Below are 41,443 nucleotides of genomic sequence, written 5' to 3'. Positions count from 1 at the left end.
TCTTCGGGATCAGTCCGCGTGAGGCGGTCGCGATGGACCCGCAGCAGCGGATGTTGCTGGAGACGGTGTGGGAGTCACTCGAGCACGCCGGGATGAAGCCGGGCAGTTTGCGGGGCACTGACACCGGAGTCTTCATCGGCGTCACCGGCCAGTTCTACGGGGTCGGTGCTGACAGTCATAGTGCCGAGGGATATCGAATGACCGGTGCCGCGACGAGTGTTGTGTCCGGCCGGGTGGCGTATGTGCTGGGGTTCGAGGGGCCCGCAGTGTCGGTCGACACGGCGTGTTCGTCGTCGTTGGTGGCGTTGCATCAGGCGTGTCAGGCGTTGCGGGCGGGGGACTGCTCGATGGCGCTGGCCGGTGGTGTGACGGTAATGGCCACACCCGTCGGATTCGTGGAGTTCTCGCGGCAGCGGGGGCTGGCGCCGGACGGGCGGTGTAAACCGTTCGCCGAGGCTGCCGATGGCACCGGGTGGGGTGAGGGCGCGGGTGTACTGGTGCTGGAGCGGTTGTCGGACGCCCGTCGTCTCGGGCATCGGGTGTTGGCGGTAGTGCGCGGTAGTGCGGTGAACCAGGACGGGGCGTCGAATGGTTTGACCGCCCCAAACGGTCCGTCACAGCAGCGGCTGATCCGGCGGGCGCTGGCCAACGCGGGTATCTCAGCGGCCGAGGTGGATGCGGTCGAGGCCCACGGGACCGGGACCAGGTTGGGCGATCCGATCGAAGCGCAGGCTTTGCTGGCCACGTATGGGCGAGAGCGGGACGCTGATCGTCCGTTGTGGTTGGGGTCGTTGAAGTCCAATATCGGTCACACTCAAGCCGCGGCCGGGGCGGCGGGAGTGATCAAGATGGTCATGGCCATGTGCCACGGAGTCCTGCCCAAGACCCTGCATGTGGATGCTCCCTCCTCACATGTGGATTGGACGACGGGCCGGGTCGAGCTGCTGACCGCGGCGCGGGACTGGCCCGAGACTGGTCGTCCGCGCCGGGCGGGTGTCTCGGCCTTCGGAGTCGGTGGTACCAACGCTCACGTGATTCTCGAGCAGGCACCGGTTGCCGAACCTGCTGAGTTGGTTGGTTCGGTTGAGCTGGATGATGCCGTGTGGGTGTTGTCGGGGCGTGGTGGGGAGGCGTTGGCTGGGCAGGCGCGGCGGTTGGGGCGGTATTTGGAGCGGTGTCCGGATCTCGGCGTGGCCGATGTGGCGCGGTCGTTGTTGGGGCGGTCGGTGTTCGAGCATCGTGCGGTGATCGTGGGTGGTGATCGGTCGGAGTTGATGGCCGGGTTGGCTGCGGTGGCTGAGCAGGTTCCGGCGTCGGGTGTGGTGTCGGGTGTGGCGCATGAGCAGGGTAAGACGGTGTTGGTGTTCCCGGGGCAGGGTGCGCAGTGGCTGGGCATGGGCCGACAACTCCATGCGATGTTCCCAGTGTTCGCCCAGGCGTTCGACGAGGCGCTGTCCCTGCTGGGCTGTTCGGTGCGAGACGTGATGTGGGGCGTTGATCACGACACACTCGATCAGACACAATTCTCCCAGTCGGCTCTGTTCGCCGTAGAAGTCGGAGTGACCCGGCTGTTGCAGGACTGGGGCGTGCGGGTGGACTTCGTCGGCGGACATTCGGTCGGTGAGGTGGCTGCCGCGTTCGCCGCCGGCGTGCTGTCGCTCAAGGACGCAGCGGTGTTGGTGGCAGCGCGGGGACGGTTGATGCAAGCGCTGCCAGAGGGCGGTGCGATGGCAGCGGTGCAGGCATCCGAAGCCGAGATTTTGCCTCTACTGACTCCCCAAGTGGCGATCGCGGCGGTCAACGGTCCGAATTCGGTGGTGATCTCCGGAGCGCGTGCGGCCGTGGCGGTGGCCGTACGACGCCTACAAGACGACCACCGACAGGTCCGTTGGCTGCGGGTTTCGCACGCGTTCCATTCGCCGCTGATGCTACCGATGCTTGACGAGTTTGCCACCGCGATAGCCGGGCTGTCCTTCAGCAAGCCCACGATCCCGATCGTGTCGAACATCGACGGCGGTCTCGGCACAGCCGACGTGGCCACTGCCCGATACTGGGTCCAGCACGTACAGGCAACGGTGCGCTTTGCCGACGGGATTCATGCCTTGCGCCGGGCCGGTGCCACCCGGTTCGTTGTCGCGGGTCCGGACGGGGGACTGAGCGGGTTGATCACTCAGAACCTCGAAAACGAGTCCGCCACGACTGATCCGACGGTGGTGGTGCCCGTGCTGGGCAAAAACCGTGACGAGACAGAATCCGCGCTGCACGCCTTGTCGCAGTTGGCTGTGTCGGGTGCGGAGGTGGCGTGGGAATCGGTATTGCGGGGGCGTGGGCGGTTGGTCGAGTTGCCCACGTACGCGTTCCAGCGGCGCCGGTACTGGCTTGGGGAAACCAACGGAGCCGCAGATGCTGTGCCCCTGGGGCTGACCGCGGCCGGGCATCCGCTGCTGGGTGCTGTGGTGGAATCTCCGGATTCTGGTGCGGTCGTGCTGACGGGCCGGTTGTCGGTGGCTACGCAGCCATGGCTGGCCGATCACGCCGTGAACGGTGTGGTGTTGTTGCCAGGTACTGGGTTCGTGGAGTTGGCTTTGCGGGCCGGAGAACAAGTGGGTTGTACGCGGCTGAAGGAGCTGACACTGGTCGCGCCGTTGCTTTTGCCGGACGCGGCTGGGGTGCGAATCCAACTGGTGGTCGGCGACGCCGATGATCAGGGAACCCGCGCCATTTCTGCGTATTCCCGCACTGACGACACCGACGGTGCCGATACCGCTGACGGTGATCCGGCTTGGGTGCTCCATGCCCAGGGTGTGCTCGCAGTAGCAGTCGAGCAAACCCCGGTTCTCAAGCAGCTGACAGTGTGGCCGCCGCATGAGGCGGTGGCAGTGCCGGTGGACGGCTGGTACGACCTGTTGGCCGACAAGGGAAACGCTTACGGACCCGCTTTCCGGGGACTGCATTCGGTCTGGCGACGTGGTGCTGACCTATTCGTCCGGGTGCTGCTCCCCGAAACGGTCACCGACGCTGAGCAATTCGGTTTGCATCCGGTGTTGTTGGACTCACTATTGCAGGGCCTGATCGCCGCAGATGTAGACGCGGATGCGGACCCCGGCGTTGGCGTGGCATCGCCGTTCGAGTGGCGGGAGGTATCGTTGCACACGGGCGGTGCTTCCGAATTGCGGGGTCGAATCTCGCCGATCAGCTCCGATGGAGACGCGGTATCGATCCAGGTGGCTGACCAGAACGGCGTGCCCGTGCTGACCGCAGGCTCGCTGAGACTGCGGCCAATCACCTCCGGACAGCTAACCGAGGCCAGCCGCCAGGAGCGATTGTGCACGCTGGAATGGGTGCCGTCGGCAGGGCCGATGGCTGCGATGGACACACCCGAGACTCGGGTGTTCACCACAGCGACTGATTTCCTGGCTTGGGCGCGTCACGATGAGCAGTTCGGGCCGCCGTCGGTCGTTGTACTGGATCGACGTGCCGAGGCAGGCCCTGGTGAGGGCAAGGACGTACCGCGACGGGTGTATACCGCGACGACGGAAATGCTGACGGTACTGCAGAGCTGGTTGGCCGAGCCGCGGTTCACGTCAAGCACGCTGCTGGTGCTCACTCGTGGCGCTGTCGGACCTAGCCGCGGCGAGGTCACCGACCTTCCCGAGGCTGCCGTCTGGGGATTGGTGCGCACGGCGCAGTCTGAAGACCCAGGCAGGGTCGTGCTCGTCGATACCGACGTCGAGCCAGATGCAGGCTGGTCAGGGCTAGGTGTTCCGGTCGAAGCGGTGCTGCGATCCGGCGAGACCCAGCTGATGATCCGCGCCAGTGTGTTGCACGCCGCTCGCTTGACACGCGTGCCGGAGCGGCAGGCACTGGCGGTTCCGGGTGTCGGCGCAGCGGTGTCGGCGGGCACGGTGGTGATCACCGGTGGCACCGGTGGGCTGGGCGCGATGCTGGCACGGCATCTGGTGACCATGCACGGGGTGAGGTCCTTGGTGCTGGCCAGCCGGCACGGACCGGCGGCCGACGGCACGGCCGAGTTGGTTGCACAGCTACGCGAGCTTGGTGCGCACGCGCAAGTGGTTGCCTGCGACGTGTCGGATCGAGAATCCGTGGCCAAGCTGCTGGCCACAGTGCCCGCACAGGCGCCGTTGACCGGGGTGGTGCATGCCGCAGGTGTGCTCGACGACGGGGTGATCGCGTCCCTCACCGCCGATCGGATGGCACCGGTGTTGGCGGCCAAGGCCGATGCGGCATGGCACCTGCACGAGCTGACCCAAGGGATGGATCTGGCGATGTTCGTGTTGTATTCCTCGGCGGCGGGCGTGGTGGGAAGCCCGGGGCAGGGCAACTACGCCGCAGCCAACGCTTTCCTCGACGCGCTGGCTGAGTATCGGCATGCTCATGGACAAATTGCGGCTTCGATCGCGTGGAGTCTGTGGACCTCCCGCACTGGGATGACCGAGAACCTCGATGGCACCGATACCGGCCCGGCTGGGCGCGTTGGGGTACTCGGCCTGTCCTCGCAGCAAGGATTCGCGTTGTTCGACGCGGCATTGCGCCAGCAACGTGCCGGAGTGGTCGCTGCCAGGTTGGATACCGCCGCTCTGGCTACGCAGGCACGTGCGGGTACGCTGCCCCGTCTGTTGCGGGGACTGACGATCAGCACGCGACGCGCCGCAACTGGCGGCCAGCCGGGGCTGCGAGAGCGGGTGGCGGGATTGTCCGAGTCCGATCGGTATGCGGCGGTACTCGAGATGGTCTGCGGTCAGGTCGCGGCGGTATTGGGTTATTCCGGTGCTGAGGCGATCGATGTCGACCGCAATTTCCGGGACCTGGGATTCGATTCGCTGACCGCAGTGGAAGCCCGCAATCGTCTCAACACCATCACCGGGCTGCGACTACCGGCCACGCTGGTCTTCGACTACCCAACGCTTGCTGATTTAGTGGGACATATCCTGCTCGAGCTCGATCAGCAATGGTCGAAGCGGTCGCTTACGATGGATCGAGGCGTGAACAGCATCGATTATGATCTATCGCTGGTGTCGCTTTACCAGCGAGCGGTCGAATCTGGGAGAGTAGACGAGGGAATGGAGCTGAGTCACACTGCTGGACTTCTGCGCCCGACTTTCGAATTCGACGAAATACATGCTCAGGCAACCGACCGGGCGCAACTCAGTAGTGGTTGTCGGCAACCGCAGATAATATTCCTGGCCACGCCGACATTTACGGGCGGGATACATCAGCACACGTCGATAGCCAAGGAATTCAGCGGACGTCGAAAGGTGTCGAGTATCGCGTTGCCCGGCTTCCGAGGTGGCGAGCCGCTTCCGAGCTCGCTGGCTGTCGGTGTTGATGATCTGGCCTTGGCAGTGCAGGCTGTTGCAAACGATGAGCCTTTCGTTTTGGTTGGATACTCCTCAGGCGGAGTCCTCGCGCATGCGGTCGGAAATCGAATCGAGGCGGCTGGGGTATCAAAGCTCGCTGGAATTGCTTTGCTCGACAGCTTCACGATGAAACAGGCGAGAGAAATTCGGCCCGATCAATTCTTGAACGATATGCTGAAACATCAGTCGGAGTTCCTGAAGCCGAGCGATGCAAGCCTGACTGCGTCGGCAGTATGGCTAGCTCTACTCAGCGAATACGAGCCTGCTTCGATCCATACGCAGACACTGTTCGTTCAATGTGTAAATCCGATCTTTCGAGTCGAGTCATCGGGTGGAGGGGCGGAGTGCATGCTGGCGGAGCCGTGGTCTCCCGATCAATTCGTACGTACTGTCCGATCTGATCATTATTCGATGGTTACGGTCGATGCTGCGGTGGTGGCCAGGGTAATCGACGAGTGGTGTTTTAGTTTGGCGGCGATTGCAGGCCGATTGTAATCGAGTGGAGAGAGAACTACTATGAGTGGTTTCGTTGAGTCTAGCCTATGGATAAGATCCTACAATCCTTCATCGGATCCAAATGCGCGTCTGGTGTGCTTTCCGCATGCTGGCGGGTCTGCCAGCTTCTTCCTCCCTGTTTCGAAATCGCTTGCACCGACTTATGAGGTTCTGGCAATTCAATATCCGGGACGGCAGGATCGGAGATTGGAATCTCCGATTGGCAGCATAAATGAAATCGCCGACTCTGTAGCGATACGTCTGACATCCTTCGTGGATCGACCGCTAGCGCTGTTCGGTCACAGTATGGGTGCGCTGATCGCCTACGAGGTAGCACTTCGATTGCAAGGAAACGGGACGAATCCAGTAGTACTGTTCGTGTCTGGCCGCAGGGCCCCGTCGCGGTATCGGGATGAGCAGGTGCATCTACTTGACGACAGTGACTTGCTGGCGGAGGTTGCAAGGATGGAAGGCACCGATCAGCGATTGCTGGACGACTTCGACCTCATGTCTTCACTGTTGCCGACGATCCGATCGGACTACCGCGCAGTCGCGGCCTACCGACACGATCCAGGCGCGCGATTAACTGCGCCGGTGTACGCCCATTTTGGTGTCGACGATCCGCATATCAGTATCGACGAAGCCGAGGACTGGAGAATTCATACGTCCGGGACATTCAAACTGCACTCATATACTGGCGGTCATTTCTATTTGATTAAGGAGGGTGGCAAACTGACCGATTCGATGAGGCAAGTCCTGACTGATCTCACCTCGAATCGAGTCGGTGGCTGACGGCTGGAAACATTTCACATAGAGCGCGGCCGTATCGCGTAGCAGGCCGCGACTCTGTGAGAATCAACCTACTGTGACATCTATATCTAAGGGATATCTTGTTAGATCGACATGGCTGGCCGCTTCAGATTGGCGACCCCGTTACCGTAGTCGGTGCCTGCGATGGCAGATCCTATCTGTACGGCTCGTATGGGATTATAGTTCGACTACAGGATGAAGGTGCCGAGGTGGCGTTGATGGAACCTCGGCACGGTTGGATGTTCGAGCCGATCGCAATGGTCGATTCGTCTAATCTAGAATTTGGCCGTACCGATCATGTGTCGGCTGGTAGCCTGTTTTCCGATGTCGAAATAGATATCGCGCGGCGTTCTGTGCATGACGCTGTGACGCATGCGGTCCGTCGCTCCATCATAAGTGGTGAACTAGCCCGAAATATTCTGGAAGCATGGCTCGAAATGAGCAGGTCGACGGTTCGATACCGGATTCCTTCCGACAAGCACCCGTGCGAGTAGTCGGCGTTTCGACCACCTACTATTCGTGGGCCATGGGCTTGCGATTCTCCCTGCAGTTGGGGAGATTTGATCCGGTCCTTGTGTAGTGGAGTCATCCGTGGTGTGCGTTGTCAATGTGGGGGCTCAGGAGAGCCGGGCACGATATGTCGTCGAACCTCGCGATGAATTACTAGCAACCGGGAGAGGTAGCAGCACGGACTGGAAGCGATTAAACGCGCTGCATTACATCATGTAGGGACATACTTGTCGATTTGTTATCAAGTGATGATCGACCTTTTGGCCCGAACGATGGTCTTGTTTCGCACGGCATTCTCGGCATTCTCGACGATGCGAGCGGATGGGGTGTGGACCGACGGGTGATAGTAGAACACCACCTATCGAGCGGTAGTGATGTGTGTGCGAGGTTCCTGGTGGTTCGCCGATTGGTAAGATAGCGGTTCGCTATGGGGTGTCGCAGCAATCGATGGACACCCAGCGCAAACGGTTCCGGTAGGAACGCATGTGAGCGGGCGGTCGACCAGTCGCCACGACCCATCATCGGCCCGACCCGAGCCGTCGCGGAGACCAACGCGTTGATCTTGCCAACTACGGCAATAACATCCGCGCTGGGGTGCCTGCCACAAGAGCTGGCACCTGACCTCCCGGATTTCTGTTGCCAGGTAGGGGCTTTCTGCTCGACTTTGGCATTGGACTGGAACTACGTAGTGGTTGAGGCAGCAGGTGGTGCCTTGGTTGTCGCCGATGTTGCCGGGCGGTGAACAGGCAAACGAAGATCGCAACAGGTGATTGATGCTTCGAGGGTGGCTATTCGCTCACCGGCAATCGTTGTAATGGTATCCAGAGGGGCTTGTCATGCCCGTTTTGGGATATATTTAGAATTTGAGCTTATGTTGCTCAACAGCAGTAGGTTTGTCGACATTCTGCAAATTTCATGTCAAACGGAATGATAAATCCGCAAAAGCGGATCGACGGACAAATATTGATATACATGTCCGCCGATCCGTGTTGTGTAAGTGCCCTACACTTGTAACAACAAGTGCGAATCGTATCGGGTTGAGACCCGATTGGCAAGTGATCGGTGCAATGAGGGCCCAGCTCTGGCTTCAGTCGCTATGTTGCATGTGCGGAATGTGGATGATGCGTACGAGGGGCATGTGCAGCCGTCGGGGCGGCACCGAGTCCGATCCGACGTCCAAGCGATGGCAGCAGCCGGTGCGAGTAGGTAGGTCAAGGTGTCGCCTACCTGTGCGGCAGACCCAGATGAACCGGGTCCTGAACCGCTACGCTCGGCCGCCTACCGATGGGCCGTAGTGTGTGTGTTGATAGTAGATGGGTTCGGGTCGCAAAATGATATGCACGAAGCTTATGCAGTCATGTTCGCTGGCGCGGACGCTACCACCATAGGTTGCTGGACGACTGCGCTGGGGAGGATCCGAGGCCGATCGTGTCTGTGCACCTGTATAGCATGTTTGTTCGACGATGCGCTATGTTCCGATTTCGACCGGATCGTGAGGATAACTACAAGAATGGGTAAGTACATCGTAACTATTACTCCAGAGGCTCACGGTGGACCCGGTGCCGACGGACTGTCGCTAACGGTCCATATCGATGGCGACGCGGGAGTGCCGCGCGTAACTGGCATGGCGATCAGGACCTCCGCACGCAATGGCCTGACACGGGCGAACCTTCTCTATATCGATCTGCGGGCTATCGCGCAGGCATTGGCCATCAAAGAAATGTCGCCGACCCGACAGTCGCAGCTCTCGCTCTTCGACTATGAGGTCGCTGAACCGCAATCTCGACAGGCAGTCGCCGCAGCATTCGCGCGACCTGCATCGGCTACAGGTTCCGCTTTCGAGCGCAATGTGAATCATCCGGAAGTTGAGCCGGCAGCGTTACCCAGCTCGATAGGAGACATCAACGGACGGGTGTACCGGAGAATGCCGGACCCCGATGAACTTCGCGCGAATTTTGAGATTATCGGCACCGTGACCGGGCTGGCGAAAAAATATGGTGTGCCACGGCATACCGCTCAAGGATGGATGGGAAGATTACGCAAGATCAATAGCCCGGTGCAAGCGGCAACTGATCTGAAGGTGAAATGATGCCCTCCGATCGGGATGGAAATCATGACGCGGGGAACCAGTATCGGATCAGCATATCAAGCATCGACTCGAACGCCGTCTTGGCTACCGCTATCGTCGAGATAGATCGAAACGAAGCACGAATCGTCGAGGTTGGTGTCGAGGTCGGTGGTACCGATCCGGTCCCATCAGAACTGTCGGGCATTGACTTCTCATTGATCGTCCGGGCTGCCTCTATGCTGTGGAGCGGCTCCTTCTCCGACGCGCGTTCTATTGCTACTGTCGATATATCGAGTGTGCCCGACGCCTCGTCCATCGTCGAATCGGAGGCTGCTTCCGGCGCAGGTTCCGTGCCCGCACGCCAAGACGCTCAAACATCTGAGGGATCGGATGTAGGTGGGGTGTTCGCCGAATGGTTGGGCCGTTCCGTCAAAACCGAAATCCCATCGGATTTCGGTGTCAATTATTGGCGGCTGGGTAGCATTTCAAAAGTATCGAAGCATTACGACGTTCCGAATCGCATCGCTCAGGAGTGGATCAAAACACTGCAGAAAGAAGGCAGAGTCGCCAATCCATGGCCGAAGAAGAACATGCGATCCGCTCGGTGACAAACCATTCTCTTAGCTTTGGTTCCGCCCGTAAAGTTTTTCGGAGGTCAGTGCCCGAGGTAGAGGTCGCAGGCGTAGTCGAGGGCTTCTTGGGGGCTGCCTGCGGTGAATCCGGTGGCAGGATCTAGATTTCGTATTTGCCGCTATTGGCGAGGTAGATGCTGAATCTCCACGTTGACGCTGATCCGACCTAGCGGAGCCGGATCAGCGACAGCCGGTCGCCGTCAACCCGTTTCCTTCAAGGTCGCCTTTTCGATGCGGATGATGTGGAGGCGGTCGCCGACTTCGCCGGGGTAGCGGCGTGAGGTGATGGTGACGGGTTGCCAGCCGGTGGGGGTGTGAGCGCGGATTCGGGCGGGGGTAGTGGTTTCGCTGTCAGGGAGCGCGGCTTGGAGGAGGACGGCGGTTCGGGTGAGGTCGGGCCAGTTGTCGGGGTGGATGAGGTTGGTGTCGCCTTCGCGTTGCCAATCGATCCAAGTGGGGACTTTGCCGATCCAGTTGGCGATGACCGGGGTGGGTGAGGTGGATGGGAAGGCGAGTAGGGCTGCGGCGGGGGCGTTGGGGTCGGGGGTACTGGTGAGGCCGAGGGTTTCGAGTGGGCTGATGGCGGGTGGGATGACGTCGGTGATGTCGTGGGTGATGCCGCGCATGCCGGTGTGGTGGTTGTCGTTGCGGCTGCGGGTGGTGATTTGCCAGTTCATGAGGTTGCCGCGGTCGTGGAGGACGGTGATGTTGGTGGAGAAGATGGCGTCGGGGGTGGGGTGGGTGGCGAGTTCGATGAGGTCGGAGACGGCGTCGAAGCGGACGACTTTGCGGAAGAATTCGCCGGGGGAGCGGATGCGTTTGAAGCCGTCGGCGTCGTCGGTGCTCATCATCCAGGATTCGATGCGTTGGTTGATCTGTAGTTCGCCGAGGGACCAGGAAATTCCGGCGGCGGGGCGTTGGGGTGGGATGGGGTTGTCCGGGGTCGCCGATCCAGAGGTGGATGCCGTAGACGTCGTTGTCGGGGCCGAGGATTGGGGTGGTGGCGACGAGGCGAGTGTGGTTGCGGCCGGGGATGTGTTGCTGGGTGGGTGGGGCGCCGCGGCGGAGGTGGGTGAGGGCGTGGGTGAGGTCGATTCCTTCGTCGCGTTCGAGTCGGCGGATGCTGGTCCAATCGCGGGGGTGGCCGTCTTTGGCGATGATCGTGATGGGCTGGTCGAGGGGTGCGAGGGTTTCGATCAGGTACCAGGTCATCGCGGGGCCTCCTCGGTGCGGGTGGGATCTCCTACCGGTGCGGGGTGATGGTGAGGTGGAACGGTTCGGGACGCAGGCTGCCTCGTTCGAGCATGGCGGGTGGGGTGTCGGGGCCGTCGAGGGCGAACGCGGTGAGGATTCGTGCGAGGAGCAGGGTGGCTTCGTGGGTGGCGAAGGCGCGGCCGATGCAGGCACGGGGGCCGGTGCCCCAGGGTTGCAGGAATCGGTCCGGGTACTCGCGGAGGCGGGGAGGGTCGAAGCGGTGTGGGTCGAACTCGGCGGCTTTGGGTCCCCATGCTTCGGTGTCGCGGTGGGCTGCGAGGGCGAGTACGAATACGGCTCGGCCGGAGGGGATGTGGTAGCCGCCGAGGTTCTGGTTGGTGCGTGCGAGGCGGAAGAAGCCGGGCACCGGCGGCCACAAGCGGAGGGATTCGTTGATGGTCTGCCGGAGCAGACGCAGCCCGGCGATGGCGTCGTAGTCGGTGGTGTCGCGGGCGAGGGCTTCCTCGCGCAGCTCGTCTTGGAGTCGGTGGTCGCCGGCGATGTAGTGGAGTGCGACTTCCAAGAGGGCGGCGGTGGTTTCGTGGCCGGCGACGAGGAAGGTGAGTACTTGGTCGCGGATGTTGTCGGCGGGTAGCCGGGTTCCGGTGTCGGGGTCGCTGGTGGTGAGCATGAGGTTGAGCAGGTCGGAATCGTCGGTTGGCTGTGCCTGGCGTTCGGCGATGATGGTGTCGACGTACTCGTGCAGTATTCGCATGTCGCGGCGAAGAGTGTTCTCGCGCAGTATGTTCCGAATACCACCGATGATGGGCAGGTCGTTGGTCGCTTCGGACGCCCACCGCAGGGTAGCGGCGAGCGCCTCGGCGAACCGCTGCGATTCCCTGGTTTGCGGGCCGTCGGAGAACAGGCCGAGATCGCGCGAGAAGCCTGCCCTACCAATGACTTCCAGCGTCGCTCGGGTCATGGCGGAGTGCGCGTCGATCGATCCTGCTTGGGTGGTCCATTCCGTGATCAGATCGTCGGCGACCGATTGCATGGCGTGGTGATAGGCGCGCATCGCCGCTTGGTTGAACCCTGGACCGAGGACGCGCCGGGCTTGACCCCAAAGGGGATCGCTGCTGCGTGCGGTGAACAGTCCGTGGGGTACGACGCGACGCAGGCTGACTCCTGGGCCGACAAGCGCTCGAGCCCAATGCGTTTCATCGGTGCACTGCGCGGCCAGGTGCGCGCCGGACACTACGACCAATCGTGACTGGAAGATCTTGCGCTGAAAGATGGGGCCGAGGTGGGCATTCTGGGCGAGATGCAGTTCGTGCTGGGTCGGTCGTTTACGGTCGACGCTGGTGAGATCACCCAGAAGCGGCAGCCGTCCAGGAGCGTGTGGGAGTTCGTCGATCGCGATTGGTGATCTTGAATCCATACAATCAAGCCTCTCACGTCATCGTGTGCCGTGCGTCATCAACCTGCCGGGTAATAGCTGACAACTCTTACTTCCTTGCGGAAGTAAATACGCTGTGGTTTACTGCAAAAGTGCTGGGTGGCTGATTCCCCTAGCTGTGACGCTAATTCCATCTCGATGCGGGGACGGGCTTCGGGCTCGGCCGCCGACGAGGTTGGAGCGACCACCGCGAGGAATCCATGTACGGCACAGTCACCCGCCTTCAGGGGCAATCTGCTGGACATCGGGAATGCTCTCCCGGACTCGTCGTATGGCGTCACGCGTTGCGCTATCCGATGTCGAGGGAGGTCCGAGTATGTGCACGATCGAAGAGATCGCAGCGGTCATCAATGCGCCCGCCACTGCCGAGCCTGGTGTTCGAGGCGGGGCGGCTCGTCAGGCAGACGTGCCCACTGGGCACGGATTGAAGTAGGTCGCGATGAAACCGGCCGACGATGCTCGGTTCGTCCAGCGAAGTGAGCGCCGCGTGCGGCAAGCCTCGGCTATCCGTGCCTCGGATGTGCCTTCGGCGAGCGGTGGCGCAGCTATTCCGATATGCGCGCAGCCGTCACCTGCTGATATGCCCCGGCGGCGAGTTGTTCGCTCGAATGCGGAGCGTGAAAGGGGTGGTTGCGCGCCGCGTTGGGCTCTGATCGAAACCCTTGGTGGTCCGATGCCGTCCGTGATGGTGGACGGAAAGTTCCGTCGGCAGTTCGCCAATCTCGCGCGGTCGACGATTGCGTCGGGCGTCATCGCGGCGCGCAGGGTTCCCGAGCTCGTTCGTCGCTGTGTTCATTCGGGGATGGAGGAAATCGACTACATACCAACGTATTCCGGAGCGGAGTCTCGAATGGTGGCGAGACCGGTTCTGGGGCCGAGTGGAGTGGTTTACGTAGTCTCGCTGTGGGCGGGCCACGAATCCTTCCCTGTGGACGCCGAGGCGCGCGTGGGGGCGTTCCAGCTTGATCTGGAAACTGGTATAGCTGACCTCTCCGACTCGTTCGAGCGTCTGCTCGGCTGCACGGAGCGTGAAGGTTGTGGGCGTTCGCTTTCCGATCTTCTGGCGCATCTCGACGGGGGGTCCGATCGATCGGGGCTCCTCGATCTTCTGGATCCCCAAACAGATAGGGAATTTTGGGTCGGGACCGCAACCACCGCAGCGGGAAGATCAGTGGGTCGGCGCCATCTCTACCTGGCTGCGAAGGCGGTCGGCTTCACTTCGGCTCGAGTGGTGAGAGGGTTGGTCTACGACATCACGCCGGATGAGCCGGCACCGCCTGCGGATCCGGAGATCCTGGCGCTCGCTCATCTCCCGGTCGTGTCGGGGCATACCATCGGGCTCGTCGATTTGAGGACGTCTCACATGTACCGCGTTTTGGTAATCGACCCGGCTTTGCGCGTGGGTCGAGGGCGCTTGAATCCGCGGATCCACCCGGACGATACCTGCACCGTGGACGAGTGTCGTGCCGAACTTCTGAAGGCGGAAAATCCGATCGTCGTAGTAGCGCGTGTTCGATTCTCTGATGATGAGCCGTGGCGCGCGATGCGGGCTGTCTGCACGCGAATTCCGTTCGGTGATCGGCCCCAGGTATTGGTTGATCTGACATTGGAAAGTTGATTGGGTGAAGTGTCAGGTGCGGCAACTGGTTTGAGAGAGGCGATGCTGGGCAGGGTGAATCCTCGCCCAGCATCGGGAAACCCGATGCTATGGAAACCCAACTGCTCAAGCGACATTCACCGCGCTCGCCACGAGCTGCCTACGTTCGCATCGTGAACGTCCTGACCCGCGGTGGTGGCCATGAGCCACGTCACCCTAGCGGTTCTTGTTCTCGATTCCATGCTGCACCAACACTTCGCGCCGAACTTATCCCACAAGCCAATCGGTTTCTGTTGGATCCGAAAGTGGCCCAATGTGAGATCGGTTGCGGCGAGTAGGATCTGGTCAAGATGATCGCTGCGTCCTATTGCGTGAGCAGTAGCCATATGGTCTCTACTGAATGGTTGCGAGATGAGTGTGGATGGGATAGATTCGAGCTAGAAATTTAGGGGGCTCCCGGCAACCGCATCGGCGGAACCGGATGAAATGCCAAATGGGCGTCCATTCCTGATTGCTTCAGCGGTGATTCACTGCACCGTCTCAGCGCATATTGTGCGCCAAGGGATGTGTGACGCTTCTATGGCACGGTCGCTCGACTGACATGGAACCCAATGGTGCATAAGGCCATTCGATGCCAGTCGAGGCTGATCCGAGGAGTTGGGATGAGCGAAATTTCTCCTAGCCGTGTCAGTGTCTCTCTGGGGATGCGCGGCCGAACGGTGAAGCAGCGCCGCGCAGGTCGCTTGCCCGACGAGACGCTGAGCGAGCGGTTTGAGCGGTTGTACGATCGCGACGTCGACGACGAGCTGCGGATGCGGCGACTGGTTCGCATGCGGCGAAATTCGCGACACGACGATATGCGTAGCGGTCGCGATGTCGGACTGCGCAAGCATCGCGCCAGCGGAACTGTGGACCAGGGGAACTCGAAAGAGTCTGTGCGGTAGTTCATTCAGATGTTCGGCTGAACCGAACTACGGCTGTGTCGAATTTCGAAATTCGTCGCGCAATCGAATGGCGGACAGCCCTATCGGCTCGAAGTTTTCTATTGCGGTGGGGATTGGAGGTATCTGCGATGGGTGTAGAGCCTGTTTGTAGGATGTGCGGACGTCGCGATCGTGTGCTGAACATTCGGCAGATCAGCGATCGGACGGGAGATTCGCCGGATCGGATTCGCCACCTCCGGGTGGAGGGGCACGAGTTGTATTCGCAAGCATGGAAATCCGGTGATGCGAAGAATTCGCCCCTGCGGCTGGAACAATCCAAGGTGGATGCCTGGCTGGCAGCTCGCAGGACGACGAGTCTGGGATTCCGGTCGTGAAAGCGGCGGCGGTGCAGGGGAGTTCGCAATCGATCCGCCGGAACAGGCGGCACGGCGGTTTCTGTCGGAGCTGGGTCTTGGTCATCGCGACGGCGATTCTTGCTGGCCCGCTGATTTCGGTGGCCGGCGAACCGGCAGCAAGAGCAGGCGCGGGTGGGTGTCCGCTGGTGGCTGGGATCTTCTTGGCCGGTACGGGCGAAACACACCCTGGGGCCGACGCGGCGGTCCCAGTGGGGTTGCTCGGGCCGGTCGGTGCCCAATTGTCGCAGCGCTTCGGCGATCGGTTCGTCGCACGATTTCCGGCATATTCCGCGTCGGCATTCGATCGACTTCCCTACGGCGACAGCAAAGCGACAGGTGTTGCTGCGGTGCGCGATGAGCTGGTCGGGTTCGGGAAGCGTTGTCCGGCAACCAAGTTTGTCCTCGCCGGCTACAGCCAGGGGGCGGATGTTCTCGGTGACGTAGCGGTCTCCATCGGTTGCGCGGGTGATCCGGTGCCGGCTGATCAGGTGCTGGGAGTGGGACTGGTCGCGGATCCGCGGCGAGGCACCGCAGGCGGAAAGCTCGTCGGCCCGCAGGTGAGCGGGCAGGGGATCGCCGGTCCTCGGCCCGGCGGATTCTGCGGGTTGTCATCGGTGACCGCAGAGATCTGCGCCGGTGAAGATCGCTACTGCGCGACTGACGCGGGCCAGCACCCGATCCTGGCCGGGTTGGGCCGGATGCTGTCACAGCCCACCGGGCCTCAGATCGGGAGCAATGACGACAAGGCAGCGCAGGAGTTGACGCGCTCGCTGGGTTCGGACTTCTCTGGCGTCAATCTCGCTGACGCATCGGGCGCAGTGCAGCGAATGATCGCCGAGGTGTCGTCGGGGCACCCCGACATAGGACACCTGACGCAAGGCGTGAAAGAACTGACTTCAACGTTGGGGCCGTTGGCAGACCTCTCGGGGTGGGCGGCGGAGAATCCTGGCGCGAAATCCCGTCTGTCACAGGCGTCGCCGGGATCGGGCGATAAGCTCGCCGCGAATGTCCTGGATGCGGCGTCACGTTCGGATCTGAGCTCCGCACTGGACGCACTGGCGTCGATCGCCTCGCAGATCACCGGCGCGGCGGCGACGGGAGCGGATCGTTCGACGCTGTCCGGAGCTGTCGACCGGGTGGCATCGGCAACGGCGCCATTGACCGATTCGATGGCGGCCTCGCCTGCGGCCGCGTTATCGCAGGCATCGCGGGTGTTGTCGGTGTTGAAACCGTCAGTTGTGGTCGACCAGGTGCTCAATGTCGTGGTCAACGGCCTGCGTTTCGCCGCGAATGTTCCCGGTGTCCTCGACGTGCTGGGGCGGGTCGTCGGTCTCGTCGGAGATCCTGCGATTGATATCCCCGGCAAGGTTCGGGGACTGCACGATCTATTCGGCACGTTGAACAGCGAGTTCGCACCGCTGGTGAAAATGGTCGCCGGTGTAGATCTGCGGATGATCTCGCACCTGATCGGGTTGATTCCCGATACAACCGGAACCGCGCAGATCATCTCGCTGTTGGTGGGGATGCTGGCGAACCTGGATGTCGGTGCGCTGGCGGCACAGATCGGCCAACTTCAAGACAATCTGTGGCAGGTTGCCGAAGCTCTTGCCGCAGGGGCCAATCCGATCGACGTCGGTGTGCGGTTGGCAGAGCTCGTACCCACCTTGCTCGGCTTCGCCGGCATTGCGGTGAACACTCTGGTCGGCTCATCGGATCATGGGGCGGATGTTCAAGGGCTGGCGCGCTCAGCAACGGATTTGGCGGGAAAGAACGGTGCGGACGCCTTGGGGCAGCTCGTCTCCGAAGGATTCAGTGCCGCCTCGTTCTTCGCGTCGGGAGTTCACCAAGGCTATGACCATTACGTCGTCGACGGTGACGGTCGTACAGCGATTCAGTGGCTGGTCGACTGGTTCAGCAACCGGATTCGTTCGGTGGTGCCGACATGAGAAACGGCTGGTTCCGGTGGGTAGTTGTCGGGGTTGGAGTCGCCGTCGTGGGGGTCCTACTAATGGTTGGCGGCGGAGACCGAACTCCACCCGATCCGCACTGCCTGCGGGACGTACCGCGTGTGAGTCGGCGTGTGGCCGTACCAGGACAAGTCGCAATGCCATTGCCCGACAACGCCTACACGATGTCGTCGCCGTTCGGCCCGAGAGAGGGCGGCTTCCACAACGGTGTGGACTTCGCCGCACCTGAAGGAACCGCGATTCGCGCGGCCATTGAGGGGACAGTGGCTGCGGCGGGTCCGGCGTCCGGATTCGGCAACTGGATCGTCATCGATAGTCAGCGCCCCGACGGACTGGTATCGACCGTCTATGGCCACATGTACGACTCGGGCGTTGGCGTACATACAGGTGAGCACGTGAGCGTTGGTCAGACGATCGGCGCCGTCGGCAGCGCGGGCGAATCCACCGGTGCGCATCTGCATTTCGAGGTTTGGCCAGGCGGCAGGCTACAAGGCGGCAAGGCGATCGATCCGCTTCCGTGGCTGGCGGCCGTTGGCCCCTCGCAGTCCGAGTCACCGGCGAGCAACGCAGTCGTCGCGTCGAGATCTGGCCGGCGTCGTGTCCAGACGGCTGGGCTTGCGATCGGATGTGATCCGGCACCAGTGCTCGGAGTTGAACTCCGCGCTGATGCGGTGCCAGCCGAGTACTTGCCGTGGATTCACAAGGCGGCCACTACTTTCTGCCGGGAGTTGACTGAACCGATCCTGGCAGCGCAACTCTCGCAAGAATCCGGCTTCGATCGGTGGGCTCGCTCGCCGGCCGGAGCTATAGGTCCGGCGCAGTTCATGCCAGGTACTTGGGCTGCCCACGGAATCGACGCCGATGGCGACGGCATCGCGGACCCGTTCTCGATCGCAGATGCGGTGATGTCTCAGGGCAAATTCGCCTGCGAGCTGATCGACATGGCGAAAACCGGACTGGCGGAAGGTCGTTTGCACGGTGACCTCACGCAGCTATGGCTGAGCATGTACAACTGCGGGCCGGGCGCGACCCTCGCGCAGGGGGAAGTCTGTCAGAACGCCGAAACCCTTGGCTACGTCCAGATTATTCCGAATCTCGCTGCACGCTTCGGAGCGTCGTCCAAATCTGCTGCACCGCCGGATATCCGGGCAGGTGGCCCTATCCGTTGACCCTGTCACCTCTCTCGAAGGAGATCGATGTGAGTGATCATCCGACAGAACCCGAGGACAAAGTGATCGATCGCGACGAATACACCGCCGAGCGACCGGTCGACCTTCGTCGGCAGCGGCTGCGGCCACGGCCCCAACCGCCCGATGACGAGGTCGCCATGGCAAGCAGCGAAGTAGAGCAGGTTTCCGATCTGTACGGCGTGGGTCCCGCGAACCTGATACCGACCGAACCTGGCCCGCAAGATATCGCCGCGGTCCGCGAGGCGCGGCTGGCAATGCTGCTCGCTCCCGCGCCAGGAGTCGAGACCGATCCCGCCCAATGGGGGTGGCGCGGCAAACTCAATGCTCTCGGCTTGCGGGTACGTCCGAACCGCACGGGTATCGAGGTGTCGTATCGCCGGGCGGTGGAACGAATTCGACAGCCGCTTCCCGGTACGCCGCTGGTAGTGGTGGCAAACCCCAAGGGCGGCACCGGCGTTACCCCGACCGTTGTTCTGCTGTCAGCACTGTTCGGTCGGCACCGCGGCGGTCAAATCGTGGCATGGGACGCGAATGAGGCGTGCGGGACTCTCGCCGCGCGCGCCGCTAATTGCAGCAACTCCGACGGCGTTTGGGAAGTCCTCGGTCATGCCCGCGAGCTGTGCTCACCGAACAGCGATGCCTCGAGCCTGGCTCGATTTCTGCAACGGCAGCCGACTCTGGACGAAATCCTCGCATCGGATCAAACCCCCGGCGGGACGGCGATCGTCGGGCGAGACGAATGTGCCGCGCTGATGGCGGTGTTGCGGCGGCACCACGCCATGGTGATCGCGGATGTCGGCAATAACGAACGGGCGCAGGGATTCCGATGGGCAATCGGCAACGCGACCCAGTTGGTGATTCCCGTGATCGGTCACCGCGACGCAGTTGTGGCCGCGCTGCGTCTCCTGGATGGTGTGGCTGACGCCGGACACCAGCAACTCGCTGAAGACGCTGTTGTCGTGCTTGCCGAAGTGGGCGACATCCCAACAGCCGCTGCCGCGCTGGACAACGCTCGAGTCGCCGGAGTGCTGCGTGTTGCGTTCGATCCTGCGTTGGCGAGTGGCGAACGGATCGTGCTGTCACGGCTGCCACGCTCGACAATCCGGGCTTGGAGTGAGGTAGCCGCCACGGTCGCGGACAGTATCGCGCAGACCCTGGCGGACCGGAACGCACCTCTGGAAACCGCAGATGACATCGAATTCTCCTGGGCACCGAAGCAGTCGGAGCCAACGCAATTGCCGAGCCGTTTGCAGGCGTACGCGGTGCACACCGGCGGCTCCGCAAAAGGCAGTCAAGCCGCCAACCCAGCGGGGCATGTTCCGGATTGGCGACCTGGCTGGTGAATGACCAACGAATCGATCTCGAAGGAGGTTCGGTATGAGCATCAGAAGCGTTGTACCGCTGTCGATCAGGCCGTTGCGCGAGGGCTATGTCATTGCTGCGGCGGTGGTGATGGTGTCGTTGGTCGGAATCGGGCCTGCATGTGCTGAGGGCATCGAGAATCCACTGACAGGGGTGAGTCCCGATTTCGGATTGTTCGCCGGAGCGCTCGACGCATCGTGGAAGCGCGTCGTCGCGTTCGTTTGGGCGCTGGTGATCATCGGAAGTTCGGTGCGCGTGATTATCGGCGCGTTCAAGGTCAAACGAGCCCGCAGCCGTGGCTATGCCAATGATCTGGCCGAGGGCAGTGAAGAACTCCAGGACGCGCTGGTGTCGCTCGGGCTGGTCGGCCTCGCGTCACCGATCGTCGCCACCGTGCTGTTCGTCGTCGGCGGGCACTGAAGCTGCTGCGAGGCTGTGAGGAGGTCTATAGATGTCCAGGAGGAGAACGCATTTCGCTGAGCTGTCGCCGAACGTCGAGGCTGGGCACGAAGATCCGACGGAAGCAAAGCACACCCGCACACGGGTGCCTCGGTACCTACTGATCGCGGTCGGTGCCCTCGCGTCGTTCGTCGTTGCCGGATTGCTGACACTGAACTCCTGTGCCGGCACGAACGGCCCCGATGCCGGGGCCGGAACGACCGTGCGGGCTGCACACGGCCCAACCGGCATCCGCGATGGCGTGCCGACGGGCTACGCCCATGATCGCGAAGGCGCGGCGACGGCGGCGGTGAACATCGTGCAGGCGCTGACTCAAGCCGGTCAGGGGCGGATCCGAATGGATGCGGTGGCGGCAACCCTTTTGACACGGACTCCCGGCCCGCAGCTACGGAACTCGATGCAGATCGGTTCCGGGCGCGCGACAGGGCCGGTCGTCGTGAATCTGGTGCCTGCCGCAGTGAGTATCGGTGAATACGCAGGAACCTCGGCACGAGTGTCGGTGTGGGCGATGACCGTCTCGCGTGGCGCGATTGCCGACAGCGACCGGATTTCGCTGATCACCGCTTGGTCGACCCAAACACTCGACCTGGTGTGGGAAGACAACGACTGGAAGGCGAATGAGGTGTCGGGTCGCGCGGGACCGACACCGGAGAAGTCGGTCACCACGCCCAAGACCTCCGCACCATTCCAATCCGGCTATTTCAGCTTCTACATCAACTGAGCGGTGGTGAAACACATGGCCGATCGTCGCTCTCGTCTTGTCATAGTCCTGGCGGTGATGGCAATTCTTGCCGGCATCGCGGTGGGGAGAGCCGCTGCCGAACCGCCGCAACCGACTGCGCCCGCAGGAGCGCTTCCCAACGGATTCCCTGGAGACCTGCGCCAATTCGTAGGTGGTACCGAGGAATTCAAGTCCGGCCCGTGGTTCTCAGGGGATTGCGCGAAGCGCGGCGGCGATGTCGGTCGCTACATCAATGATGTCTTCGCCGCTGAAGACCGGCTGCTGTACTGGGCGGCCAGTGACAACGAGAAGAAGGGACTGCATAGCGGGGGAGCGCCAACCGGCTTGAGTGGTCGAGCCGATATCAGCGTTGAGCCGCCGAAGAGTTCGCTGCCTCGCGTCTTCCCGGCCGGCGCCGCTGCCTTCCATATGCCGTCTTCGACCTGCGCCGACGATCTCAAACGATGGACCAGCGCGGCGTGGAATCCGTGGGGGTTCGACTGGGCGAAGACGCCGGATCAGCAGTCGATGCGTGCCATCGCGCGACTCGGCGACGAATTCGCCGCAGTGCCTAGCAATGCCTGGACCGATCCGTGCGCGGTCGGTGGCCCCTACTGTGCGCACGCATACTTCGCCAATTGCGACCAAGCCGACGTCGCGACAGGAGACCAAACCCGCTGCCTGGAGTGGAATACCGCAGTCGGCCGACTCTACGAAGGCACCGCCCACTGGATCGAGCAGAACACCAGCTTCAGCGATCGTATCGGCGCGATCGTTCGCCAGGACGCGAACCTCCGGATCGGCGCGGCCGTGACAAAGGCTTTCGGCTGGCTATGGGACAAGGCGGCCACGGCTGCCAAGTTCATCGTGGATCCCCAGAGCGCTATCGACGACTGGGCGAATTCATCGAAAGACGGTGCGGTCGAACTGAGTTCGCGAGTACTCGACGGTTTGGCCGCGACCGGCCACTTCGACCCGACCGCACCGTGGTTTCTGCGTTGGTATGCGATCAGCACCGGAATCGGGGTGATGGTGATGGGCTTGATGACTCTGATGGCGTTGTGGCGGGCCGGATCTCGCGGCGAGACCATGAAATCCATTGGCGCCGACCTGGTCGGATACCTCCCGGCCGGTGTGCTGATGATGCTGTTCGCACCCTCCGTCGCCGCACTGCTTGTCCAGGTCGCGAGCGGCGCTGCGGATGCAATAGCCCGCACGGCCGGTCCGGATATGGGCCAGACGATTACCGACTTGCAGCACTTCACGGGTGAACTCACCGCCGCGACCCTGCCGGGTGGTGCCCTGATCGGACTTCTGCTGTTCTTGCTGCTGATCGTGTGCGCGCTCGCCGTGTACTTCGGCCTCCTGATGCACCAAGTCGCGCTCCCGTGCCTCGCTGTAGCGTGCGGAATCGGGTTCGGCATGTGGGTGCACCCCGGCTGGCGAAAGAAGGCGCTGAGGCCCGTTCTGCTTTTCATCGCGATCGTGGCCAGCAAACCGCTGCTGTTCTTGTTGTTGGCGACCATCACGGGCGTGATGGACAGCGGGCTCGCCGACCATTCCGCCGGGGCGGAGAAGCTCGGAGCCTTGGGGCGGTTGTGCCTGGTCGTGGTCGCGTTCGCCGTGGCGGGGCTGGCACCGTGGTCATTGCTGCGGTATGCGCCGCTACTGCCATCCCGATCCGACGCGGCAGGTTTCGGACAATCCAGTTCCCTTCTGGCCGGAGCCGTCGGTGGCGTGGGCACAGCGATGTGGTGGAGCGGTCGTGGAGGGGGCGGCCGTGGAAGCACGCAGCGCCCGCTCAACACTCACACAGATGGCGAAAGCGGCGGCATGCCCCGCGATCCGGGTTGGAGAACCAGCGGGAGCGAGGACGGTCGTTCGCCAACCGAAGCAAAGCTCGGAACAACTCTGGCTCGGAACACCGGCGGCGAGTCCTCGACGAAGCAGGGAATCGGCGCTGCCGGAGGAATTGCTCGTCGCGCAGCATCGGGCACGCTGTCCGCGAGCATGGCCGCGGTTCCGATCGCCGCGCAGGCCGCCAGCGGCGTGCTCAACAAGGCACGAAGCGTCGCCGAGTCCGCACCCGGTGAGGCGGAGTCGGAATGAGTACCGAGTCGCGTACCGCGATCCTGGGCGGCGAGATCGCTCGCCGTTCCTGGCTCGGACTCTCGCGTCCGGTCCTGCTGATTTGGGCGCTGGCACTCAGCGGCGCCGTGGCCATCTACGTCCTGGGCGGCGGACAGACCTGGGCGATCATCGCCGCGCTGGTTCTGCTGGTCGCGGTATTCGCGGCGACGATGGAATGGCATGACAAGCCGTCGTGGGCAGCGAGGCGCGCGCATTCGCTGCGCACTTGGGGCCGCAGGCGGCGGGGTGAGCATATCTACCGCAATCCGTGTGACCCGGCGTTCGGCGATCCGGAACGCGATCCCGGATGGGCCTTCCCACCGCCGCTGGGCAACATCGCGCCGTTATCGCTCGGCGGTACCGGTCTCGATGACATGTGGATCCTCCGCTGCGCCAATCCCGGTGAACGCGTCTACTTTTCGGTCCTCCTGGCGGTGGAAGGTGTCGCCGACGGACTGCGCGGCGACGCCGCCTATGCGGCATCTTCGGCCGCATTCGGTACCTTCCTCGCCCAGATGGCGCGCGCCAGCTCGCATGTGCGCGGGGTTCAGCTTCTGCACCGCAGCGTCCCGCACGACATGACTCCGCACATCCACTGGGCGCAGACGCGGGTAGCCCGATTGGCGGACGCGCGGCTGACACCCGCGGTGGAATCGTACGGTGCGCTGATAGACGTCACGGCACCAATGGCGGAGGAACACAGATCCTTTGTGGCGCTGCGGATTCCGCAGACGGAGGCCTTCATGAACGAGGTGGCCCGTGTCGCCCACATCAAGAACGCCACCACCATCGGTGCCATTGCCCAAGTCGTTCGTGACGAAACCGAAAGGGCGGCCCGGCTGCTCGTCCTCGCCGGAATGGGCCGCGTCGATGTGCTCGGGGAACGCCGCGCTTGCGCGGTCATCAGAGCTTTTCTCGATCCCGACAGCAAACTCGATCGTCATCGCGACGCGGGCTGGGATACGTGCTGGCCCAGCTACGTCGGTGGTCGGGACAGTATGGCGATCGGCCCCGATCGGGAGTGGCGAACCCGTGTCGGGTATCTGCGCCCGCAGGCTATCGAACCCGTTCCGCTGGGGCCGCTTTGGCTCGCCCCGCTGCTGACCGGAGTCGAAGCCGACCCTGGCGATGACGACATTCCGCCAATGCCGACCATCCGAACACTCAGTGTTCGAATAGATTTCGTTCCCGCACAGCGAGCTCGAACTGCGGCGAGAGGTGATAGCACGGCCGACCATGCTCGACGTGCCAAGGAAGTCCGCCGCGGCAAACTCGATGACGGCTCGACCGAGGTGTTGGCCGGAGCTTCCGAACGCCGCCGTCAGGACCTGATGCCGGGATCCGGCCACCACGGTGCCGTTTACACCGCATCCGTTGCCGTGACCGGCCGAAGCGAGGATGACCTCGACCGCGCCTGCCTGCGTGTGGTGGAAGCGGCGAACGAGTCTGCGATCACCGAAATCGACTGGGCCACAGACCAGCACGATGTTGCCGTCTTCACCACACTGCCGCTCGCTCGCGGACTGGCCGCGACACCACATACCCGATGAGGAGGTGAACCATGACCTACCGACGACATCGCACCGAACGGAAAGCCGGTCGAAATGGACCTCGAAACCTAGTTGAATTGTTCTGGCCTCCGAACAGAACTGCGAAGTCGCACTCGAACCCCGTTACCGGACCAATACACGAGGTGGCAGTCTCCCGGCGACCAGCACCGCGCCGCAGCCGTTGGTTGGACCGATACGGCTGGTACGAGCCTCGCCTCGAAGGAGCCTGGACGACGACGCGCCAGGCCGAGGCGTGGAATCTCGCTACCAACCGCCGCCGGACCCGGCAGGAAGGCGTGCTCGCCGGCCTCAACACCATGAGCCAGGAATTGGAAATCGTCGATGCCTTCGCCGCATACGGCGCCGAGACCTCCGGCATCAACGTGGTCGTCATCGGCGATATCGGGCGCGGCAAATCTTCATGGATCAAAACCGTATGCGTGTTGCGGCAATTGCTGGCGGACCGCCAAGTCGTCGTGCTCGACAAGAAGCCCCAAGCCGGCGTCGGCGAGTACACGCCACTGGCCGCCGCTTTGGGAGCCGAGAGCATCCGGTTCCGCATCGGCGGATCCGGTGCGTGTCTGAACCTGCTCGACTCTGCCATCAGCCATGGCGGCCACCATGAGCACGGACTCGAAGGCGTTGTGCCCGCAGGTCAGGAAGCGCTGGTGCTAGCCGTCCTGACCGACGCCATGGGCCGCCAGCTCGACGAGCGCGAAAAGGCTGCTGTCGGAGCAGCACTGACGGCTGTTAGCGGCGAAGCCCTGGTGGCCGGCCGGGATCCAGTACTTCGTGATCTCGCGATGCGACTGCTCGACCCGCAGGCGAAGGACGGATCCATATTCGGATCTCGATGGGCTGAGCGGTCGTTGGAATGGGGTGTCGAGCCGGGGCTGGCTCTGCTTCGGCTAGCCGACCGGGATTTGCGCGGGTTGGTCGATTCGCCGACCAGCCCTGCGGTGCGTGACGCCCTGGAAACTCATCCGCTGGTTCACTTCGATGTCAGCGCGCTGCCCACCGACGGTCCGGCTCTGCGCGTCGTGATGACGGCGGTCAACACCTGGCTGGCGAACCGGCTTGCAGCCAGGTCTTCGCGATACCAGCAGACCATCCTGGTGGTTGAGGAAGGATGGCATGTCGCCACCGGGTCCACCGGTGAGGTCTTCCGGACGAATCTGAAACTGTCTCGAGGGCTTGGTCTTTCCACCGTATCGGCCTTCCATCACCCGGCTGAGCTACCGCCGGATTCTCCTGCTCGTGCGTTGATGGCCGAAGCCTCCATCGTTGTGTTGTTCGGCCAGGCACGCGCTGACGATGCTGGCGAGGCGGTCCGGCTCTACCGCTTGCCCGCAGGGACGGAGGACACGCTGATGCGACTGGGACGGGGGCAATGCCTCGTCAAGATTGGATCACGAGATCCATTCCTTCTCAACCACATTCGTTCGCCGTGGGAGATGGATCTGACCGACACCGACGCGGCCGTCACCGGCGAGCACCCACCGGCGCAGCACGAGGCGCTGTCATGAACGCGCGTCGACGGACACCGACCCCAGCACGAAGCGAGCCGTTGTTGCCTGCGGGTCTAACACTGGCACTGCACGCGATCGGCGCGATCATTTCGGGCGTCTGGGGCGGCGGCGTGATCTCGGCGGCGCTCTCCTGGCACGGACTGTGCTTGATCAATCCAGCGGAATCGCTCTCGATCCTGGTGCGGCTGACGACCATGCCCACGAATCCCGCCGCAGCATGGCCGTCCGATCCGCGGCCCGGTCCGGCATGGCTGACGTGGTTGAGCATCGTCCTGGCCGCCATCGTGTGGTGCTCGATCGTCGGCATCCTGAGTGGCGTGCTCGACGGCCGCAACAGGCGTCATGACGGCATCGCCACTGTCACCGATCTGCGCCGGAGCGGGCTCGACGCCGGAACCGCGATCAGAAAAGCGGGTCACGAGTACCCGAAGCTTGTTGCCCGGTCACGGCGGAGGTCGAGACGATGAAAAGGTGGCGCTGCGGGCGCATGGCGTCGATAGACCCGTCGGAAGTCTCCGTCGACATCGGTGTCCTGGCCGATCAGCCACGAGACCAACACGTCTACCTGCAACACCGTGACGGCGTAATCGTCCACGGGCCAACAGGTTCCGGCAAAACCTGGCGAATAGCCTGCCAGCGGGTGTGGGACGCACCGGGATTCGTCGTCGCTACCACGACCAAAGCCGACTTGGTCGCAGCAACCTTCCTTCAGCGCTCGCGGCTCGGCACCGTCGAGGTCTTCGATCCGGAGGAACTGACCGGATGGCCGACGAGTATCCGATGGTCGATCCTCGCCGGTTGCACAGACCCCGACACCGCTATTCGTCGTGCCGACGCACTCGCGCGGGCAATGCCGCTGGAAGGAACCCGCAATGGGGCGTACTTCGAGCAGAAGGCTGCGACCTTGGTTCGCTGCTGTCTCCATGCCGCCGCGCTCGCCGACTACTCGATCCGCGAAGTGAGGATCTGGGTCTCGACACGCACCAACCACACCGCAGTGGACATCCTCAGCGAGGCGTTGCCGGACTGGGCCGGCGAACTGGACCAAATCCTTGGTTCCGCAAGCGAATCCACCGACGATGTGCTGGCGGCGGCTGCGCGACTCCTCGAACCTCTGGCCTCGCCGAAGCTGCTAGCCGCAGTGGATGTTCCGGTTGAGGAGTCGTTCGATGTCGAGCAGTTCGTGCTTACCGGCACCAACACCCTGTATCTGGTATCGAAAGGGACTTCGCGCAGCATGGCCCCTTTCGTGGCCGCGCTCGCCGCCGAAATTCACCACGTGGCCGACCGCGCATCGCAACGATTACCCGGTAAGCGCCTCGACCCGCCTGTGCGGCTAGTGCTGGACGAGATGAACAACGTGGCACCGATCCCCGACCTGCCGATGATCATGACCGACTCCGGCGGCAAGGGGATCACGGTCTGGGCCTTCGCCCATAACCAAGACCAATCCGAGTTGCGTTGGGGTACGGAAGGTGGCCGCGTTCTCACCCAATCCGCACCGGCCATGGTCGTGCTCCCCGGACTGCGCGGAGTGGACGAACTGACCGCTCTTTCGCGTCTGATCGGCGAACGTCGGGGCTGGGAAGCGACATTGCACGAAGCTAGTCGCAGCTACGCCCTCCACGACGAAACGGTATTGCGCACCGACGAGATTCGCGAATTGGCCAGCGACCAAGCACTTCTCATCTACCGGAACACTCCGGCGATGCTGCTGCGCCTGCCAAGCGTGTGGGACGTGCCGCACTGGCGTAGCGCGGTCGAGGCATCCATGGCCGAGTTCGACCGGATCGTCACTCGCCAGAACCGGTAGCACGAAAGAAAGGAGCTGACCGTGGATGACGAATATGGAGGGAGAGCGGCCGAGGAGACAGAGACTGTCGCTTCTCGATACGCGTGGCGTGAACTCTCGCTCAGCGATGCCGTCGCGCTGTGGAAGGAACTGGCCGAATGGGCCGACTGGCTCCGCCATCGATACCAGCTGGGCTCTCGCGTTCCCCCTTGCTGGTGGCAGCACGAAGTCGTCGTCGAAGAACTCACTGCGCTCATGGCCGCGCACACGGCGGCCTACAGCGTCCCGGCCGAGCAACGCGACCTCGCTCGGGAGGATATGGCGGCCTGGCACACCCAATGGCTCTGGCCAACAATCGAACGCCTGACCCGGATCAGCGACTTCTCCGCCTGTCGGCCGACCGGATGCCGGTATCAACGTCACCGGCAAACGACGCTCGACGGGCTCCGCGACCACATCGATCGAATCGCAACGCGAGGAGACCGCGCCACCGGAAACGGTTCGTGAGGGTGCCAGGTGGCGGCATATCCGGCTCCGAAGGAGGTGAGTTATGAATCTCGACAACGAATCTGCGGAAAGCGGGATAGACAAGATGAGACTCGATTTCGTGCGCTTCTACCACCTGTCTGTCGCAGCGGAGTTCGCCCGAAGCGATGGCGAACGCACCGCACTTCTCAAGGAGGCAGACCGGATCTCTACCCCATGGCGAGAAGTTCCCGGTGAAAGAACAATCGATTGGTGGTACCTGAGTGCCGCAGTCGGGGAATGGGCGCGCGATTCCGCAGGGATGCAGGGACATCTCGATGCGGTAGACGAAGGGCGGATCTACATCACGAATGACCAGCGGGCAAGCTTGGTACAGGCTAAACAACTCAACGCGGCTCGTGAAGCCGCCATCAGGCCAGCGGAATTCACCGATGAGCTGGCGATGCTCCCATATCGCGCGCGCATTAAGCCTGCCGAAGACACTGAAGCCATCGAGAAGCACACCACGAGTTGGTGGTTGGCGCGGGAATGGCTATCCGACATCTCCTGCGTGTATCCCGAACAGGTCGTGGATGTTGAAATCGCCTGGTACGACCAGCATTCCGGAGAGTGGCGGAATCTGATCGAAGGCTCTGGTGTTGGGACAGAGGATCTGCGCGTCGAACTGGCGGACCTCGATCGGCTGCTGGGAGGCAGAAGGACTCTCGACCCGAAGCCGTGGCTGAACGACCTGGTGAACGACGTGCTCTCTGACGAGTACCGCGCCGCGCTGGTTGAACAGAACAATCCCTGGGCATCGACAGAGCACCGGATCGAACATCGGCTGCACGCGGACGACCTACGTGATCAGATCCTCGAGTTCGCGGGCGTCGAGCATGCGGCAGACCATCTGGCCGACATCGATACCAGCGTGAAGGAGATGAATCACTTTGCGCTCGAGCCGCAAACAGGCACATGGGTAGACCAAATGTCCCGAACCGCGGAATACGCATTCCGTCAGTCGGAGCGGGAAGTGGTTCGAGTGAACTACCACCCTGACCCCACTCAGCCTGATTACGCAATACATGCGGGATACAGCAATGTCGACTCGGAAAATCCGTGGTACGCAGAGGAGCAAATCTCATGGAAGGCGGAAGGGAAGCGGTTGATCGAGATTCGACTGCTCGGTCGATTCAACGATTTGCCAGCCCTGGTTCAAGAGTTGCAAACGTACAGGATCGACGGGGTCGGCGCTGGTTCACAGTCGATTCCGGCGAGCATTTTGGATCGGTTGTCAAATTTCGACCGATACCTCATCGAGTGCGCCGATATGGCTGGGAATAGTAAAAGGCTCGCTGATGGAATACGAGCGCGCGCTCCATATGTCGTAGCGGCCCGTGGAGACAGCGTGCGTGGAACAAGAGTCGACGGATTGGGCGATGGTGGGGCCAATCAGAATGTCGAGAGCGGAGGTCGAACGATCGCTCAGGGACAACCCTCTGCCATCGCGCGAGGGGGCGAATCGGACCGTAGGCAACGGCTACGACGTAACCGGCCGTCATCAAGGCAGCGACCTGGCGGCCGCCACCTGTAGCCCGACAGCAGAGCAAGACACCAGGAAGGACACCGCGACGGAGGAGGGAAACCAAGAATGGCGAAACCAGACCCGGATCCGTCTATTCACGAGGCGATCCAAGCGATTCGCGAGTTGGTCGAGGCCCAGAACATGCGTGCGGCGAAGAACCAGATCCGCAACCTGCAATCGCGACTCGACGACCAAACCTGGCTGATGGTCACCGAGATCGCGAACACCCTGCGCTTCAAAACCCAGCCTGCGGCCGTCGCCCGGCTGCGCAGCCTCTGGCGCACCAACGAAACACACCGCGCGCTGATAGCAGCCTGTGTGCCGAAACCTGGTGAAAACCAGCATCTTCCGGACCTTGTACGCCAGAGGAAGCCACATCCGGACGAGATCCGGCCGAAAGCGGGCAACATCATCGAGTCGTATGAGGACGATTTGGACAAGTCCGAACGCGACGACCCGGGAACTCCCCGCCCCGAACTCATCGTCGACCGCCGCGACTACGACGAGAATATCCTCGACGAGGTCAGATTCGGCCTATGCGTTTCGTGCCGCCTCGAACGGGCAGCCATCGACCGGCATACGGACCGTGAGATCGCTGGCCGCGGCGATGACGGACTGTGCGGCGAATGCCGCTCGCTCGGCAGGCCCGGTATCCCAGAGCTGCCCGTCGGGCACGACAGATCCCAAGCCATCGAAGCGCGCCTTGACTTTCTGACAGAGCACTACGACACCCGATCGCCTGGCCTGTTCCGGCAGGAGTGGCGGCATGCCGACCGGGATGCTCGATCAGTGATCACAGAGTGGGTCAAAGATCACGTTGAGGTAGGCGCCGAGCCGCCGGCGCAGCGCGGGGTTGTCGTTGCTGAATCCAATGCTGAATGCGAGAAGTGCAGGGACCGGCGGCAATTGAGAGACGGACTGTGTGTCGACTGTCATCCCGCGTTCGCAGGTCGGCCCACCCCGGCGGGAAGCATCGAGCGTCGCCACCAAGCGGATGCGGTGGTGGCCTGGTTGCCCGGGGAGGTAGGCGCAAGCGATGGCGACAGTGAACCACGTGCTCTACGAAGCCGGATCGCGAGCCGCAATCAAGTTCAGGTCAGCATGCACATTCAGGATGCCGTCGATCCAGTCGTCGATGAGATAGTCGGAGTGATGACCCCGCCTGTTGGCGAAGCTTCTCAGCCCTCGCCCCAGCGCCGAGCATCCCGCTCGACTAGGGCTCAGGCCGCCATCAATGGCGGCGAGTCTCGCTTGCGCCGTATGCATCCGAATCAGCGGCCGGCGCGTGGGTTCAAGATGTGACCACCAGCGTGGCTGAGGCTGTTTGCCGAGCATGATCGTCGCCGGTGAAATCCCGCACTGCCCGTCGCTCGACTCGACATTGGCTCACGGTGGATCGAATGACGCGCCGAGCGGATAAACGGATCCCGTTGGGCGAGTTGTGGCTTCGCCAGGGCGGGGTCTCAGGGCTGTGGTGGGCTGGAGGTTGGCCGTGTTTGGCAGCAAGCCGATCCGGCTGTTGTTCGGCATTACCTGCCAAGGGCTTTCGATCCGACGCATAATCTTGGTGTGGATTCTTGGGGGGCTGGATGACCGCAGGCGAAGGCTCGGGAACCGGACGCGATCCGAGTGGTACTCGATCGGACCTGTCGGGGAGCGCTGCGGATGTGGTGCAGGCCAGAGACGTTGCTGGTGGGATTCATTTCCACTCCACCGGCCGCGAGGGCGCCAGCGGTGAATCTGCTCCTGTGCCTGCGCAACTGCCTGCCGATGTGCGGGGGTTCGTCAACCGCATTGCGGACATCGAGCATATGGACCGGGTACTGGAGCAGGAGGAGGGCAGCCCTGGACCCGCGGGGGTCTGTGTGGTCACAGGCACAGCGGGGGTCGGGAAGACCTCCCTCGCAGTGCACTGGGGACACCGAGTCCGCCATGAGTTCCCTGACGGCCAGCTGTATGTCAACCTCCGTGGATACGATCCCGGTGAACCGGTTTCTGCCGGCCAAGCGCTGGAACGATTTCTCATTGCTTTGGGGGTCGCGCCGGCAGCGCTGCCGACGGATCTGGAAACGCGCAGCGCATTGTTTCGTACGTTGCTCGCGCAGCGCAGGCTGTTGATCGTTCTCGACAATGCCGCGACGGTCAAGCAGGTTCGCCCGCTGCTGCCCGGTGCGGGACGATGCCTGGTTCTGGTCACCAGTCGATCGCGGCTGTCCGGGTTGGTTGCTCGTGACGGTGCCCATCGCCTCGACCTTGAGTTGTTCGACGAGCCTGCCGCGATCGAGCTGCTGTACGGAACTGTTGCTGGATACCGATCGGGCGACAGTGAGCACGAAATCGTCGAACTCGCACAGTTGTGCGCCCGGCTGCCGCTGGCTCTACGGATCGCCGCAGAGCGCGCCGCGGTTCGGCCGTACATGCCGATGGGTGAGCTGATCGAGAATCTGCGCGACGAATCTCACCTGTGGTCGGCGCTCTCGGTCGAGGACGATGACGAGGCTGACGCGGTCCGCACCGTGTTCGCGTGGTCCTACCGAGCTCTTCCGCCTCAGGTCGCGCGCATGTTTCGGCTGCTCGGACTGCATCCTGGCCCTGAGTTCTCGCTCCACGCCGCTGCGGCCCTCGCTGCTGTCCCCGTTCGTGAGGTGAGCCAGCTACTGGATGCGCTTGTCGGCGCGCATTTGCTTGAGCAGATCGGCCGCGACCGTTACCAGTTCCACGACCTGCTGCGTGCTTACTCGACGGATCAGGGACGACACTGCGATAGCGCCGAGGATCGCGACGCCGCCTTGGAACGCGTCCTGGCCTGGTATGTGCATACTCTCGACAAGTGCTTGAACGAACTACCAATTCCCATTCTCGAACCGGTCCAAGACATCGAGCTCGATAGCCTTCCGGCTGGGGTCCAGCCGCTCGTATTCGCCGATCCTGATTCCGCAGCGGTCTGGTTCGATGTCGAGCGCACCAATTTCGTCGCGTGTGTTCGCTTGGCTGTCAAGACCAGCAACGACCGGGTGGCGTGGCAGATCCCGATCCTTCTCCGGGGGCCGTTTCCGCCAATCAATGCTGTCGACGACTGGTTCGCAACTACTGAACTCGGGCTCGTCGCCGCGAGGCGACTCGGCGAGACTGCTGCTGAGGCCATCCTTTTGGATTCGATGACAATGGCATACCGGCAAGCGCATCATTTGGACAAAGCGGAAGAAACGGGCCGGAAGGCTCTCGAAATGTTCCGGCGGATCGGTCATCCGCAGGGCGAAGCGCTGAGCCTGAATCAGCTCGCGCTGGTCAACTCTGCCGCTCGGCGCCTTACTCTCGCGCACAGCTACCTCAACGAAGCTGAAGTACTCGCTGAACGACACAACTACACGTACATTCTTATATGTGTTGCGACAAACCGTCCTGTAATCTACCGCGCCGCGGGTCGATATCAGGAAGCCTATGACGATGCTATTTCAGCACTCGACCTAATCCGTCGCTCGGGTAGTCGCATAGATGAGGTTGATCTATCGATAGAAATCATGCGAGCTGCCCACGGATTGGGTCGATATGACGAAGCCGCATACTGGGCAGAGGCGACACTTCCGATGTCGCCAACGAAACTATATGACGGGGTTATTCTCCTCCAGTACGGCAATATTCAGAGAGATCGGGGCGATCCTGAGTTAGCTCTCGCTACCTATCATCGTGCCGCAGTAATTCTACAGCAACTCGGCAGTCATCATCGGGAAGCGGAGACGCTCGACGCTACAGGCAGTGCCTACGCAATGCTCGGACGGCTCGAGGAAGCGGCGCACTTCTATGTCGAAGCGGCCAATTTGTACCGGCGTATCGTCAGCAATTGGGGTATTGCGGTCGCGCTACATCATCTCGCTCAGGCGTCGTTCGATCTAGGAAGAAGCGATTCTGCAAAACGTTATTGGAATGAATCGCTCGCATCATTGAGTGAATTCGACGACCCCGCTGCCGAAACGTTGCGCGAGTCGATCGATCGGTCATTGCGACAGCTCTCTACGTCGAATCGAGAATCGGATCGGTCGGATGGCATCTGAATTCACGATTGCATTGCAATCGAGTTTAATCGGAAGCCTCGAACAATATTGGAGCAGAAAATGGATCCTATTTCTATGAGTGTGTTGCTCGGGTTGATCGTGAAAGCGGCCGCCGGGGAGGCTGGTAAGAATGCATGGAAAGGGCTGGCTCAATTGGCGCGGCGAGCGTTTGGCGAAAATGAACAGGCCGAGCGTGCACTACAGCGAGCCCAAGACGACCCCGACGGCGCAGTCGATCTGGCCGGGCAACTGATCGGCAGTGCTGCTACCGATCCCGACCTTGCCGACCTCATCCGTACATGGATCGGTCGCACCCAGCATGCCGCCACCGACGAGGCCGTGATCAACACGATCAGCGGCCAGGCCCAAATACACGGCCACGCGGTACAGGCACGCGATATCGGCAGCGTTCAGCTCGGTGGTCGCGACAACCCTGCCGGATAGATTCCCATGCCGACACTGTTGCCGGGGTGTATGCGGGCGTCTGTATTGGGGCGGGAAGCGCGGATCCGAGCCACTTCAAGGCTGGATCCAGGTGGCTGTACGGCACATTGGTGAAAATCTTCCTCAGACAAATACCTAGGAACCGGATTCCAGCATCTCCGAAAAAGCGCTACGGCACATCCCGATGTCGGCGGTGTCCCTGCGCTCAATGATGTTCGGATAGAGCGAGTTCGACTGCGGCTGAAGGTGTTTCTGCCGTGGAGATGGGAATGGGGGTGCCGGTTTCGTCATGGATGGTCCAGCCGCCGAGGGAGATGACCGGAATGCCGCCGCGTCGGTGGGCGAGGGCGAGTTCGCTGAGTGTGCCCCAGGATCCGCCGACGACGATGACGGCGTCGGCGGATTCGATGAGGATGGAGTTTCGTGCTTCGCCCATGTTGGTGTAGATGACCGCGGTCAGGCCGGGGCAGATCGCGGTGCGGTCGGTGTCGGGGCGGATGCCGATGACGAGTCCGCCTGCGGTGAAGGCGCCGTCGGCGGCTGCGGCCATGACGCCGGTGCCGCCTCCGCAGAGGAGGGTTGCTCCGGCTTGGGCGAGGAGTTTGCCGACTTCGCGGGCGTGGGTGTCGAGGAGGTCGGTGGTTGCTCGGGGTCCGCAGACGGCTACTTGGATTGGCATGGAGGTTATTGTCCTTTCCCCGATCCGGCGGTGTAGGAGGTGAAGACGCGCAAGCGGTCGCGGAGGTCTTTGGCTGCACTGGTATTCGGTCCGTGGATAGTGGCGAGCAGGCGGCCGACTGGTGCACGCGTTCGATGATGGGCGGTGCGTGGTTCCACGTTCAGGGTCAGGACGCTTCTGTTTGCTCGACTTTCAAATGACCTCGTTTGTCGGTGAACTTCGACGCCCGGAGCCGGGCGGGAGAGACGGCAGCGCCGGAATCCACTGCACCGGCGTCGCGTCGGTATCCGGGTAGTGGATCGGCGCGGCGCCGGACGGTGTGACCTCTCCTGCCCACTGGCGGGCATCTGGCACCGGCACGTCATGATGTGCGTCGTCGAGGCGAGCTGCTGCGTCGAGAAGGATCCACTGGGTCTCGGTCGGGCCGATCGCGGTAGCGCGCATTGCGGTGGCCAGTGCGCGATGCTGCTCGATGTATTGCGGGTTGTCCGAATACAGATCGCCCGCCCCACAGGAGAACACGACAACCGGCACGTCGGTGCGTGATTCCAGGAGGGTGAACGGGGTCGGCACGCGACCGGCGACGGCACCGGCCGTGTAGGGACACAGACGCACCGTGACGTTGGGCCAGCGCACGGCCGACGCGACCATCCGCAGTTGGGCGGCGGTGACAGCGGCGTCGCCGATGATCCGGTACAGCACCGACTCGTCGAGCAGGAGATCCAGCTGGACCGGGTTGATGCTGCGGGTGAGCAGTGTTCCGCGCGTGGACATTTCGGCAATGGCGCGGGTGAGGGTTTCAGCCGAATCGTCGCGGCCGGCTATCAATGCTCGGTGATATTCCGGGGTCCGGAGCAGTTCCGGCACGAGATCGTGACAGATGACGATCCGGTGGGCGCGTTCCTCGAGTTGCGCACACAGGTCGAAGTGGGCGTTGGATACGCCGTCGAGGACGACGGGATCGCTCCCGGTGCAAGCGTGGTCGACGACCGCGATAATGCTCTTGATCTCAGATCTGTGGAGTCCGTAGAACTCACACAAGGCTCGTACCTTGTGCCGGCACGGGCGTTGGATGTCGCCGACCTCCAACCGCTGTATCGCCGACTGCGTGATCGAGGTCTGCTCCGCAGTCACGGCAAGCGACCGCCAGCGGAAACTGTTGCGCCGCTCGCGCAAATAGATGCCGAGGTGTCGGTGCAGCAGGGTCGACTTGTATACCGATGACATCGGGTGTCGTGGCTCGCTTTCGATGCTGGGCAGGAAGGGCAGAATTCGCGGTGCGGTGAGCGGGGCGTAACTCGCGCCCGGGTTCGCGGTGACGAGGGGAACCACACGACAAGTCCGCATGGTTGGGGTTGTTCGCCGTAGCGGTACACGCGTTGCAGGATGTTCGGCCGGAGCCGGTATGTTCCCCGGTCCGCCCAATGCGGGTCGACCTCAATCGCAGCGGTGCTGGTCGGGGATTGCGGGTGCCGGCTACATGGTCCGGGCCGCTACTGATCCTCGGTCGGATCGACTGCGTCGTTGGGCTGCCCGGTCGCTTCGTTTTGCCAGTCGGTGAAATCCCGGATGGCGTCGACGACGGTGATCACCGCCAGTCCCAGGATGATCCCGCGTGCCAGGGTGCCGAGCCTCGTCAAGGTGTGGTTGTTCACTGTTGTTGTTTCCCAATCTGTTTCGATGCCGGTCGAGCGAGTCTCGACGGTGTGAGAGTGTGGCTTGACGGTGTGGTAGGTATGGGTGCTGGGGTTGAGTCAGCGGCGGGGCTGGGAACCCCGGGGCGGGGGTCCTACCGGAGGCGAATAATTTGCCGGACCAGGGAATTTCTCTTCGCGCCACGCCCGCCGGCTGTTGGACGAGACGAAGCTGCGCGGGTCGTTTTTGGGGGTGTCTCCCGAGATTCGTAGGAACCGGCGGCTTCCTCGTGCCTCGCCGGGTGCCGGCGGTGTGTGCCACATCGAGGTCCACTGGATGAGGCAAGCTGTGGACGATCACCCTGGGCTGATACGGGCGGGGGATGGCGTGCCGACCTCACCAGCCCAGGGGTTTCGTCGCCCTCCACACGGGCAAGTCGAATCGTGTGCGGAGGGACGCCTGTTCATTTGCTATTTCGGCTCTCGGATCGGAAAGCGCCGAGCGCGCCGGAAGTCCACCGCCGCGAGGACCGCTGTCCCCGAGGGCAGATATGCGTCGCGGGGTTGACGCAGCCAGGTCCGTAGTCGAGAGTGCCCGGTACCGGGTGTGGGAAGCGCGATCTGCGCGCCCGCGCGAGCGATCGACACACTGTGCCGGAACATCCCGGCGTAGATTTCTATCCGGTCAGGGATATCTGGTTCCACCAGCAGGACCCACTGCCCGTCGCGCAGTTCGATGACAGGTCCCAACTGTATCCCTCCGTCGCGGAGGTGGGTTTCGACCAGGGCGCCGAGAGGGGCAGGCATCCTGACGGATCCGACCCCCGCGCCCGCCGTGACATAGACCAGATCGAGCTCGGGACGCACTGCGGCGTCGAATCCGCATGTCTCCCGATAGAACTCGCACCACCTGGCAACGTCGGCGCTACGGCGATCGGTTACGGGTGCCGTGCCGCCGATCTCGGTTGCAAGTTCGTCGACATCCGCGGTGGTGTGACGCATCTCGAGCAGTGCTCGTAGCTGGCGAATTTGCTCGGTGAACGCGGCGTCGATCGCTGCCAGGCCGGTCAGCGGTGCGCCGGGCGTCTCAAGGTCGTGGAGAGGAATGATCACAATCGCCTCCCGTCCGATAATTGTGGTGGGCAAGGGATTCCGAGTGTTGTAGGCGAGTTCCGAAAGTCAGCCGTAGAGCATCCGGTGCAGCTCCGGTGTTGGTTCGCAGCGTCCAGCGAGGATGAGCGTGCGCCAAGCTTCCCGTACGCACTCACACTCCACCGGCGAGCACCGGAGATGCTGCTGAGTCGCGCAATGCGCGCCCGCGATCGTGAACCCGCCGGCAGGGGCGGGATGATCCACGCCCGTGGAGCAGTCGCTGCCGAGCACGGGCACCATGAGTCCGGCGAGCAACACCACCAGACCGAACGCGACGAGCACCTGGCCGGCCGTCATCGCCTACTCGTCCTGAAGCTCGCAGGTCTCGTAAGCCAGTGCCGCCAGCCATAGCAGGCAATTCGGGCCATGGTCGATGTGATTCGCGTACACCGCTTCGGCTTCGGCTGTGCATTTGAACCCTGTGACGTCAGCGGCGCAGTCGGCCGCCGCCCACAAACCGTGAAAACCGAGACTGACCTCGGTGCTGATCCCAGGGGATCGACCGATCGGGTGGTCAGCAGTCGTTGCAGTTGCCGCTGGCGACACGTTCATCAGTAGGTAACCTTTCAACTGCGCGTTGCCCGTTGGAATGCTCGGTCCTCTGGGGCGAGGGGTGTGCAGACGGGACCGAGGGGGTCTGTGCGTCCGTCTCGAGGGCTCATTCAGGCCGGGAGAGGTCATCGGTGAATCCGGAAATTTGTGATTGCCCGATGAAAATACGGTCGGGCCGAGACGAACTTGCGCTGGTGAGAGGCATAATTTTTATGCGCGGGACGCATATTCGTGGCCCCCGTGTGGGGGGCGGAATAGCCTGTACCCATCGGCGGGCAGAGAGAACAGTGAGGGCAACAGCCCATGTCGCAGCACACGAGGCGGGTATGCGTGGCGTGCGGGGCACAACTGGCCCGTACGAACCGGGATACCCATTGCCATCCTTGCGGCAGAAGGCGTGATCGCGCGCCCAAATTGCCGATGAAGGAGTGGCGGACAGGTGCGCTGTTCGACGCACTGGCTGCGAAAGACATGGCCCAAGTCGTGTGGGCGTATCGGCATCACCGAGCCCATGGACGTAGGCCGCTGACGCAGGCCGACATGGCACGGTGGCTCGGGATAACTCAGGGTCAGTTGAGTCGTATCGAGAATGGCCGCAACCGGATTCGCTCTCTCGATACCCTTACCCACTACGCCCGGTGCCTTCAAATTCCGCATGCGCTCTGTTGGTTCGACATCGATGAACCGGACACCGCGCCGGTAGCTCCGACAGAGCCGGTGCAGGTCCGGTTGCCCGGTGGCAGGCGTATTCCCGCCGCGACGATGCCTTCGCTTCCAGCCCAGGCCGAGTCGTTGCTCACCACCCTCGACCAGTACGTGGTCACTGACATGCTGAGCGGCCCACACCCATTGTTGCCTGTGGTGGAACACCAGTTGTGGTTCATCGATCGGCTGATCGCGGGAAGTCGGGGATCCGGTCGTCAGCGTCTGCTGTACGTGTCGGCGCGGTACGCCGAGTTCATGGGTTGGCTCCGCCACGACGAGGGTGATCTGCACGCCGCGTTGCATTGGTCCAACGCGGCGTTCGATCTGGTCAAGGAACTCGGCGATACTCGGTTTCTGTCGTACGTGCAGATGCGTAAAAGCAACATCGCCAGCGACATTCGCAAACCGGATCTCGCGATCGTGTTCGCCAAAGAAGCGCTATCCAACCTGTCGTTGACTCCCCGACAACGCGCCGTTGCATTGCGGCAGCTTGCGCACGGCTACGCCATGCTGGGTGAACAGGAGGCATGCGTCAGAGCTTTGGATCAGGCGCACGCTGCCGCCGACGAAGGAGAGAACGATCCGGGCGATATGTCTGGCTATTGCACCCCTGAGTACATCGCTATGGAAGCCGCGCATTGCTGGGTGCAGCTCGGGCGGCCGGAGGCCGCTCTCGACGACCTTCAACACGGACTGGAGAACTGGAAGCCCGGCAACCGCCGTGACCTCGGGGTCGGTCTGGCGCGGCTGGCTGCGGCCTACGCCGGATTGGGCCAGCCTGACGAAGCCAACGAGGTGGCCGGCCACGCCCTGGTGATCGTCGCCGAAACTCGCTCGAGTCGCACCATTCAGCAGCTCCATCAAGTGACCGAAAAGCTCACCCAGACAGGACATCTCAGCCACGCTCGCGAGCTCGACCACGCACTTCGCCGCACACTGCGCCGGCCTGAAGCGGCGGCGCCGATGAAGACTAGGAGAACGTCAGAGTGGAATTGATGAGCACCGCAACCTCAGCGGATGAAGCCCGCCGTGCGGCGACCGTGGCGGTCCTGCCGGTCGGCAGCTTCGAACAACACGGCGCGCATTTGCCGTTGATCACCGACACCGCGGTCGCCTGCCTCATCGCACAGCGACTATCCGACGCCTACGGACTGTTTCTCCTACCCCCGATCACCATCTCCTGCTCTCATGAGCACGAGGGGTTCGCCGGAACCGTGAGCATCGGTGCCGCCACTCTCATCGCGGTGATCGAGGACATCCGGGCCTCGCTGGCGCGCTCCGGCATCAACAAACTGGCGCTCGTCAACGGCCACGGCGGCAACTACGTTCTGTCGAATATCACCCTCCAGGCCAACACTGAAACCCGGAGTGTCGCACTCTTCCCCGGCCGAGAAGAATGGAATACGGCTCGCGAGCGCGCGGGGATGGCGACCACCGCCCACGCCGACATGCACGGTGGCGAACTGGAAACCTCGATTCTGCTCTACGCCAAGCCGGACCTCGTCGGCGACCATTGGCGTGAAGCAGACCACGACGCAGACGATCGGCCCCACCTCCTGCTCACCGGCATGGCTGCATACACCGCCAGCGGCATCATTGGTCGTCCCTCGCAGGCGACCGCCGCCAAAGGCGAAGCAGTGCTCGAAAGCTTGGTCGAGACCTTCGCCGACCACCTGAAAATCCTCATGGAATGAGGTGGACTCCTGACAGGGGCACTGTAAGAAAGACGGCTCTGTCCCACATCGTGGTGTACGCCTGGCAGACCGGCAAGGCCCTGCCCAGCGACACCCCTGCTGCCCTGGTGGACACGGACCACGCTCTGAACACCTCCACCCTACGATCCGGTCAACAACCGCACCATCAGGGCGAGATGCGAGCGGCACCTGCGGCGAATTGTGTTCACGCGATGTCCGAGCTGATCGGCCTGGTCAGGTCCCGCAGAGCGTCGTCGTATTGGTTGCGGTCGAACCGGAATGGACCGAACGCGCTGTAGTCG

The 41,443-nt window shown here is 62.6% G+C and carries 31 protein-coding genes and 1 pseudogene; 23 read left to right on the top strand and 9 right to left on the bottom strand.

The window, feature by feature from the left end; genetic code table 11:
* The 4 genes from D5S18_RS34270 to D5S18_RS34665 form a co-directional block, all read left to right on the top strand.
* On the top strand, positions 1-5,873 hold a 5,873-nt coding region (locus D5S18_RS34270; RefSeq protein WP_203237046.1), incomplete at its 5' end, for a type I polyketide synthase.
* Between the two features lie 21 nt (positions 5,874-5,894).
* The gene (locus tag D5S18_RS34265) at positions 5,895-6,665 is read left to right on the top strand and encodes a thioesterase II family protein (protein ID WP_120045327.1); all 771 of its coding nucleotides are present in this window, start codon (positions 5,895-5,897) and stop codon (positions 6,663-6,665) included.
* Positions 6,666-8,703: 2,038 nt separating this feature from the next.
* Positions 8,704-9,282 carry a hypothetical protein gene (locus D5S18_RS34670; protein ID WP_147404366.1) on the top strand — a complete coding sequence of 193 codons (579 nt, stop codon included), beginning with the start codon at positions 8,704-8,706 and terminating at the stop codon, positions 9,280-9,282.
* On the top strand, positions 9,282-9,869 hold the full coding sequence (locus D5S18_RS34665; RefSeq protein ID WP_147404364.1) for a hypothetical protein: 588 nt from the start codon (positions 9,282-9,284) through the stop codon (positions 9,867-9,869). The genes D5S18_RS34670 and D5S18_RS34665 overlap by 1 nt, the downstream gene beginning before the upstream one ends.
* A gap of 224 nt (positions 9,870-10,093) precedes the next feature.
* Here D5S18_RS34665 and D5S18_RS36050 read toward each other — a convergent pair whose 3' ends face one another.
* From D5S18_RS36050 to D5S18_RS34250, 3 genes and pseudogenes are all read right to left on the bottom strand, one after another.
* A complete protein-coding gene (locus D5S18_RS36050) occupies positions 10,094-10,741 on the bottom strand; it encodes a hypothetical protein (protein ID WP_120045326.1) in 648 nt (215 codons plus the stop codon).
* Between the two features lie 136 nt (positions 10,742-10,877).
* Positions 10,878-11,105: pseudogene (locus D5S18_RS36525) on the bottom strand (GAF domain-containing protein); the annotation flags it as partial.
* 31 nt (positions 11,106-11,136) lie between these two features.
* Complete coding sequence (locus tag D5S18_RS34250) at positions 11,137-12,525, bottom strand: cytochrome P450 (RefSeq protein ID WP_120045324.1); 1,389 nt, start codon at positions 12,523-12,525, stop codon at positions 11,137-11,139.
* A gap of 457 nt (positions 12,526-12,982) precedes the next feature.
* Here D5S18_RS34250 and D5S18_RS34245 point away from each other — a divergent pair, with 457 nt between their 5' ends.
* From D5S18_RS34245 to D5S18_RS34160, 17 genes are all read left to right on the top strand, one after another.
* The gene (locus tag D5S18_RS34245; RefSeq protein ID WP_345789829.1) at positions 12,983-14,161 is read left to right on the top strand and encodes a GAF domain-containing protein; all 1,179 of its coding nucleotides are present in this window, start codon (positions 12,983-12,985) and stop codon (positions 14,159-14,161) included.
* Positions 14,162-14,802: 641 nt separating this feature from the next.
* Positions 14,803-15,084 (top strand): hypothetical protein, encoded by a 282-nt coding sequence (locus D5S18_RS34240; RefSeq protein WP_147404361.1) that lies wholly within the window; start codon positions 14,803-14,805, stop codon positions 15,082-15,084.
* 451 nt (positions 15,085-15,535) lie between these two features.
* The gene (locus tag D5S18_RS34230) at positions 15,536-17,425 is read left to right on the top strand and encodes a cutinase family protein (RefSeq protein WP_158608051.1); all 1,890 of its coding nucleotides are present in this window, start codon (positions 15,536-15,538) and stop codon (positions 17,423-17,425) included.
* 158 nt (positions 17,426-17,583) lie between these two features.
* Positions 17,584-18,615, top strand: coding sequence for a M23 family metallopeptidase (locus D5S18_RS34225; protein WP_158608050.1), 1,032 nt, complete (start codon positions 17,584-17,586; stop codon positions 18,613-18,615).
* A gap of 275 nt (positions 18,616-18,890) precedes the next feature.
* Complete coding sequence (locus D5S18_RS34220) at positions 18,891-19,979, top strand: MinD/ParA family ATP-binding protein (RefSeq protein WP_158608049.1); 1,089 nt, start codon at positions 18,891-18,893, stop codon at positions 19,977-19,979.
* 34 nt (positions 19,980-20,013) lie between these two features.
* Entirely contained in the window at positions 20,014-20,418 is a 405-nt protein-coding gene (locus D5S18_RS34215) for a hypothetical protein (RefSeq protein ID WP_120045317.1), read from the top strand.
* Between the two features lie 31 nt (positions 20,419-20,449).
* Positions 20,450-21,178 (top strand): DUF8175 domain-containg protein, encoded by a 729-nt coding sequence (locus tag D5S18_RS34210; RefSeq protein WP_147404356.1) that lies wholly within the window; start codon positions 20,450-20,452, stop codon positions 21,176-21,178.
* A gap of 15 nt (positions 21,179-21,193) precedes the next feature.
* A complete protein-coding gene (locus D5S18_RS34205; protein WP_147404354.1) occupies positions 21,194-23,287 on the top strand; it encodes a hypothetical protein in 2,094 nt (697 codons plus the stop codon).
* Positions 23,284-24,858 (top strand): hypothetical protein, encoded by a 1,575-nt coding sequence (locus D5S18_RS34200; RefSeq protein ID WP_120045314.1) that lies wholly within the window; start codon positions 23,284-23,286, stop codon positions 24,856-24,858. The genes D5S18_RS34205 and D5S18_RS34200 overlap by 4 nt, the downstream gene beginning before the upstream one ends.
* A gap of 143 nt (positions 24,859-25,001) precedes the next feature.
* Positions 25,002-26,384: a putative type IV secretion/conjugal transfer ATPase gene (locus D5S18_RS34195; protein ID WP_147404352.1), complete on the top strand. Its 1,383-nt coding sequence runs from the start codon at positions 25,002-25,004 to the stop codon at positions 26,382-26,384.
* Between the two features lie 44 nt (positions 26,385-26,428).
* The gene (locus tag D5S18_RS34190; protein WP_147404350.1) at positions 26,429-26,854 is read left to right on the top strand and encodes a hypothetical protein; all 426 of its coding nucleotides are present in this window, start codon (positions 26,429-26,431) and stop codon (positions 26,852-26,854) included.
* Positions 26,855-26,874: 20 nt separating this feature from the next.
* Positions 26,875-28,200 carry a type IV secretory system conjugative DNA transfer family protein gene (locus D5S18_RS34185; RefSeq protein WP_158608048.1) on the top strand — a complete coding sequence of 442 codons (1,326 nt, stop codon included), beginning with the start codon at positions 26,875-26,877 and terminating at the stop codon, positions 28,198-28,200.
* Between the two features lie 21 nt (positions 28,201-28,221).
* Positions 28,222-28,686 carry a hypothetical protein gene (locus tag D5S18_RS34180; protein WP_120045310.1) on the top strand — a complete coding sequence of 155 codons (465 nt, stop codon included), beginning with the start codon at positions 28,222-28,224 and terminating at the stop codon, positions 28,684-28,686.
* Between the two features lie 43 nt (positions 28,687-28,729).
* The gene (locus D5S18_RS34175) at positions 28,730-30,238 is read left to right on the top strand and encodes a hypothetical protein (protein ID WP_120045309.1); all 1,509 of its coding nucleotides are present in this window, start codon (positions 28,730-28,732) and stop codon (positions 30,236-30,238) included.
* Positions 30,239-30,295: 57 nt separating this feature from the next.
* Positions 30,296-31,531: a hypothetical protein gene (locus D5S18_RS34170; protein WP_120045308.1), complete on the top strand. Its 1,236-nt coding sequence runs from the start codon at positions 30,296-30,298 to the stop codon at positions 31,529-31,531.
* Between the two features lie 287 nt (positions 31,532-31,818).
* Positions 31,819-34,281, top strand: coding sequence for an ATP-binding protein (locus D5S18_RS34165; protein WP_147404348.1), 2,463 nt, complete (start codon positions 31,819-31,821; stop codon positions 34,279-34,281).
* A gap of 75 nt (positions 34,282-34,356) precedes the next feature.
* Complete coding sequence (locus tag D5S18_RS34160; protein WP_120045306.1) at positions 34,357-34,725, top strand: hypothetical protein; 369 nt, start codon at positions 34,357-34,359, stop codon at positions 34,723-34,725.
* Positions 34,726-34,930: 205 nt separating this feature from the next.
* On the opposite strand, the gene D5S18_RS34155 is transcribed toward D5S18_RS34160, so the two are convergent.
* The 6 genes from D5S18_RS34155 to D5S18_RS34660 form a co-directional block, all read right to left on the bottom strand.
* A complete protein-coding gene (locus D5S18_RS34155) occupies positions 34,931-35,404 on the bottom strand; it encodes an SLOG cluster 4 domain-containing protein (protein ID WP_120045305.1) in 474 nt (157 codons plus the stop codon).
* A 192-nt stretch (positions 35,405-35,596) separates the two neighbouring features.
* Positions 35,597-36,631: a helix-turn-helix domain-containing protein gene (locus tag D5S18_RS34150; protein ID WP_345789830.1), complete on the bottom strand. Its 1,035-nt coding sequence runs from the start codon at positions 36,629-36,631 to the stop codon at positions 35,597-35,599.
* Between the two features lie 266 nt (positions 36,632-36,897).
* Positions 36,898-37,059, bottom strand: coding sequence for a hypothetical protein (locus D5S18_RS35140; RefSeq protein WP_158608046.1), 162 nt, complete (start codon positions 37,057-37,059; stop codon positions 36,898-36,900).
* Positions 37,060-37,509: 450 nt separating this feature from the next.
* Positions 37,510-38,151: a hypothetical protein gene (locus tag D5S18_RS34145; protein ID WP_120045303.1), complete on the bottom strand. Its 642-nt coding sequence runs from the start codon at positions 38,149-38,151 to the stop codon at positions 37,510-37,512.
* Between the two features lie 66 nt (positions 38,152-38,217).
* Positions 38,218-38,487: a hypothetical protein gene (locus tag D5S18_RS34140; protein WP_120045302.1), complete on the bottom strand. Its 270-nt coding sequence runs from the start codon at positions 38,485-38,487 to the stop codon at positions 38,218-38,220.
* Between the two features lie 3 nt (positions 38,488-38,490).
* Complete coding sequence (locus D5S18_RS34660; RefSeq protein ID WP_147404344.1) at positions 38,491-38,742, bottom strand: hypothetical protein; 252 nt, start codon at positions 38,740-38,742, stop codon at positions 38,491-38,493.
* A gap of 420 nt (positions 38,743-39,162) precedes the next feature.
* Between D5S18_RS34660 and D5S18_RS34135 the strand changes: the two genes are divergently transcribed.
* Positions 39,163-40,443, top strand: coding sequence for a helix-turn-helix domain-containing protein (locus D5S18_RS34135; protein WP_158608045.1), 1,281 nt, complete (start codon positions 39,163-39,165; stop codon positions 40,441-40,443).
* Positions 40,443-41,141 (top strand): creatininase family protein, encoded by a 699-nt coding sequence (locus D5S18_RS34130; RefSeq protein ID WP_239004188.1) that lies wholly within the window; start codon positions 40,443-40,445, stop codon positions 41,139-41,141. Before D5S18_RS34135 ends, D5S18_RS34130 begins: the two co-directional genes overlap by 1 nt.
* Positions 41,142-41,443 lie beyond the last annotated feature (302 nt).

Origin of the sequence: Nocardia panacis, assembly GCF_003598715.1 — a bacterium.
GTDB lineage: Bacteria > Actinomycetota > Actinomycetes > Mycobacteriales > Mycobacteriaceae > Nocardia > Nocardia panacis.
This window is presented reverse-complemented; position numbering and strand designations above follow the sequence as displayed.

What these genes read in the sequence shown, in the direction of transcription:
- D5S18_RS34265 (WP_120045327.1), top strand. Translation starts at nt 5,895, where the DNA reads ATGAGTGGTTTCGTTGAGTCTAGCCTATGGATAAGATCCTACAATCCT.
- D5S18_RS34670 (WP_147404366.1), top strand. Translation starts at nt 8,704, where the DNA reads ATGGGTAAGTACATCGTAACTATTACTCCAGAGGCTCACGGTGGACCC.
- D5S18_RS34665 (WP_147404364.1), top strand. Translation starts at nt 9,282, where the DNA reads ATGCCCTCCGATCGGGATGGAAATCATGACGCGGGGAACCAGTATCGG.
- D5S18_RS36050 (WP_120045326.1), bottom strand. Translation starts at nt 10,741, where the DNA reads ATGAGCACCGACGACGCCGACGGCTTCAAACGCATCCGCTCCCCCGGC.
- D5S18_RS34250 (WP_120045324.1), bottom strand. Translation starts at nt 12,525, where the DNA reads ATGGATTCAAGATCACCAATCGCGATCGACGAACTCCCACACGCTCCT.
- D5S18_RS34245 (WP_345789829.1), top strand. Translation starts at nt 12,983, where the DNA reads ATGAAACCGGCCGACGATGCTCGGTTCGTCCAGCGAAGTGAGCGCCGC.
- D5S18_RS34240 (WP_147404361.1), top strand. Translation starts at nt 14,803, where the DNA reads ATGAGCGAAATTTCTCCTAGCCGTGTCAGTGTCTCTCTGGGGATGCGC.
- D5S18_RS34225 (WP_158608050.1), top strand. Translation starts at nt 17,584, where the DNA reads ATGCCATTGCCCGACAACGCCTACACGATGTCGTCGCCGTTCGGCCCG.
- D5S18_RS34220 (WP_158608049.1), top strand. Translation starts at nt 18,891, where the DNA reads ATGCTGCTCGCTCCCGCGCCAGGAGTCGAGACCGATCCCGCCCAATGG.
- D5S18_RS34215 (WP_120045317.1), top strand. Translation starts at nt 20,014, where the DNA reads ATGAGCATCAGAAGCGTTGTACCGCTGTCGATCAGGCCGTTGCGCGAG.
- D5S18_RS34210 (WP_147404356.1), top strand. Translation starts at nt 20,450, where the DNA reads ATGTCCAGGAGGAGAACGCATTTCGCTGAGCTGTCGCCGAACGTCGAG.
- D5S18_RS34205 (WP_147404354.1), top strand. Translation starts at nt 21,194, where the DNA reads ATGGCCGATCGTCGCTCTCGTCTTGTCATAGTCCTGGCGGTGATGGCA.
- D5S18_RS34200 (WP_120045314.1), top strand. Translation starts at nt 23,284, where the DNA reads ATGAGTACCGAGTCGCGTACCGCGATCCTGGGCGGCGAGATCGCTCGC.
- D5S18_RS34185 (WP_158608048.1), top strand. Translation starts at nt 26,875, where the DNA reads ATGGCGTCGATAGACCCGTCGGAAGTCTCCGTCGACATCGGTGTCCTG.
- D5S18_RS34175 (WP_120045309.1), top strand. Translation starts at nt 28,730, where the DNA reads ATGAATCTCGACAACGAATCTGCGGAAAGCGGGATAGACAAGATGAGA.
- D5S18_RS34170 (WP_120045308.1), top strand. Translation starts at nt 30,296, where the DNA reads ATGGCGAAACCAGACCCGGATCCGTCTATTCACGAGGCGATCCAAGCG.
- D5S18_RS34165 (WP_147404348.1), top strand. Translation starts at nt 31,819, where the DNA reads ATGACCGCAGGCGAAGGCTCGGGAACCGGACGCGATCCGAGTGGTACT.
- D5S18_RS34160 (WP_120045306.1), top strand. Translation starts at nt 34,357, where the DNA reads ATGAGTGTGTTGCTCGGGTTGATCGTGAAAGCGGCCGCCGGGGAGGCT.
- D5S18_RS34155 (WP_120045305.1), bottom strand. Translation starts at nt 35,404, where the DNA reads ATGCCAATCCAAGTAGCCGTCTGCGGACCCCGAGCAACCACCGACCTC.
- D5S18_RS34150 (WP_345789830.1), bottom strand. Translation starts at nt 36,631, where the DNA reads ATGTCATCGGTATACAAGTCGACCCTGCTGCACCGACACCTCGGCATC.
- D5S18_RS34140 (WP_120045302.1), bottom strand. Translation starts at nt 38,487, where the DNA reads ATGACGGCCGGCCAGGTGCTCGTCGCGTTCGGTCTGGTGGTGTTGCTC.
- D5S18_RS34660 (WP_147404344.1), bottom strand. Translation starts at nt 38,742, where the DNA reads ATGAACGTGTCGCCAGCGGCAACTGCAACGACTGCTGACCACCCGATC.
- D5S18_RS34135 (WP_158608045.1), top strand. Translation starts at nt 39,163, where the DNA reads ATGAAGGAGTGGCGGACAGGTGCGCTGTTCGACGCACTGGCTGCGAAA.
- D5S18_RS34130 (WP_239004188.1), top strand. Translation starts at nt 40,443, where the DNA reads ATGAGCACCGCAACCTCAGCGGATGAAGCCCGCCGTGCGGCGACCGTG.